Genomic DNA, 57,671 nt, shown 5'->3' with positions numbered 1-57,671 from the left:
GCTCCCGCCCCTACTGCCAGCGCGGTACCCAGCAGGTCTACATTGTTATTCTGCCAGGGGGCAATCAATACTATTCCCAAACAGGCCAGCAGCACCCAAAGCAGATCAAGCAGCCTTCTGGAGCCCAGCAGCGCTAAGACAAGGGGGCCGGTGAATTCAAGCGTGACGCCCAGGCCAAGCGGTATACGCTTGATGGCAAAGTAGAACACCAAGTTCATGGCTCCCAGGCAGGTGCCGTACGCCAGGCTGTATAGCCATTGCTTCGTGTTTAGCGCACGCAGATTGGGCCGGAAGACGACCAGTAAGATGAGGGCTGCAAAGCAGATCCGCAGCGAGGCCGTGCCACTTGCGCCTAACACAGGGAAAAGGTGCTTGGCAATGGAAGCCCCGCCCTGCACACTAATCATTGCCAACAGGACCGCCGGTATGGCAGGAATGATGAATTTTCTATTTGAAAGATGATGCATTATTTCGGATGTTCTTACTACCACAGAATTCAAGGTGGAGCCCCGCTTGATGAACAGGCACAACAACCTGAGCAACAGGACTAGCCGCTCAAAAGGGAGAAAAGAAGTTTTTGCCAAGAGAGAAACAGCTAGACGTAGCGATTCAGGCTACTGTGCAGGTAAAATAAGGCGCGGAGGAGAGATGTTATAGAGAAGTGGTTTCATGTTTAAAATTATGGCTCAAATATGAGGATGATTTTTGTATAATCCTACGTAAGAGCCCCAAATTAGCCCCTTGCATCAGCAGAAGCTGTTAGTTGCTGAAGGCAAGCCTGGAAGCCTGCGTGTTGTTTTTAGCATAAGGAGCACCAGTAAAATCAAGTGGACCTTGCAAGAGTGCCTAGGTGTGATAAATATAAATTATCTAATGTTTTATTTATGTTTAATCCTGGCGAGGGTAATCACTGCCTGGCAGGTTCCGCTTCGTCCTCTAGGAGCCAGGCTTCCGCATCCACCACCGCATGATGCGTGGAGAGGCCGAGTTCAGGTTTAACCTTAAAAGCTTTCACCGGCCCGTTTATGCGCAGTTTGTGAGAATTTTCCACTTCCCTGTACACCTGATCGCTCACCCCCGTCAGGTACAGCTTGCCGTTTACGTCTTTCAACAAGGAAGAGTAGTCTGCCAGAACAGATACAAGGGTGGCTCCCAAATGTGTTCGGCCTCTAAGGCGCAGAACCACCACGGGGTTTTCGATATCTCCGGGTTTCGGTAGCAAACGCTCAAATGTTTTGGCGCCTGCAAAGAACAGGTTGCCGTACACATTGAGTACCGTTACTTGATTCCCTTTTAACGTCTTCGGTGGCTTGTGTTCCTCTATCTTTCCATCCTCCCGCTTTCTAAGCTCCACCAGCGTTATTTCAGTGGAGGAGCGTGTCACAAACAGGAAAGCGGAAAGGAGCACGCCAATGCCTACCGCAGTTGGGATAGGCAATATCAGTGTCGCCCCAAAGGTAACGCCCCCTGCCAGCAGCGATGGCCATGACTTCCAGCCGGAGTTCCAAGTAGAAACAATGTCGGAAAGCTTGATGCTCCGGATACCAGCCAGTATGAGCATGGCCCCCAGGGAAGGCATGATCGTATGCGCCACTATGCCTAAAAAGACCACAACGATCAAGGTCATCGCCAGGCCAGAAAAAATAACGGACCACCTGGTTTGTGCCCTGGCCAGCACATTAACGGCCGTGGTGCCCAGCGACCCACCTACCGGCAGCCCCTGGAAGAAGCCGCTGGCAATATTGGCCGCCCCCTGCGCTATAAAATCCCGGGAGGTGCTTGGGCTCCCCCCGTTCTTGTTTGGCACGTTCTGGCTTACGCCGGCCCCTTGAATGAGAATGACGATGGCTACCGCCAAGGCCCCGGTGATGATATCAATACTGATAGATGAAAAAGGTGGCACGACAGGGCTGGGGAAGCCGCCGGTAATGTCCCCCACATCCTGCACTACTTTTACACCCTCCAACCCTGCTATGAAAACGATCAGCGACGGGATGGCGATGGCAATCAAGGCAAAGAATTTTTTAAGCGGTGTTTTTTGCAGGATAATGGCGAGCAGAATGGTTGATACAGCCATCGCTGTGGATGGCAAATGCACTTCCGTGATATTTCTAAGCAAATTAAATGTCTGGACAATTTTGTTGCTCCCTTCCGCTTCGTAACCGGTGGCAGTCGGGAGTTGGCTCATGACCAATAGCACCGAAATTCCGGTTAGGAAACCAGTCATGACGGAAAAGGAAACAAACCGGGTTAAACGTCCCATACCTAGCAGCCCCATCACAGCCTGAAAAACCCCAATGAGCACCACCAGCAGAAAAAATACCTGCGACCGCTCTTCCGCTGGCAAGGTGCTCATGGTCTGGCCCGCCATGATGGCCGAAGCGCTCGTAGCGGTTATCATCATCACTTGGGAGCTCGAAAGAAGCCCCCCTACCACGGGCCCTGCTATACAGGCATAAAGCCCATAGATGGGGTTAACACCGGCCAGCAGGCCATTCGCCATGCCATCGGGCAGACTGCTGACGGCGGTAGTCAACCCGGCTATGCCATCCTGCTGGAGTTTGTTGCGTGGCGGTACTTTCCTGGAAGCATTTTGCACCGCATCGCGCAAGGTAGAGAGCCCGGGCAGGTGAAACTCATCGTCTGGCGACGTTGCCTTCTCCTCAGATGTAGCTTCTCGCATGGATTAAGTCTGGTTTTTAGTCTCGTCGTTTGTTGTTTGGGTTCCGAACAGGTTAAGGTCAAAGGGCGCCTGGTCCTCGCCAATCTCCTCCACAATCAGGTGATGGAGCTTTTGAAGCATTCGTTCGACCATTTTCGGATCATGTTTTGGGTGGTCGGGGTGCGCCAGGTTTTCCAGTTCCAGCGGGTCGTTTACCAGGTCGTGCAGGGTTACGTCGCTTTGGGCATAGAGTTCCTCCAGCGTGCTGGGATTTCCGTAATTACTTGGGCTGAACCAGCGCACCAGCTTATACTGTCCGTCCACCACGGTCCGGTAGAAGGTCCGGTTGTTGAAATCAGGCGCACCGTATTTTTCCCCGACAATCCGCATCTGCTCCTGCATGTCTTCTGTTTCGGACAGGCCGGTCAGTTCCTGGAGGGCACCCGATAAGGTCCACTTTTCGTCCAGCATGTGCAGGCCATCCCAACAGTAAAGCGCCCCCTTCCCCGGAATATCCTGGCTGCCACGTGGGCCTTCTGAGGTTGGGTTTAGGATGGCTGATTTCAGGCTGTTGCCTTTCAGGTGCGGGTACCGAGATTTGATTTCCTGTTCCTGGAGTCCGGCGAATTCCAGTAGGGTAGGGGCCAGGTCCAGGTGCGATCCTACAGCGGAAGTGCGTGCACCTTTCGGGCCATCCGGCACGCAAAACGTCAGGTTGACAATGGCCGCTTCATCGTAATGAATGCCTCCCTTCTGGCTCATCTTATGCGCGCCGTTCATTTCGCCGTGGTCGCTAGTAAAAATGACGATCGTATCTTTCCAGAGGTCGAGTCTGTCCAGGGTTTCAATAATCTTACTGAATTCATAGTCCACCAGCCGCATGGCATTGATGAGGTAGTTCCGTCTTTTGCGCCAGAGTTCCGGCCGGTTCTCGGGTACTTTCCCATAGTTTTTGTCTATAAAGTCTTTGTAATGCTGCACTCCGAATGGCTGGTATTTCAAATCATCCTCGAAGTTTTCGGGCAGCTCAACCGGCCATTCCTTCTCAAACCAGCTCAAGCGCTGTGCAGGCGTTTTCATGCCGGCTATAGCGCCATTCGGAACGGGCTCTTCAATCGGGTCGCTCTGGTAAAACATGATGTCGTGCGGATTGATGAGGTTGCAGAGCAGGAGCCAGGGCTGGTCCAGTTGAGGGGATTTGTGTTCCAGCCAATCGACGGTTTCGAATACGGCCGTGCCATCCACCTTAGCCCCTTCCAGGGGACTGCCGAACATATCCCCCCATTGCTGGAAGTCCGAGAAGCCATAGCGCTCCAGTGCATCCTCGCCGAGTGGGACTTCCGAGAGGTGCCACTTCCCCTTGAAGGCGGTATAGTAGCCCTGTTCCCGCATCATATGCCCGATGGTGGGAAAATCATGGCTTAACTCGTGTATCCAGGCGAAGTTGGTATTGTCCCAGAGGCCTGTATTCTTGGCATGTACGCCCGTCCACATCGTTGCCCGCGAGGGCGTGCAGATGGGTACGGTACAGTATTGCCTTTCGAAGGTAACGCCTTGTGACTCCAGTCTTTCCATGGCCGGGAAGGTGACCCCTTCGGGTAACTGCATGTGCGTCTGCCACTGATCCATGCACAGAATCAGGATATTCTTTTTGCTAATACCTTGTTTATTTTCCATAGCTGATGTTGAGTTTGGTGATTTCTTCTTGTTTTCTTTTTCCGTGCCACCAGGCAAACGGGAACAGGATGAGCATGCTGATGAGCGACAGGATGATGACCATGACAAGGGGGCCTCTGGTCTCAAAACTGAGGGTGGCGACTACGGTGGCTGCCGCAATGTTTCGTTGGGCTGTTGCAAAGCCAATCAGTTCACGCGCATCGGAAAACCATCCGATCAGGTATCCGATCACATAGCAACCGACCACAAAAACGATTGCTGCCAGAATCGCCCCGGTCCCGAATAAGGATAATACTGTTCCGAAGTAGAGCAGCAGGGTTGCCAAAAACAGCAGGACTAGGGTTATAGTGGAGAGCTTCGCCGCCCAGGGCTGTAACTGCTTCGCCCAATCCGGTAAGCTCCGCTTAAGCAGCAGGCCAGCCGCCAGCGGCAGGAGCATTGTCAGGAGAAGCGGCACCATGATGCTCCGGGTACTTACCTCCGCTTCAGGTATAGCCAGAGGCACCACCAGCGGCATGAAAATCACCGTGGCGGGCAAAAGTAGTATCAGGCAGGAGGCCGCCAACGCTACATCTACCTTTGCCATGGTGGCTAATTTTATCAGGAAAGGTGCCCCTGCCCCACAAGCTACCAAAACCAATCCGGCTTCCAGCGTTGGGTGCAGGGAGAAAACTTTTATGATGAGGATTGTCAGGGCCGGAACCAGCATGAAGTTGGCTGCTAGCATCAGTATAACGCCTTTTTTGTTTTGGAGGGGTTCGATGATTTCATGAAGGGTATAGGCCAACCCGGCAGAAAGCATGCTGAGGACCGAGAATAGCGGCACAATGATGTTGAGAAACGTTGGCAGAAAATCCTCCATGCTGATTAAGGTTAGTATTATAGTTTGCCTGAAGATGTGTCGGGCTTTCTGACGATACAGCGGAAGCCGATGTGGCTGGCGGAGGATTCAATTGCCTCGCCCTGGCGGGCTGCCGGTCGGTAGCGCTGGCAATAGTTGGGGGCACACAAGTAGGAGCCTCCTTTCAGTACTTTTTGTGGGATACTGCCGCCCGGCCGGTCTTGGGCAAAGCTCGCTTCGGCTGCACTAACCTTAGGATTCCGAGGTACACAACAGGCTTTGGCTGCGTTTTCCGAGTGCCTTGGCCGGAAGAAGTCATCGGTCCATTCCCATACATTACCCGCCATGTCGTACAGGCCATACCCGTTTGCCGGAAAAGCGCCTACCGGAGAGGTGCCTTCGTAGCCATCAGATTTCAGGTTCTGCCAGGGAAACGCTCCCTGCCAGGTATTAGCGAGCCGCCGCCCGTCCGGGGCAAATTCGTTTCCCCAGGTATAGATAGCCCCCTCCAAACCTCCGCGGGCGGCAAATTCCCATTCGGCCTCCGTCGGCAGACTTTTTCCCGCCCATGCGCAATAGGCTACTGCATCCTCGAACGTGACATGGACCACCGGATGGTCTTCCCGGTCCTCCAGGTTGCTGTCCGGGCCTTCCGGGTTTTTCCAGCAGGCGCCGGGCACATAGGTCCACCAGGAAAGGTGGTCTCTCAAACTAACCCTATGGGTCGGTTTTCGGAAGACCAAAGAGCCCGGCACCAGCAAGGCCGGGTCAACCTCGGGATAATCTGCAGGGTTCGGGAAACGTTCTGCCACGGTCTGATACCCAGTTGCTTTTACAAAAACGCTGAATTCGCTATTCGTCACCGGGTACTTATCTATCCAGAAGCCATCTACCGCCACCCGGTGCACCGGCCTTTCCTCTGGATAGAAGTCGTTGGAGCCCATCTCAAACGTTCCTCCGGGGATCCAGGCCATCTGTTCAAGGGCCGGTTTTTCGTTTGTTACCAGTAGTTTCAGCATACTTTGTCGGGATAGAGTGTTTTTAGGTAAACGTACAGGTGTGCGACGAGTTGAAAGAACCACAGCCTGAATATGAATTTTGGGAAACTTCTGCTAACAGGAGACCCGAAGGCTAGAGGGCTGAGGCTGGCGGCATGACAACTCTTTGTGCTCAGTATAGTATACTTTCATACTTTTCTACAAATAGGATATTCCGTAGGCATAACACAGAAAAGATAGAACTACATGCGCTTAGTTACCATCAAGGCCCCCTCCGGGCAAGGAAAGGAGATAGCTGAGATAGCCTTTGCTGCCGGAATTGCGCACGTGTCCATCCGACAGGCACGCAAGTATAACTCGGACCACAGGGAAACAGACCTGGACGTGGTGGAGGTAGAAACTGCCACACCTAAGGCCAAGCGGTTCCTGGAGAGCCTGATGGATTCCGCTATCTATGACCCTGACACTTTTACGTTCACGGTGCGGCACCCGGAGTCTCTATTCGGGGAGGAGCCGCCGAAGGAGGAGACCTTTCCGATAGTAAGGCCTACTACTGACGTATATGAAGAGCTCTGGCAGTTTACGCGTGTCACCAAAAGTCTTATAGGGAGAGTTTTCCTTTCTGCGGTTTTACTTGCCTATGGGATGGTGGAGGACATGCTTCCGCTCATTATCGCCGGCCTCCTGTTTTTGCCATACCATCATCACATGCTCGGGATAGGCCTGGGGGCGACGCTCCGGGAGTGGCGCTTTCTCCGGCAGGGGATTCTGGCACTGTTGGTTACTACGATCCTGATAGTGGCAGCGGGAGCCTGTGTGGCGCTCTTTACGAAGCCTCCTATCGGGTTTGAAGAATTTGGAACACCTTTATCCGGAGTTGTGCTTGCCTTTGTCATTGGTATTGCCGCCGCTTTGGGCGCCATGGACGACGCAGGGCGCAGGGAGCTTATTGGCCTGGCTGCCACGGCCCACATTTCAGTCTTTCCGGCTTGGTTCGGGCTCAAGCTTGTCTTTGGGTTTGATATGGGGGATAAGTGGGTGGAGCATTTATTAACCTTTGGCCTTAATGTCACCTCCCTAACTTTGGCCGCCTATGTTACTTTTATAGTCTTAGGGATGAAAGGAAACGCTATCCGCCGCTTTGTCAGCAGGAAAACGGGTGTAGCGAAACAGCGTCAGCACTCATAGCAGCACTACAGGTGTAGCGCTATAGGCAAAAGCTCCCGAGCCGAAAGCAGGCTACCCGCCCCGCCCGAAATTTAAGATCAACCACCCAAACCCAACGTATAAAATTAGGTTGAAGTAGGTCTGCTTGATTTCTGAAGCCTGTAAGTAGGAATAGACCAGTAGATAAGCCAGGCCTGCCTTGAGTGAACTGGCTTAACCATTAGCCGATAAAATAAAGAACCCGCTCCTGCTTTATCTGAAGCGGGTTTTGGCTAGTTCGAAGGAGCAGAACTATCGAACTTTCTCCACATTGAGCTAAAAACCGTAGTATACTTTTTAGAAGAAGGGGTGATTTGGGATAGAGTTCTCTGCTGAATGGGTGTCTCGACAAAGTATAAATATAGAAGTGTAGTGCAGACGACCATTGATGTAGTTCATCACAAACAAACTTTGCATCTTGCTGATGTTGGGTATGGCCTGAAGACTGGGCACACTCTTTCCACTTTATAACTCTAGTCGCGATTAACCCAACCCTCCCCCTCCTAGGAGGGGAATTTTGAACAAAACACGTGATACCCCTCTTAGGAGGAGTAGGGGGCTTAAGACTTTCAGTTCTTTTATTGATCGAAACTTGGGCTTTATATTGATATTTAGGCGCACTGCTATTATAAGGCTGAGGCCGGTTATCAATATTGCACAAGATGGCCATGTCTACGGCTGCAGCTTCCTCTTGATAGGTTATCACGCCACTTTTCGCTAACTGAACTCTTCTTAATGTATAACTTTATCAATCCTAACAAAGTCATCATAGGTGAATATTCATCCTGTCAAAGTGCCAGGGCTTTGTCTGCTATGGCTGTATAACCGCATCTTTTTTTTGATCTGGATGATCGTTGCGACTTTTAGACCGTAAATAAATATCTGTCACGCACGTTGAAAGACGTTTTTTGTAACTGATCTGTCTGTTTCCATAAGTTGCTTCAGGCAGTGAATAACACATGTTCTTCAGCGGTATCTTCCTTGTAAAGATGAAGCCGTAATGTAGAAATTATTCCTCTTCGCTACCCCAGAAAGCAAGTTGTCCTCAGTTGCGCTTGATGGACATTTTGTTTCGTGTCATGTTGCCGAGCCGAGCAGTCGATAAAACAAACCGGAACAGGAATGAAAAATGCATACCTTCTGCTTTACCTGTTTTGTATAGGATTTCTCTTCACTACTAGTTCCTGTGGAAACAGTAAAAATGAAGACGAGAACGAAGCCAAAACAAATACCAATACATCTGCTAACCAGAACAGGCCAAACATTCTTTTTATTGTGATAGACGACCTGGGCTACTCGGACCTGTCGCCCTTCGGCGGGGAGATTCGAACTCCTAACATCCAGCGCCTGGCCGATAACGGGTTGATTGTGCAGCATTGCTATACCACACCGCTCTGCGCTCCCTCCCGGGCCATGTTTATGTCCGGTATGGACAACCACATCAGCGGCATTGGCACCATGTCTCCTTATCAGGCGTCTAGCCAATACATGCAGCCCGGTTATGAGGGGTATCTTAACGACAGGGTTATGACCCTGCCCGAAACGTTGCGGGAAAACGGCTACCATACCTACATGAGTGGCAAGTGGCACCTGGGGTTCGAAGATGGCAGGCGGCCTTTTGAGGAAGGCTTTGAGCGCAGTTTCTCCTTTCTGGGCGGGGGGACGAGCCACTTCAGCAATATTTTCGCCTTAGGTCCTGCCGAAAAAATACATACCGTGTACTACGATGACAGCGTGGTGGTGGAAGAACTGCCAGATGATTTTTACTCTTCAGACTACTATGCCGACAGAATGATCCAGTACATCACCGAGCAGCAGGACGATGCGCCTTTCTTCGGCTACCTGGCTTTCACGGCGCCCCACGACCCGCTGCATGTGCCAACTGAATGGCAGGACAAGTACAAGGGCGTATACGACAAGGGGTACGACCACATCCGCAAGGTAAGGATGGACAACATGAAAAAGCTGGGCCTGATTGCCAAAGATCTTCCGATGAACCCGGGTTCAGGTGAATTTAAAAAGTGGAATGAGCTTTCAGCGCATGAGAAAAAGGTGGAAGCTCGTAGGATGGAACTTTATGCTGCCTTGATTGAAATAATGGACCTGAACATTGGCCGCGTGCTGGAGGCCCTGCAAAAAGAGGGCAAACTGGATAATACGCTCGTCATCCTTATCGGTGATAACGGCTCCAACCCCAAAGACCCTTCTTTCTATGGGAAGGACCTGGATCCGTTCGATAACAGCTTGGAGAACATGGGCAATCCGGACTCCTTTGTGTCACTGGAAGGAGCGTGGGCAGAGGTGGCCGCTACGCCTTATTCTTATTTCAAAACCACCACGGGCGAGGGAGGTGTCCGGGTACCATTCATTATCTCCGGATCAGGCGTTACCCTGAAAGGGGTGGATGCCACGAACAAAATTTTAGGCACCGACATTATGCCTACGCTGCTCGATATCACCGGGATTAAGCGGCCGGATACTTTCAAAAACAACAAGCTAGCCCCCATGACCGGAACTTCTTTTAATGAGATGTTAAGCAACAAAGGAAGTATCGTGCGGGATGAGAAAACCGGCTTTGGAATTGAAAGCCTGGAGAACAAGGCCTACCTCTAGGGCGACTGGAAAATCCGTTTCCTGATGCCGCCTTTCGGGGAAGGAAGAAACTGGCAACTGTTTAACTTGAAGGAGGACCCCAGAGAGCAACGTGACCTTGCCAAGCAAGAACCGGAAAAGTTCCATGAAATGCTAAGCGGCTGGATGAGATACACCGAGGCAGTGGGCTATATCCCTTTTCACGGGGGCAGAGCCTATGAAGTGCTGGGGCCAGAGAATTTCTTTGAATCAGAACTGGACTCCACGAATAGGGCTCTGCTGGGAAAAGCTGCCCTGGAAATGGTGCGTGGTGGGGAGTAGGATTCAAGATCCTCTGTAAGTTGCAGCGCCTGTTTTCAACGCCGCTTTAGCTTGCCAGGAAATATAGAGCCTGTGCAACTACCAGGCTACCAAAGTATAATTCACTGCCTTTCAGGAGCAGGTTCAAACCGGCTGTGCCGGACTGCTATGGGATAAGGTGCTGCAGCAACAGGGCAAATTGCAAAGAGCTCACTATATAAAAAAATAACCATCACATGTTAACCTCTGCAATACCGGCTTCGCTCTTTTTATACAGTGTGCTCTGCCTTGCTGTCTCCTGCCAACAGGAAAACGCGCAGGAAGAAAAGGTTGCTGTGGTGGACGGGGAACCGGCTTCGTGCCACGAAAGCCTGCCATCCCGGTTTGCAGGCCCCGGCCCGATAGCCCCTGTAAAGGTCGGTGAAGTATCGCACGAAGGCATGGTGTGGATCAAGGGGGGAGCGTTCCGCATGGGTGCTGCCGATACAGAAGGAAATCAGGACGAATATCCTTTGCATCCGGTGGAAGTGGATGGCTTTTGGATGGACGCCACCGAGGTGACCAATGCCCAGTTTGCCAGGTTTGTGCAGGAGACAGGCTATGTGACCACTGCGGAAAGAGCGCCGGATTGGGAGGAGTTAAAGCAGCAGCTACCACCCGGCACGCCCAAGCCTCCTGACAGTGTCCTGGTAGCAGCCTCGCTTGTGTTCACACCACCCGCGCATGGGGTAGCGCTACAGGATGCACGGCAATGGTGGTCCTGGAAGAAAGGAGCCAGTTGGCGGCACCCGCAGGGGCCGGGCAGCAGCCTGGAGGGCAAAGGGCACCGTCCTGTGGTGCATGTGTCGTGGGACGATGCTGTGGCGTATGCTGCCTGGGCCGGGAAGCGGCTGCCCACTGAGGCCGAATGGGAGTTCGCCGCACGGGGAGGAGCCGATGACCAGCCATACCCTTGGGGAGCAGAGCCGTTAGAGACAGGAAAGCCGAAAGCCAATACCTGGCAGGGGCAGTTCCCTAACCAGAACAACGGCTGGGACAAGTATACCGGCGTAGCTCCGGTCAGTTCGTTTGCCCCGAACACCTACGGGTTATACGACATGGCAGGCAATGTATGGGAGTGGTGTGCTGACTGGTATGACGGAGCCTACTACAGCAGCCTGGAAGGATAAGTAGCCCCTAACCCGAAGGGGCCAGCTCGTAGCCATGACCCGGCAGAGCCTACTGTACCAAAGAAGGTGATGCGGGGCGGCTCTTTTATGTGTAATGCTTCCTACTGCAGGGGGTATAGGGTATCGGCACGGATGAAATCTTCTCCTGATTCCGGGTTGGAGAATACCGGCTTCCGGTGCGTTACTTCCCGGTAAGCAGGAAGGGGTGCCATAAAGATACGACACGCTGGCTTTCCGCATGTTTGTTAAATGGACTTAATACCTTAAGAAAGGGCCAATGCGAACTTCCTGGGTGCTACTCGTTAGAGCCCACACGAAATACCTAAGAGTTAATCTTGGTTGTAAAAGGTGGGTTAAAGTATGAATCCTGCCTCATCGGGGGAAATTAATTGTTTTAAGGAGTAGTAGTGTTACCCTAGGTGTACATACAATTGCCTCTTCTGTCAGTTACCGGTTCCAGCTCCTTCAAGTATAAATAAATTAATATCGACTAAGCTCTTTTCTTCAAGGCAACTATTAACTTTCAATGTAATGGAGTGCCTTCAGTTAAACGTGTAGGTATGCTGCGCGTTGACACGCATTTGGGGAAGCGCTAAGCCCGCCAAAACAAAGGGCCATGAACTGTTAGAATTAATCAATTTAACCGGTTGATAAATTCTAGTCGGTGAAGCCCATAAAAAAAGGCCTCCAGTATTAACTGGAGGCCTTTCGTGTAGCCCGTAGGGGAATCGAACCCCTGTTACCAGAATGAAAATCTGGCGTCCTAACCCCTAGACGAACGGGCCTTTCTGTCTGATTGTGGTGCAAATATAGCGGGTGTTTTTTGTTCCGCAATAGGGCAGCTGTAAAAAAGTTGTTCTCCGGGATAAAACCGCTGGCTTACAGCACAATATTTTTTATTTCTCAAAAGAGATCACGCTGTATAGCTCAGGCTCTAGGAACGGACCGCCCGGATGCTCGGCTGTATAATCGAAGTTGATCCAAAGGTCTTCCCCGGTTTCGTGGAAATGGATCTTACCGTCGGCCACCTCATCCGGGAAGAGCGTGCGCACGGCATAGCTTATTTTATCCAGATCATCCACGTGGCCCATCTTTACCTCGGTATACATGTGGTTTTGAGTAATAACGATACGGGCCTCCCCGCCAATAGCCATCACAGACGAAGCCATCAGGATAGAGTAGTCATCGCAGTCGCCAGCCAGTAGTTGCATGCTTTCGGTTGGCGGTGAGTAGTAATCCATGCCGAGCGGGTCGTTCACGTAGCGCCAGTTCTGACGGATATGTTTGAAAAGCGAGAAATAGCGTGTCATCTTCCCGAATTTGCGATAATACTCGTCATGGAAGTAACGGGTAGAGTTCTCCACTGCAAAGGCCCTCACCTTCGGGTGCGTTGGCTGCATCGAACTTTTCACCCGCTGATTCTGGAAGTAGGTGCCGCGCACCGGCTTGAAGTAGGATACTTTGTGCGGGTTGCTCGTCATGTTCACCAGCATGGCGTTGTAATCATCGTAGATGCCCTCAAAGGTCTGGGCCTTAAAGGTGCTGTTGAACGCGAACATACCAAGTATTCCAATGAACATCAGCACGATGAGCTTACGGCTATACTTTGTAACCAGCACAGAAACCGCAGCAGCCACCATCAGGCAGAGCATAAAGTGCAGTTCGTAATTCATGGTGCCAAAGGGTTCGATGTAGAAGCTGAGCAGCACGGCCATCGGAAACACAATGATGATCTGAATGAACCGCACTACAAAGTTCAGAAGGTTGCGGTGTAGGAAGTGCGTCATGTTTATCCTTTTTAAAGGTTGGGTGCTTCGGGAAAAGAGTAGTTTAGTAGGATTACACTTTATACTCTCTACTGACCTAACGCAAATTCCAGGCCTTTTACTCCCTCCGAAGCTTAAATTTTTGCCTTTTTTTCGCGGTCTCTTTCCCTGTATCTGAAATATACTTTAATTTGATATTAAAGCATCTGCTAATCAGTGATTTATACTTTATTGGTATCCCGCTATGCTTTACTATAGGCAAAGATAGCCAGCTGCTTTTTTATAAAATATGACCAATATCATGTGCTTGGGATATTGCCAGTGCTACTGGTACTGAATGTACATCGGGCTAGGCTCAAGCGTAATGATTTCCTCCGGGGCCATCATACGCGGACTGTCACGCAGGTCGTTTTTGTAGAAAAGTTTAAAGCCCGTGAACTGCACCGGCTCTTTGACGATGAAACGGCGGTAGGTGTCTTTTTTAAGGGCAGGGGAGCCCCAGCCATCCATATGCATGACCACCTGCGTTTCAGGCCTTAGAGCGATGTTCTCATAGTTGGTGATCATGCGCTGCGTAAAGCGGTGCACAATAAGCAGTTTAGGGGGGATCTGGTGGGCTTTAACAAGGCCGGCCAGGTAGCCGGTGGCATAGTTGATGTCCGCTGCATCGAAGGTGCCAATGCTGCGACCGGGCACGTTGCCGTTCTTCATCGAGAACTCCGCATCAATGCCCAGGTGCACGTTAGGCAGCCGCAGGTATTTCTCTAGTTGCGGCAACTCTTCCTGCAGGGTGCTGTGTCCTACCTGCACATCCAGAAAAACAATGGCATCGCGCTGTCGGGCCAGCTCCAGCACATCGTCTATCATCTTGTGCTTCATGCGCAGCCTGTACTTTCCGCCGGCGCTCGGGTGCCCCTGCGCGGTTACCACGATCACATGCAGGGCGGGCTGCACCGGTGTCAGCGAGTCGGCTTTGGTCCAGTTGGCTACCTCCTCATCCAGCTTAGCCAGCATTTCCTCTGGCGGAAGTTCGCCCAAGATACCCATGCGCGTGGAGAGCAGGTTGCCGTAGAAGGCGATGATACGCTTGCCGGGAAGTATGGCGCCGGGCAGTGGCCGCGGGCCGGGATAGTTCCACTCGGCGGGTTCCACCGGGGTAGGCGCAGCGGGGGGCGGTGTTACTGCCAGGGGTGTAACCGGTGTAGTGGCAACTGAGCCGTTCACTGCGGCTAGCGGTGCGGCTAGCGGTGCGGCAGGCTGTGCAGCGGCGCTAATCTCCTGCTCTTGCAGGCAGGAGGTGTTCAGGAGCAGTGCGCAAAGGACGGCGGCCCCGGAAGTATAACGATTAAAAGGTGAAGTGGTAAGAATTTTGTCAGGTCTTCGGGATTCAGCAGGACGTGAGAAGGGGTTCACACGCATCTTTCGGCACAGATTCATCAACTCGTGTATTAAAAGTGTAAGCGTGCCTTAAGTTATACATTTCCTGTGTACTTATACTTCCCTGGGTTACAAATTTTAGTTAAAAGATCAGGAGTGGGTATAATGGCGCTTCAGCCATTGGCTCAGCCCCGAGAGGCCCGGCATGAGTACGCGCTCCGTGATGTTGGCCTGGTCCAGTTTATCCCGCACTTCCCACTTCAGTTCCTTGGGGATGATGACGCGGAAGTATAAATCGGGGTGCTGTTGAAGCCAGCGGCTGAGTTCGGCCTTCACATCCGACATCATTGAGAACAGCGCGTACTGGTGCACGATGCGGGCGTCGAGGGAGGGCGGCTCCAGGAACACCACGTAATCCTCATCCTGAAAGCTTTTGAGGGCTTTGAACGAGGGCGCCGCAGGCTCCAGCATCTCTGGGGTAAACACGTTGGAGCCTTCTTCCTTGAGCGTGTTGCGGAGGGTGGGCGGCAGGTGTTCGCTCGACTTTACATAATTCATACACCACACGCACCCGTCCTGGTCGTAGTGGTCGAGGTTGGCGGTGGCGAAGTGCAGGGCCACGTAGGGGGAGTAAGTCCAGTCGAGGAGGCGGGTGGGCAAACCGTGGTGCTGGGCCACCGCCAGCCAGTTCCAGATAGAGTCGCCGGGGGCGGAGTTGCTGTAGGCATACTTGCGGAAGTTGCGCAGCAGGTGCGGCTCCAGTTCCTCATACTTTGGCCCGATGCGCATGATGCTCGTGCGCAGGTCGAAGGACTTGCTCCAGGCGCCCCGGTACACAAAAGAGGAGCGGAAGCGGTTGATCGTATCGTCCCAGGTGTGGTCGAAGAGGGCCGCCTGAAGCTCAGCCCAGCTGTTTACTATAATGTCTTGTCCGTGTTGCATAGGCTGTAGCGGATGATTTTTTGCTCGTTTTTCATACTGTGCAGGCGGCTGTAGGTTGCAGCGGCGGCGGTGTTCGGTGCACTGCCATACTTATCTTGGCTTATACTTGTCTCGCAGCAGGTCGCCCAGTTGCTGGTACGTCAGCAGCAAATCAGTAGGCCCAAAAGCATAAGGACCAATCTCATAGGCGTTGTAATATAGCCTCAGACCCTGTGGGGTTAATCCGGCCTGCTGTGGCAGCGGAAGCGCATCTCCCTCAATAAATAATCCTGCCTCTGCAAAAGGTTTATCGCCCACGGTGCTGCGTGCGCGCCTGAACTCTTTTTCTACCAAGCGTTGTAATTGCGCCGTGTCAGCCACCATATCAGCTATACGCAGTTGCCTGCCCTCGCTATCGAAGCTTTGCAGGCCAAGGAAGGAATTGGGGTGCGCCCCTCCGGCGTAAGTATAGCTTGTCATGGCCAGGGTGGTAACCGTGGGTGCCTGGTAAACAGGGGCCATCTCCACCTGCAGCTCCCAGGCAGCGGAAGCCGGTATCTCCTGCATCTCGATGATAAAATCTTCCTGCTGCTTTACGAATGCGGCTGCTACTCTTTCGGCCGCGTTGGCGTTTGTTGCCGTGGTGTCCGCCTCGGGGTTCATATCCAGTTGCAGGCTTAGGATGCGCCTTTGGATGAAACGGTTTATACTTTGCCTGAGTGTTTCGGGGCCGCCCATTGCCTCTACATAGGTGATGGTGGCCTCGGCGCAGGCACTGGGGCCCTGGCCACAATAGCTGGATTTGCGGGTCACGGTTTGGGAGCGGAAGGAGAGCGGGTGTTTCCCGGGCTGCTCCTGCGTTGTGGTCGCCGCCTCCTCGCTGTGGCCGGATTGGCAGCCGGAAAGTGAAAGTATGGCGGTGGCAAGTGCGACCGTATAAATCGTATGTTTGAGCATAGGATGGCGGTAAAGTACTTTATCAGCTATGGAAATATAGTAATTTCCCTCCAATTGATGCCTGGTCTGCTTAAAACAAACCCAGCTGCTTTCCCTTCCGCTGGCAAAAGTGGTCATAGTTGTAGGGTTTCATACTTCGCCCGGCCATGTACTTCTGCCTACTTACCCGGAAGAGCCTGCTGATGAGTTCCGCAAACTTTCCCTCTCCGCGCATGCGCACCCCGAAGCGGCTGTCGTTCAGCTGGCCGCCGTGGCTGTCAGCGATCTGGCTAAGCACCTTCTGCGCCTTGTCCGGAAACGCTTGCTGAATCCAATCCTCGAAAATTGGCCCGATACTGCCGTTAAGCCGCACCAAGGTATAAGCCGCATTACTTGCGCCGGCCTCTGCGGCTGCCTTCACCAGTGCCGGAATCTCAGAGTCGTTCAGGCCGGGGATGATGGGGGCGGTCATCACGTTTACAGGGATGCCCGTGGAGCTTAACCGCCGCACGACCTCCAGCCGCTTGGCCGCCGAGGCGGTGCGCGGCTCCAGCTTCTGCCGCAGCTTCTCGTCCAGAGTGGTGATGCTGATGCTCACATGCACCAGGTCATACTTGTTTAGCTCCTGCAGCAGGTCCAGGTCACGCAGTATAAGGGCATTTTTGGTGATGATGCTGACCGGGTGTCGGTATTGCAGCAGTACTTCTAAAATGCGGCGGGTGAGTTGCTTTTTGGCCTCTATGGGCTGGTAGCAGTCGGTGTTGCCAGCCAGCATGATGGGCATTATCTGCCAGTTGGGGCTCTCCAGTTGCCGGGCCAGTACCTCCGGGGCATTTTCCTTGATGATGATCTTGCGCTCAAAGTCGAGGCCGGCACCGTAGCCCCAGTACTGGTGCGAGTTGCGCGCGTAGCAGTACACGCAGCCGTGCTCACAGCCCTGGTAAGGGTTCAGCGAGTAGCCGAGCCCCACATCCGGACTCTCCACCTTATTGACCACTTTTTTAGGGAACTCGGGCAGGAACTCCGTTTTAGAATTGCCCAGCATCGGCTCGTCCAGTCCCTCCACGTGCTCGGCCACGTACTCCTGCCTCAGGTAGGGGTTGTTGGGGTTGTATTGGGCGCCGCGGCCTTTCAGGAAATCTTCTGCCTTTATCATCGCTTACAAATATGTGCTAATATAATTAGAAATACTAATCATATTAGCTTTTGGTTGTTTGAAAGTACGACCATGATAATAAACACATCTGATTGACCTCCTCAGTTATACTTGCGCTGCCGGATCCAAGCACCCCTAGCTCTTAGCGCTACGCTCGCTATCTTCGAATTCGCGTTCTCGGAGTTCAAGGAGGGGAGTCTGTATTTGCTGCTGCTGAAGTATAAGTTTCGTTGCTGCTGGTATTCATGACTTGCTCCCCAAAGTATAAACCCACCCCAGCCCCTCCGAGGAGGGGATTTCTCCTCTCCCCAGCCCTCTCCTAAAAACAGGAGAGGGAGTTTATACTTGCTCCTTTTCCTGTCATCTTGAGCAGGGCGAGAGATCTATCCGGAATTCTAAAGAGATCTCTCCCGTTGGTCGAGATGACAAAAAGCCGGTGTTATCGAATCTGTTTCCAGTCCTTGGGTTGAGCGCCTTCTATTGATGCGGTGCTGAGCTTGCTCAGCAGCCCGGAGCGCCAGCGAGGAGCAGCTTCAATAGACAGCGCGATGCCAAAGGACGAGCCCTCTCGGGCTGGAGAGCACCAAAGTCGGAGGTTAAAAGAGCTAGTTGTAAAGCCGTGGATGAACAGAGGCTAGTAAGGATAGCTAAGTTCCAGTTGCGGGAAGCGGAAGCAATTCAAGTATAGCCCAAGTATGAAGTATGGCTCTGTGAGCCAGTCGGGTTACAAACCCGACATTAAAGAAGGCACGGGTTGCAAACCCGCGCCAGCGATCGGTATGAAGTATAAACCAGCAAGTATAACCCAAGTATAAAGTATGGCTTTAGAAGCCAATCAAGTTACAAACTCGATATCATAAAAAGGACTTAAGTCAGGAGAGTTGCCCCAGAGAAAGTATAAAGTATAGAATATAACGCAAGTATAAGTTCCTTTCCGCTCACCTCCCGGAAGCGAAGAACGGCGGCAGACATGCGCGGAAAGGATCACCCCGTGACTTTTCCCACGACCTATCCTAAAGTATAAGTCACGCTAAAATTTTTACCAATCAAGGAGTTTGTTTTGGTAAGCGGTTGAATATCAACATAATAACCTTCTTCTGAAAAAGTATGTATTAGAAATATCTGAAAATTAGTATTACACAAGCCTTATTTTGTACAATTGAAAGCAGAACATCGAAATCAGCCTTGGTTGTGCAAATCTCCCAATACACCTGGATTACTAAACTAAACCTTTACACATCTCACCTTCCATGAAAATTAAAAAAGTACTTGTGGCCAACCGTGGCGAAATCGCTATCCGGGTGCTGCGTGCGTGCACGGAGCTCAACATAGAAACGGTAGCCATCTATACGTATGAAGACCGTTATTCCCTGCACCGCTACAAGGCCGACGAAGCCTACCAGATCGGCAAAGACAACCAGCCGCTGCAACCTTACCTCGACATCGACGGCATTATCCGGATAGCGCGAGAAAACAACGTGGACGCCATACACCCGGGCTACGGCTTTTTATCCGAGAACCAGCATTTCTCACAGAAGTGCGCCGGAAACGGCATTATTTTCATCGGCCCTAAACCGCAGGTTATGGCCTCGCTCGGGGATAAGATCGCGGCTAAGAAAGTAGCCGTAAGCTGCGAGGTGCCCGTGATTCAGAGCAATGACCTGGACCTGAATACCTTTGAAACCGCGCTGGAGGAAGCGCACCGTATCGGCTATCCGCTCATGCTAAAAGCTGCCGCAGGTGGCGGTGGGCGCGGCATGCGCGTGATCCGGGATGACGAGCAACTGGAGAAAGGCTTTTTTGAGGCCAAGAACGAGGCCCTGAAAGCCTTTGGCGACGACACGGTTTTCCTGGAGAAGTACGTGGAGAATCCCAAGCATATCGAGGTGCAGATCGTGGCCGACGCGTATGGAAATATCACGCACCTGTTCGAGCGCGACTGTTCGGTGCAGCGCCGTTTCCAGAAAGTGGTGGAGGTAGCGCCGGCCATCAGTCTGAACGAGGAAACGCGACACAAACTCTACGACTACGCCATCCGCATCTGCAAGGCCGTGAACTACAATAACGTGGGTACGGTAGAGTTCCTGGTGGAGCCCCATACAAACAACATCTTCTTTATAGAGGTGAACCCGCGTATCCAGGTGGAGCACACCGTTACGGAGATGATCACCGGCATCGACCTGATCAAGACGCAGCTTTACATTGCAGATGGCTACAGGCTGGACGATGAAGAGGTGCTGCTGGGGCCGCAACACGTGGTGCGCGCCAATGGCGTGGCCATCCAATGCCGCCTTACCACCGAGGACCCGGAAAACGATTTTAAACCCGACTACGGTACCATCATCGCTTATCGCAGCGCGGGTGGCTTCGGCATCCGCCTGGACCAGGGCAGCGTGTACACGGGCGCCAAGATCAGCCCTTTCTTTGACTCGCTGCTGGTAAAAGTATCCACGCACGCGCCAACACTGGCTCATGCGGCCACCAAAATGGCCCGCACGCTGGATGAGTTCCGCATCCGGGGCGTGAAGCACAACATCCCCTTCCTGCAGAACATCATTGGGCACCCCACCTTTATTTCCGGTGATGCCACGGTAGACTTTGTGAAGAACCATCCTGAGCTGTTTGTGTTTAAGCCACGCAAGGACAGAGCGACCAAAATGCTTGCTTACCTGGCCGATGTGATGGTGAACGGCAACCCGGACGTGAAGAAAGTCGACCCGGACAAGGTGCTGCGAAAGCCCGACTTCCATAGCTTTAATACAGGCAAACCCTATGAGAAGGGCACCAAAGACCTGCTAACGGAGCTGGGGCCGGAGGAGTTTTCCAAGTGGCTGCGCAACGACCCGCTCATACACTACACCGATACCACTTTCCGCGACGCGCACCAGTCGCTGCTGGCTACGCGGATGCGCTCCTTTGACATGCTCAAGATTGCCGAGGCCTATGCCAAGGACCACCCGCAGACCTTTAGCATGGAAGTATGGGGCGGCGCTACCTTTGATGTGTGCCTGCGCTTCCTGCACGAGGACCCCTGGGACAGACTGGCCGAAATCAGGAAAGCGGTGCCGAACATCCTGTTGCAGATGCTCATCCGGGGCTCCAATGGAGTGAGGTACAAGGCCTACCCGGACAACCTGATCGAAGCCTTCGTGGAGAAGTCGTGGGAGACGGGCGTGGATATTTTCCGCATCTTTGACTCGCTCAACTGGATGAAAAGTATGGAGCCGTGCATCAACTTCGTGCGCAAGCGTACGCAAGGCCTGGCCGAGGGCACCATCTGTTACACCGGCGATATCCTGAACCCGAAGAAGACAAAGTATAACCTGAACTATTACCTGCAGCTGGCCCGGCAACTGGAGGATGCCGGCGCGCATATACTGGCCGTAAAAGACATGGCCGGCCTGCTGAAACCCTATGCCGCGACAGAGTTAATTACCGCCCTGCGTGAAACGGTGAAACTCCCGATCCACCTGCATACCCACGATACATCTTCTGTACAATCTGCCACGTACCTGAAGGCGATTGAAGCCGGTGTGGATGTGGTGGACGTGGCGCTGGGAGCCATGTCGGGGCTAACTTCGCAGCCGAACTTCAATGCCATGGTGGAGGTGATGCGCTTCCAGGAGCGCCACCGCGAGTTCGACCAGATGAGCCTGAACCAGCATTCTAATTATTGGGAGACGGTGCGCGAGTACTATTACCCGTTTGAGGCTGGTCTGAAGGCGGGCACGGCTGAAGTATACCGCCACGAGATTCCGGGCGGGCAGTACTCGAACCTGCGCCCGCAGGCCAACGCGCTGGGGCTGGGCGATAAGTGGGAGAACATAAAAGAGACGTATGCCGAGGTGAACCAGCTGTTCGGGGATGTGGTGAAGGTGACGCCGAGCTCCAAAGTTGTGGGCGACATGGCTCTATACCTGGTTTCAAACGGGCTGACGACCGTGGATGTGCTGGAGCGGGGCGAGGAGATCTCGTTTCCGGAGTCGGTGCAGTCGTTCTTTAAAGGCGAGCTGGGGCAGCCGGCCGGAGGTTTCCCCAAAAAGCTGCAGGACATCATCCTGAAAGAAGAAAAGCCGTTTACAGACCGGCCGAACGAGCACCTGGAACCGGTGGATTTTGAAAAGGAGTTTGCCGCCTTTCAGGAGAAATTCGGGAAAGAGACGAAGTTTACAGACTTTCTGAGTTATCAGCTTTACCCCAAGGTATACGAGGCCTATCATAAACACTTGGAGCAGTACGGCGATGTTTCCAAAATCCCGACCCGTCTCTTTTTCTATGGCCTGCAGCCCGGCGAGGAGGCCATCATCGACATTGCGCGCGGCAAGTCCATCGTGGTCAAATTCCAATCAATGGGCCACGTGAACGAGGACGGCATGCGCACCGTGTTCTTTAAGCTGAATGGGCAGAGCCGTAACATCGATGTGCGCGACCGCTCTGTGAAAGTGGAGCGTGTGGAGCACCAGAAAGTAGACAAAAATAACCCGAAACAGATTGGGGCACCGCTGCAGGGAATGCTGTCGAAGATACTGGTGGAGAAAGAGCAGAAGGTTAAAAAGAATACGCCGCTCTTTGTGATAGAGGCCATGAAGATGGAAACCACCATTACCGCTTCGGCAGATACCGAGGTAGCAAGTATAACGCTCTCGGAGGGGGAAATGGTGAATACCGACGACCTGGTGCTGACATTGGCGTAGAAACTATAGCATTAAGAATGCTATCCTTACAAAGCCAGCTCCCGTATAGGGGTTGGCTTTGTTGTTGTAACTGCAAAGTATAACGTATGGCACTGTTATAATCTGCATAAAGGATAAGCCTCTCGCCCTACAATGCTGTATTCCAATACAATTTAGCTAACTTACACGCTCAAAAAACCTGAAAGCAGCACCTGAACACCTGATGCAGAATTATCAGAACTACAAAGTTGACCTCTCGAATTGCGATAAAGAACCCATACATATTATCGGGAGAATACAGCCGCACGGCTTCCTGCTTATCCTGAACAAACATACCCTGGCGGTGGAGCAGGTGAGCGAGAATATCGGACAGTTTCTGCAGGCCGAACCGGACGTACTTTTGGGGAAAGCGCTGGATGCTATTTGCTCGGGAGAGGAGTATGCCCAACTGGAAAAGCTGGTGCAGCAAAGCGAGCAAAGTATAAACCTTAGGCTGGTGCAGCTGCAGGGCAAGCAGTTCTTCGCGTTCCTCCACGAGTCGCAGGGCAGTTTGGTGCTGGAGTGCGAACGCTATGAGCAGCCGGCAGGGGGGCAGGAAATGCTGGAGCTAACCGGTGCGTACACCAAGTTTCTGGAAAAGCTGGACCAGCAGGACACGCTGGAGGCGCAAGCCCAGGTAACGACGGAGTTCGTGCAGCAGGCCATCGCCTACGACCAGGTAATGCTCTACCGTTTCGATGAAGACTGGCACGGCGAGGTGATCGCGGAGAAAATAAAACCCGGACTGCACTCGTACCTGCACCATCATTTCCCGGCCTCGGATATTCCGGCGCAGGCCCGCGCGCTGTTGCTCAAGAAGCCGGTCAGGCAGATCCCCCACGTATCGGGCACGGCCGTAAACATCACGCCATACGTTAACCCGGCCTCCGGGCAGCCCTCCAACATCATCCTGTCGGAGCTGCGCAACCCTTCCGAAATTCACCTGGAGTACCTGCAGAACATGGGCGTGCAGGCTACCCTGTCTGTTTCGATCATTGTGAACGGCAAGCTGTGGGGCATTATCGCCTGCCAGCATAAATCCCCGCTTTTTATAAATTACTGGAAACGCCAGCTTTGCTTGAATGTGGCGCAGGCTTTTGCCAATGGCGTGCTGGCACACCAGGAGCAGCGCGACCTGCGGCGGATGGAGGAGCTGAAGCAGCAGGAGGAAGCGTTGATGCGCCAGCTGATGAGCAGCCAGCACTTGCAGGTACAGCTGCAGGAACAGAGCCCCGCCATACTTGCGCTCACGGAGGCAGCAGGGGTGGCCCTGCTGCTGGGAGACAACAGCTATACGTGCGGCATCACGCCGGATAAGGCTGCCCTGCAGGAGCTTGCCGGCTGGCTCGCAGAAAACGTAGACAGCAGCACCTTCCACACGCGGCACCTTTCGAAAGTATACCCTGCCGCCGCAGACATGCGGCAGCAGGCCAGTGGGTTGCTGGCGCTGGAGATATCCAAACTCAACAAAGAGTACCTTTTATACTTTAAGCCGGAGATTTCTGAGACACGCATCTGGGCTGGCAAGCCGGATAAGGAGACAGAGGAGAGTTCGAGGCGAATACACCCGCGCAAGTCGTTTGCCAGGTGGGTGCAGGTGATAAAGGGAAAATCGCTGCCGTGGAGCCTGAGCGAGATCGAGATTGCCCAGGTTTTGGTGAAAGACCTGATCGCCGTGGTGCTGCGGAACCAAAAGGAGCACCTGCAGCTGCTCAACGATGAGTTACGTAATTCTACCGCAAGGCTGCAGACCCAAAAAAGTCGCCTGGAGGATTTTGCTCAGATCATAGCGCATAACCTGCGTTCGCCGCTCAGTAACATGAGAGGGCTGATGAGCCTCTACCATAATCAGCCGACAGCGGAAACCTGCGGTCAGGTGATGGAGCTGATGGATAAGGTGGTCCGGAACATGGCCGCCACGCTCGACGATCTTAACCTGATCCTGCAGAGCGAGCTGAGCGAGCAACTCGAGGTGCAGGAAGTACACCTGCCGGAGGTGGTGGAGAAGGAGCTACAGAACCTGCAGGCCATCCTGCTTGAAACCAACGCACAGGTAGAACTGGACCTGCAGGTTACCACCGTTAGAGCACCCAAGATATACCTGGAGAGTATGGCCCATAACCTTATTTCCAATGCGCTGAAGTATAGGTCGCCGGAGCGGCGGCCGCATATCCGCATCAAATCTTGGCAGGAGGAGGGGCAGGTGTGCCTTTCCGTTTCCGATAACGGCCTGGGTATAAACCTTGAGCGGTTCGGACACAAGATCTTTCACCTTTACAGCACCTTCCACAAGAACAGGGACGCCAAAGGCCTTGGCCTGTACCTGACCAAAATACAGGCTGAGGCGCTTGGAGGCGGCATCAGTGTAGACAGCACGCCTGGCGAGGGGGCCACCTTTAAAGTGTGTCTCCAAATATAAAAGTATAAAACTAACAGTAAACTACAGCAGGGGCAAGTACAGAGTCTTTGCCAACATCATACCATATGTTTATAGCATCGAGTACCTTTACCATTGCCAACGACATGGCCCCCGAAGTAAGAGAAGCCTTTATCAACCGCCCGCACCTGGTAGACAATGCCCCCGGCTTTATAAAGCTGAACGTGATGGTGCCGCAGGATAACCCCAACGAGATCTGGCTTCTGACCTACTGGGATGCAGAGGAAAGTTACCTGGTGTGGTATAAAAACCACATGAAGGAGTCGCATGCCGGGATACCGCAGGGAGTGAAGCTGGTGCCAGGCAAAACGAAGGTGCGCTTTTTTGAGCTGGTAGGCGAGTAATCCGATGTTTGGCCCCGGCTACTTCTTGTTAGTATACTTCTCACAGCTTTTGCTGGTCACAAATTGCCCGTCTTAAAGCTGCGTTCGCAACCTCCCCAAACCAAAGCATACAACGGCTGTTACTAATTTAAACGTAACCGTTGTGGCTAGTATAAAGTATACTTGCAAATATGCTGCATGCATACTATTTTTGACACATGCGGTTCGGGGAGGTTGGCAGCCGGTTAATCATCCTCGTAATCCAGGCCCATCATTTTGTTGTAGGCCTGCTGCAGTTCCGAGAAAGCGTGCATGTTGCCCTCGCGGCGGCTGATCAGCATCCCTTTCTTATAAGTTTGCTCGGCAACATCGTTTTGGCCCAGCTCCTCGTATAGTTTGGCAGCGTGATAGTAAGTACCCACGTAATTCTCGTGTTCGTTCAGCAGCTTCTCGTAGTATTCCAGCGCTTTTTGCGGGTTTTCCTTACGATATTCGGTGGCTATGGCGTATAGTGTAAATGCGTCGTTCGGGTCGTCTTCCAGAAACTTGAAGAGCTGGGCTAATCTGCTTTCGTTCATTTCGAATTGGCTATATTTTAATTAACTTCGCACAAATCTAAATTTAATAAGCTAACATTTCTAACCATGAAAATATTAGTTTGCATCAGTAACGTACCGGATACCACATCCAAGATAAACTTTACGGCTGATAACAAGGAATTTGACAAAAACGGTGTGCAGTTCGTCATCAACCCCTGGGATGAGTACGCCCTGACCCGCGCCATTGAACTCAAAGAGGCCAAGGGCGGTACCGTAACTGTATTAAACGTAGGCGAGGCCGATGCCGAGCCAAACATCCGCAAGGCACTTGCCATAGGCGCTGACGATGCCATCCGCGTAAACGCAAAACCAACAGATGCTTTCTTTGTGGCGCAGCAGATTGCGGCCGTTGCCAAGGAAAACAGCTACGACATGATCCTGATGGGCAAGGAGTCGATTGACTTCAACGGCTCGCAGGTGCATGGCATGGTAGGCGAACTGCTGGGCATTCCGTCGGTTGTTCCGGCCTTTAAGCTGGACATGGTAGACGACAGCACTGCCCGCCTGGAGCGCGAGATTGAAGGTGGCAAGGAAGTGGTAGAGGTGAAGCTGCCGTTCGTGGCCAGCGCACAGCAGCCCATGTCTGAGCCCCGCATCCCCAACATGCGCGGCATCATGACGGCCCGTACCAAACCTCTCGCCGTGAAGGAGCCGGTAGGCGCCGAGGCCAAGGCCGAGTACGTGAACTTCAGCAAACCTGAGAAGAAAAGCGGGGTGAAGATGATCGACCCGGAGAACGCCGGAGAACTGATAACATTATTGAGAAACGAAGCTAAAGTACTATAACCATGTCTGTATTAGTATTTGTAGAAGGTCTTAACGGAGAGATCAAAAAGTCCTCACTAGAGGCTGCATCCTACGGAAGCCAGGTAGCGCAGCAACTGGGCACCACGGCCACGGCCGTAGCCATTGGCGAGGTGCACGAAGAAGCGCTTGCCAAACTAGGCGAGCAGGGCATCGGCAAAGTGTTGTATGACGCCGACGAGCGGCTGAAGCAGTTTGTGGCCGATGCTTATGTAAAGGTAATTGCCAAGGCTGCACAGCAGGAAAGCGCCAAAGTACTGGTGTTCTCCAACTCCAATATCGGTGCTGCCGTGGGATCTAAGCTGGCTGTTCGCCTGAATGGCTCGCTGGCTACCAACGTAACGTCGCTGCCTAAAACGGACGGCGGTTCTTTCACAGTAACACGCGGTGTGTTCTCCGGCAAAGCTTTTGCCGATGTAGCCCTGACGTCTGACGTGAAGATCATCGCTGTTAAAAAGAACACTTATGAGGCGGCGCACAATGCCGGCAGCACAGCCACCATCGAGAAGCTGTCTGCCGACTTGACCGATGCCGACTTTGCCGCCGCCCCGAAGGAGACGGTGATGCAGGAAACCGATGGCGGTGTGTTGCTGCCGGAGGCGGAGATCGTCGTGTCGGGTGGCCGTGGTCTGAAAGGGCCTGAGAACTGGCACCTGGTGGAGGACCTGGCCAAGGCCCTTGGCGCCGCCACTGCCTGCTCCAAGCCGGTATCTGACATGGACTGGAGGCCGCACCACGAACACGTTGGCCAAACTGGTATTACTGTTAGCCCCAACCTGTACATTGCCATCGGCATTTCCGGGGCCATTCAGCACCTGGCCGGGGTTAACTCTTCTAAAGTGATTGTCGTTATTAATAAGGATCCGGAGGCGCCGTTCTTCAAAGCCGCAGATTACGGCATCGTGGGCGACGCTTTTGAGATTGTTCCTAAACTAATTGAGGCTGCCAAAGCCTTAGACAAATAGACTTTAGAAGAAAGATACTGTGGATAAAATTCAGTTAGAGATACTCGGCCTTTCCTCCAGCCAGTCGCAGACGGGATCGTTTGCATTGGTTTTGGGCGAGAAAGAGGGAAATAGGAGGCTGCCGATCATCATTGGCATGTTTGAGGCGCAGTCCATCGCCATTCAGATAGAGAAGATTAACCCTAACCGTCCGCTCACGCACGATTTATTCAAGTCGTTTGCCGAGGAGTTGGATGTGCGCGTAACAGAGATCATGATCTCAGACCTGAAGGAAGGGGTGTTCTACTCAAAGATTGTATGTTCGAACGGCAAGAAGGAGTTTGAGCTGGATGCCCGCCCTTCTGACGCCATTGCCATAGGCTTGCGCTTCGGTGTGCCTATCTATACGGTGGAGAGCGTGCTGTCGGAGGCTGGCATCATACTTAGCGACCTGGAAGAGGAGGATGAGGATAGCGAGGAAATGGCTGTCAAGAGCACTTCCCCGGCTGCCGGCTCTGGCACTTCCAAAGAGTCGCTGAGCCAAACCTCTGTGGATGAGCTGAACAAAATGCTGAACGATGCCCTTGAGAAAGAGGACTACGAAAAGGCCGCCAAAATACGAGACGAGCTGAATAAGCGTAACTGATTTACCTGAAGTATAAAATTCGGAAGGTTCGGTGCCCGGTGGTGCCGAACCTTTTTGTTTTATAAGATATTCGGCTTAATTTTGGCCGATTTTCTCTTTCAACCAAGTATAAATGTTCGATATTCTTAGGGGTGCCGGCGGCCTGTTAGTTTTAGTAGGCATAGCTATTCTTTTCTCAAAAAACAGAAAAGCCATTGACTGGAGGCTGGTAGGCTTCGGGCTCTTCCTCCAGATCTTCTTCGGTGTGCTGGTAACGCAGGTGCCCCTAGTAGCAGACGGCTTTGCCTTTGTCAGTAAGCTGTTCGTAAAGCTGCTCAGCTTCTCCCAGTCCGGTGCCGAGTTCCTCTTCGGCAACCTGGCTAACCCGGCCGAAAATGGTGGCCTTGGCTTTATATTTGCCTTTTCGGTGCTGCCCACCATTATTTTCTTCTCTACCGTATCAGCTGGTTTATACTACCTGGGCGTGCTCCAGAAGATCGTTTTCGGTATAGCCTGGATCATGTCGAAGGGTATGCGCCTCTCAGGTGCAGAGAGTCTGTCTGCGGCGGGTAATATCTTCCTGGGCCAGACGGAGGCGCCGCTGCTGGTGCGCCCGTTCATTTCCCGTATGACCCGTTCGGAGCTGATGTGTCTGATGACCGGAGGTATGGCAACTCTGGCTGGCGGAGTGCTGGCGGCCTACGTGGCCTTTCTGGGCGGCAGCGACCCGGGCCAGCAGGCTGTTTTTGCGGCCCACTTGCTCACTGCCTCTGTCATGAACGCACCGGCCGGTATCGTGCTGGCCAAAATCCTGGTGCCGGAAACGGAGCCAGAAAAGATTAACACGGAGCTGGAGGTGAATGAAGAGCAACTAGGGGTGAACCTGGTGGATGCCCTGAGCCGCGGCGCGGCGGATGGCCTGAGGCTGGCTGCCAACGTAGGCGGTATGCTGCTTGCTTTTATCGCGGTTATAGCGCTGCTGAACTACATCCTGATCAAGATAGGGGGCGTAACCGGCCTGAATGAGTTTGTCGTGTCCTCCACCAACGGCCAGTTCAATGGTTTCTCCTTCCAGTATATCCTGGGACAGATCTTCCGGATCTTCGCTTTTATTATGGGCGTGCCCTGGCAGGATACCCTGCAGGTGGGTAGCCTTTTAGGGCAAAAAACTGCTATAAACGAGTTTGTGGCTTACCTGGACCTGGCTAATATGAAGGCTGCCGGCACCCTGAGCGACAAGGCACTGGTGATGTCTACCTATGCACTGGCGGGTTTCTCTAACTTCAGCTCTATCGCCATCCAGATTGGCGGCATTGGAAGTATGGCCCCGAATCAGCAGGGCAACCTGTCCAAAATGGGTTTCCTGGCCTTACTGGGCGCCTCGCTTGCCTGCATGATGACGGCGACGGTAGCTGGCATGTTGTATGTGCTTTAATGGCTGCAGCATAAAGTATAAAAAAGTCCTCCTGCGCTAGACCGCAGGAGGACTTTTTTATACTTATCTGTCGCTCTAAAGCGCTATTGGGCCTTTTGCCGTTCTTCTTCCTCTTCCACTTTCTTCGCGTCGCGCATCAGGCGGTTGGCAAAAATAAACTCGTTCAGCTCCGGCACGTCAGAATCCAGTATGTTGTCGCTGGTGCCTTCCCACAGCTTTTTGCCTTCGTAGAGGAACATAATATTATCGCCGATCTCAATCACGGAGTTCATGTCGTGAGTTACCACTATGGTCGTGATGTTATACTCCTCAGTAATCTCTTTGATCAGCCTGTCTATCTTCAGGGCCGTGAGCGGGTCGAGGCCGGAGTTCGGCTCGTCGCAGAAGAGGTAGGTGCAGTTCGGGGCGATGGCGCGGGCAATGCCCACACGCTTTTTCATGCCGCCGCTTAGCTCAGCCGGCATTTTTTTGTTCGTTCCTTCGAGGCCCACCCGCTGCAGGCAAAAGTTCACGCGGTCCATGCGTTCTTTCCTGCTCATGTCAGTCAGCATCATCAGCGGGAATTCCACGTTCTCCTCCACGTTCATAGAATCGAACAGGGCAGATCCCTGGAACAGCATCCCGATCTTGCGCCGTATTTCCTGGCGGATATCCAGCTTGTTGTTCGTGAAGTAGGTGCCATCGAACGTTACGCTGCCAAGATCCGGCTTAATCAGCCCCACAATGCACTTGAGCAGCACGCTTTTACCGGTGCCGCTGGCGCCCAGCAGCAGGTTGGTTTTACCGGTTTCGAAAACCCCGTTAATGCCGTCCAGCACCACTTTGCCATCAAAGCTCTTATGTATGTTATGTATCTCAATCATGTAGGGAAACCGTATGCGTAAAAAAATGTCCTACCAGGTTGCAGGCGCTCCTGTAAAGTATAAACGAATCAAAGCAGTAATTGGGCACTGATAAAGTCGGCTATGAGCACGGCAATTACGCTGTTGGTAACGGCAGAGGTGCCGGCCGCACCTACTTCCAGGGCTCCGCCCGTGGTATAATACCCTTTAAAAGAGGAGATGGAGGAGATCAGGAAAGCGAAAATAAAGGACTTAATCAGGGCAAATACTACGTTATAAGGTATAAAGTCAATGCGGATGCCGGAGATATACTCCTGGGCGGTGAGTTCGCCGGTAACCGTGCCGGCAATGTAGCCTCCAAACAGGCCCAGGAACATGGCAATAATCACCAGCATCGGGAAGACGAGCAGTGCCGCCAAAATTTTGGGCAGTACCAGGTAGGAGGTAGAGTTAATCCCCATTACCTCCAGTGCGTCCACCTGCTCGGATATCTTCATAGTGCCGAGCCCGCCCGCTATACTGGAGCCTACCTTGCCGGCCAGCACGATAGAGGTAATGGTGGGGGCCAGCTCCAGAATCACCATCTCCCGCACGATAAAGCCTATGGTGGAGCGGGGGATCAGGGCATTTACCATGTTATAAGATACCTGCACCGTAGACACCGCGCCTATAAACGTTGATACCAGGGCCACAATGAAGATAGAGTTAATTCCGATGAGGATAGCCTCATCTATGGTACGTTTAAATATGATCTTCAGCGGCTCTCCCCGGGTGACGAGGCTCTTCAGGAACAGAAGGTACTTTCCGAAATTCTGCAACATTTTGCGGTGCTCAGGGTTTGAAAACAGGGTAATTTAAGCGTTCTAAGGCAAAAATACTGTTAAATACCTATATTACGGATAAAATCGAAAAACATACAAAACGTAGAAGCGCATGCATCGATATATTTTGGTAACAGGGGGGACAAAGGGCATCGGGAGAGCCATCATTGAGCAATTCGCCAAAGAGGGCTTCCACATCATCACCTGTTCACGAAACGAAAAGGAACTTCAGAAGCTGAAGCTGGAGATAGAGCAGAACTACACGTTCTCGAAGGTGTTTTACCATGAGGCCGACCTGAGCGACCGCGACGCCATGAAGCGTTTTATCAAGTATGTGCAGGGCCTTAATGTGCAGGTAGACGTGCTGGTGAACAACAGCGGCCTTTTTATACCCGGTAAAATAACAGAGGAGGACGATGAGGCGCTCCCGTTCATGATCAACACCAACCTTTACAGTGCCTATTACATCACGAAAGCGTTCGTGCAGGATATGATCTCGCGCCGCGCCGGCCATATCTTTAACATGTGCTCCACGGCAAGTATAATGGCATACACCAACGGTGGGGCTTACAGCATCTCTAAGTTTGCCATGTATGGCATGAGCAAGGTGCTGCGCGAGGAGCTGAAGGAGCACAATGTACGTGTCACGTCCATACTTCCGGGAGCCACGCTGACCGCCAGTTGGGAGGGAGTGGACCTGCCGCCCGAGCGTTTCGTGAAGCCGGAGGATGTAGCGATGGCTGTTTGGGGCGCTTATACGTTATCAGAAAACAGTGTGGTGGAAGAACTGCTCATCCGTCCGCAGCTGGGAGACTTGTGAGTTAGAGAGTTTAGGAGTTAGAGAGTTAGAGAGTTAGAGAATTTTGAATGGGTTAATAAAATTATAAAGTATACAGCTGACTTTCATATAATTTCCATTCATTTTTTGTCTTATAATTCCTGGTTTATACACTCATTCACTCATTCAAAATTTACTCATGCACTCATTCACCATTAAACCTATAAAACTATGAATCTAGAGGGAAAAGTAGCGGTGGTGACCGGCGTTAGCAAGGGCATTGGTCTGGCTACCGTGAAGTCGCTGCTCGATAAAGGCGCTATTGTGGCGGGCTGGGGACGCACTGCTCCTGAGCTGCAGCACGCTAACTTTTATTTCTTTGAGTGCGATGTGCGCTATAACGATTCAGTTCAGACTGCTTTCGACCAGACCATCGCGCATTTGGGCACACACGTACAGGTACTGATAAATAATGCCGGCCTGGGGCTGTCTGGCTTGTTTGAGGACATGAGCCTGGATGATTGGCACCTGATGTTTGAGACGAATGTGAACGGTATTTTCTACTGCACACGCCTGGTGCTGCCGGGCATGAAGGAACTGGAGGAAGGCCATATCATCAACATATCCTCCATTGCCGGCACTACAGGTATAGAGCAGATGGCGGGCTATTGCGGTACCAAGCACGCGGTGCGCGGCATCTCGCACTCGCTGTATAAGGAGGTGCGTAACTATGGCGTGAAAGTAACCTGCATCTACCCCGGCTCTGTGCAGACTAACTTTTTCGACAACATCGACAGCGTAACGGTGACGGAGAATATGATGCGGCCAGAGGATATTGCTTCTACCATTATGCACGCGCTCGAATCGCACCCAAACTACCACCACGTAGATATTGAGGTGCGGCCACTCATGCCGAAAGGAAAACAACAGAAGGGGTAAAGAAGTAACGCATGCGTTTGCTGTTCGCGATTCGTTGTACGTTATTTGCTATGCGTTTAGGAGTTTTAATGACTTTCTAACTCCTAAACTTTCTAACTTTCTAACTTTCAAGCTTTGTCAGTCGAAGTAAAGAACTTAACAAAAATATTCGGTCCGCAACGAGCCGTGGATGACATTTCTTTTACGGTGGAGCAGGGGCAGATCCTGGGTTTTCTGGGGCCGAACGGCGCCGGCAAATCCACGACCATGAAAATCGCCACCTGCTATTTACCCCCTTCTGTCGGTACGGTGGTAGTAGCAGGCCACGACGTCGTGCAGGACCCGATGGCCGTTCGCCGCAACGTAGGTTACCTGCCCGAACACAACCCGCTCTACCTGGATATGTATGTGCACGAGTACCTGGCTTTTGTGGCTTCTGTATATGGCCTGAAGGGAAAGTATGGCAAAGCGCGTGTGCAGGAGATGGTGGAGCTGTGCGGGCTAACACTGGAGCAGGGTAAGAAGATCGGCGCTTTATCCAAAGGCTACCGCCAACGGGTGGGGCTGGCGCAGGCACTGGTGCACGACCCGCAGGTGCTGATACTGGATGAGCCCACCACCGGCCTCGATCCGAACCAGATCGTGGAAATACGAGCCCTTATCCGGCAGATCGGGCAGAACAAAACCGTTATTTTCTCTACCCACATCATGCAGGAGGTAACCGCCATCTGCGACCGCGTGGTGATCATCAACAGGGGGAAATTGGTGGCCAACAGCGATGTGGCAAGTCTCCAGGCTGGCGGTAAAAATGAGAAGGTAACGCTGGTGGAGTTTGAGGCTCCTGTAGAGGTGGAGGCGCTTCAAAGTATACCTGGTGTGGAGCGCGTGGAACTGGCGCATAATCATACTTACCGCATCACTTCCAGCAAGGAGGCGGATGTACGTTCCAACGTATTCCGCCTTGCTGCCGAGCGCAACTGGCCACTGGTGGGGCTCAGGCAGGAGGAAAGCTCCCTGGAACAGGTATTCCAGCAACTCACAAAGAATGAATAATAATTAATGAGTAATGTTAATTCCAGGTATGATTCTCTCTTAAACTATACATTACGCCCCATTCAAATCAGGTTAAAACCATTGTTCATTCCTCATTATCCATTAATAATTAGTATTAATGTTCGCAATCTTAAAGAAAGAGTTCAACGGCTTCCTTAACTCGCTCATCGCCTATATTGTGATAGCGGTGTTTCTGGTGGCTATTGGTATGTTTATGTGGGTGTTTCCGGAGAGCAGCGTGCTGGAGTACGGCTTTGCCGACATGCAGACGCTCTTTTACATGGCACCCTTTGTGTTCCTGTTCCTGATCCCGGCCATTACCATGCGCACCTTTGCTGAGGAGAAGCGGGAGGGAACCATCGAGCTGCTGCTCACCAAACCCATCACCGATCTGGAGCTTATCCTTGGCAAATACTTTGCGGCGCTGCTGCTGGCACTTTTCGCGCTGCTGCCTACGCTGCTCTACTATTACTCGGTATACGAGTTGGGCAGTCCCCAAGGCAACGTAGATTCCGCCGCTGTAGTGGGCTCTTACTTAGGCCTGATTTTTTTAGCCGGTGTTTTTGCCGCCATCGGAGTGTTTGCCTCGTCCATTTCCGATAACCAGATCACTTCGTTTGTGATAGCCGTTTTTCTGTGTTACATCATCTACACCGGCTTTGATTTGATCGCCTCCATACCTGTGTGGGGCGGCTATAGTTACTTTATCAGCCAGCTCGGCATCTCGTATCACTACACGGCCATCAGCAAAGGATTGGTCGATTCGCGGGATGTGTTGTACTTTCTGAGCGTGATCGCTATCATGATACTGGCCACCAAACTCGTGTTGAGGAGCAGAAAATGGTAACCGAGCAGAGCAAGAGCAAACGCGGCAGCGATATTTTAGTTTTCCTGGCCTCGGTGGCGGGCATTATATTGCTGAACATACTGGCGGCAAATTACTTTTTCCGCCTCGACCTGACGGAGGATAAACGCTATACCATTGCCCCGGTTACCAAGCAGATGCTGGGCAACCTGCAGCAGGAGGTAGTGGTGGATGTATACCTGGAGGGCGATTTCCCGGCGGGCTTTAAACGGCTGCAGCAGTCGGTGCGCGAGACGCTGGACGAGTTCCGCATTTACGCTGGCGGTAACCTGCGCTACAACTTCATTGACCCGACCGAGATTACGGACGAGCAGCAGCGGAATGAGTTTTATACTTCGCTGGCGCAAAAAGGCATCATGCCCACCAACCTGCGGGCTACCGAGGATGGCAAGCAGGTGGAGCGGCTGGTGTTCCCGGGGGCAGTGGTGAGGTATAACGGCAAAGAAACGGCGGTGAACCTGCTGAAGGGTAACCTGGCTGCCTCTTCGGATGAGCGCCTGAACCAATCGGTGGAGGGCGTGGAGTATGAAATGGCCACGGCAATCCGTAAGCTGGCTTTCCAGGGCGGCAAGATCATTGGCTATATCGAAGGGCATGGGGAGCTGGAGCAGCAGCAGGTGGCAGATCTGGTGGGATCACTGGGGGAGTTCTACCGCGTGGCCCGGGGCGAGCTGGCCCAGTTACCGATGGCCTCGTTGGAGAAGCTTGATCTGATCATCGTGGCCAAGCCGGTAAGCGCTTTTTCGGAGGCGGACAAGTATAAAATCGACCAGTTCATCATGAAAGGCGGCAAAGCGGTGTTCTTCGTGGACCCGATGAATGCCAACATGGACAGCGTGGGGGCAGGGGGAATGTTTGCACTGCCCTATAACCTGAACCTCGACGACCTGCTGTTCCGCTACGGCGTGCGCCTCAATCCAAACCTGATCATGGACCTGAACTCAGGCTTTATACCGCTGGTAACGGGCTACATGGGCGACAAGCCGCAGACGGAGATGGTGAACTGGCGCTTTTTTCCGCTGCTGAACAATTTTGCCAAGCACCCCATCACGCGTAACCTGGATGCTGTTTATTCCAAGTTTGTGAGCACCATGGATACCGTGAAAGCAGATGGGATCCGTAAAACGCCGCTAGTGTATACGTCTACCTATTCCCGCATCATGGAGGCACCGGTGCCCCTGACGCTGGAAGAGGCCCGTATGGAGGTGAACCCGCAGCAGTACCAGGCAGGGCAGCAGCCGGTGGGCTATCTTTTGGAGGGCAAGTTTACCTCGCTTTTCCGAAACCGCAGGGCACCTGAGGGCGTGGACAATACCAAGGTGCAGGAGCAGGGCGTGGAGACCAAAATCGCTGTTTTCTCGGATGGCGACCTGGTACGAAACGATGTGAACCCGCGAACCGGTCAGGCCTATGAACTGGGCTTCGACAGGTTTAACAACATGACCTTTGCCAACAAGGAACTGGCCCTGAACACCATCCATTACCTGCTGGATGCAGAAGGGCTGATAAATGTGCGCAGTAAGGAGATTGCCCTGCGGCCGCTGGATAAAGTGCGCGTACGGGAAGAGAAAACCTATTGGCAGCTGCTGAACCTGGTGGCCCCGATCGTGCTGCTGGGGCTGTTTGGCGTGGCACGTTACTACCTGCGCAAGCGTAAGTATGAACGCTTTTAAAATTATCTGCCTATAACATAGCCTGACGCAAAAAAGGAGTGGTAAAAGGCTTAGGAGAAAAACGAAATATTTTTAACTTTGCCTAAATAACATTATAGGTATACATAATGAAATTCATCGTCTCTTCCTCTGCTCTTTTGAAGCAGCTATCCAGCATAAATGGTGTGGTAACCAATAATCCGGTTGTACCTATCCTTGAGAATTTCCTCTTCGAGATCAACAACAGCAAGCTCACCATCACAGCCAGCGATCTGGAAACATCCATGATTACCGAACTGCCGGTGGAGGCGAAGGAGAACGGCCGTATCGCCGCTCCCGCTAAGATCCTGCTGGAGACGCTGAAGAACCTACCGGACCAGCCGGTCACCTTCACGATAGACGAGGAGACGTATACCATCGAGATTAGCTCGGCCAATGGCCGATACAAGCTGTCGGGCGAGAACGCTACGGATTTCCCGCGGGTACCTTCCGTGCAGGGCGGCAACTCCATAGAGATTCCGTCTAACGTGCTGGCAAGAGCCATCAATAAAACCATCTTCGCGGTAAGCAACGATGAGCTTCGCCCGGCCATGACGGGTATCTTCGTGCAGTTGCGCTCAGAGAACGTAACCTTTGTAGCCACAGACGGTCACCGCCTGCTGCGTTACCGCCGTACGGACGTAGGAACTGCCCAGGAGGCTTCTATCATCGTGCCGCGCAAGGCTTTCACGCTGCTGAAGTCTACGCTGCCTTCTGAGGCCACGGCCGTGCGTATGGAGTTCAACCAGTCCAACGCCTTCTTCAGCTTCGACAACATCCGCATGATCTGCCGTCTGATCGACGAGCGTTACCCGGACTATGAGAATGTGATTCCGGTGCAGAATCCGAATAAACTGGTGATTGAGCGTGCGGATCTGCTGAGCTCTGTGAAGCGTATTTCCATCTACTCAAACAAAACCACGCACCAGATACGCTTGAAACTTTCAGGCTCCGAGCTGCAGGTATCAGCCGAGGACCTGGACTTCTCCAACGAGGCAAGCGAGCGACTGACCTGCCAGTATGATGGCGAGGACATGGAGATCGGTTTCAACGCCAAGTTCCTGATGGAGATGCTCAACAACATTGATTCTGATGAGATCACTTTCGAGCTGTCTACCCCGAACCGTGCCGGTCTGCTGATGCCGATCGTGAATGAGGAGGCCGAGGATGTGCTGATGCTGGTGATGCCGGTGATGCTGAACAACTACGTATAGTATAAGTATAGCCAAGTATAAACAAGAAAGGCGAGCCACTGCGGCTCGCCTTTCTTGTTTATACTTGGCTATACCCTGATGAAGTATGCCTGTGGCTTACATCTTTAAGTTCTACTTGACCCGGCGAACCTGAATGAACACCGGGAAGTGATCGGAGTAGCCGCCTAAGTATACGGTGCCGCTGTAAGTGCTTCTAGGGGCCTCCTTAAACTTGCCCAACGTGTACTTGATCGTCACCGGGTCATAGATCTTGGCAGAGCCCCGCACATATTCCAGGCCTTCCTTCGGGTCAATAAAGGATTTGGAGACCATCACCTGGTCCATCATCTGGAAGTCGCCCCGGTAGACATAGCTGCCCAAGCCGTTTACAAAGGAGATGTAGTGGGTGTTAAACAGTTCCTCGCTGTAGGCCGGGTTAGGGCGGCCGGTGGCTTTCAGCGTCTGCTGTAGTACACTGGAGCGCGGCTCCGCATCAAAGTCTCCCATCACGATGATCTTTGCGTTAGGGTCGGCCTTCTGCTGCTTATCAATCTCCTGGCGCAGGGTGGCAGCGGCTGCCTGCAAGCGGCTTTCATCCTGTCTTCCCCGCCGTGTGCGGCTGCGCGGAGGCCAGTGGTTCACGTAAATGGTCACCAGCTCTCCCTGCAGTTCCCCCTTCACCTGCAGAATATCTCTGGAAGTATACCCCTTCTCTTTAAAGTCAATCTTGATGTACTGTGTGGAGGAGGGTTTAAAAAAGCGGGGCTTGTAAAGCAGCGCGATGTCCAGGCCCTGTTCATCAGCCATATCCTGGTGGATGACATTGTAACCGAGCTTGCGGAGAGGGGGAGAGGCCAGCAGGTCGTCGAGCACCTGGCGGTTCTCTACCTCGCCCAGGCCTATGATGGCAGGACCATTGCCGCCGCCGATTCCTGCAATCACAGTGGCAATGTTGTTTAGCTTTAGCGCATAGCGTTCCTGTGTCCACTGCATCTCCCCGTCAGGGGTAAAGGGATCATCATTGGTTTTAGGGTCATCTTTGGTGTCGAAAAGCTTCTCTGTGTTATAGAAGGCTATGGTATGTAACTTCCCATTTTTAGAGGTGATCGGCAGTTTGGCACATCCGGTAAGGGTGAGGATGGTAAAAAAGAGAAAGAGGGTTTTAATTCCGTGGCGCATCGTGTAACTTTGTGCTATCATAATTTATAAGCATATTACGAGAACACTATACAATAAAGTTTAAATTGAGCTCATGAAGAAGTCAGAAATATACTTTAGCATTGCCCTGGATGATAACCGCATTCCGGAGGCCATCAGCTGGCGGGCTACGGATGCTGGTGATAAGATACACTTTGCCAAGGCCATCAACATCTCCCTGTGGGACCGTGACGAGGCTGGCACGATGAAGATAGACCTCTGGACGAAAGATATGCCCGTGGACGAGATGAAGTATTTCTACATCGATACCATGGGTGCCATGGCGCAAAGCATCGCCACTGCCACCAACGACCAGGCGATGGCCCAGAAAATACGCGCCCTGTGCCAGGAGCTGAACGAGCACGTGGAGCAGGACCGTTTAAAGAACGATCCGAATGATGCGAAATAGAAAAACCGGCATAGTATAAAAACAGCGCTGCCGCCCCAGTATTTGGGGCGGCAGCGCTGTTTTTATACTATACATATACTAGTGGTAAAGCCTGCAGGAAAATTAGTTCACGCTCACGCTGGCAGCGCCAGTATTCCCGGATGAGGCAATGCCACCGGCGTTCTGGTCGTTAAGCGAGCCCATAAATTTCTGGTCAGCGGAACGGTATACGTTTCTATCACCGAAATAATCATTGTATTGCACGGTGCTCAGTACGTTCTCAAGGAACAAGTCGCGCTCGGCGTACACGTTTTTGCAAAGTTCCTCTACTTTCTGCTGATTGCCGGCAAACTGCTGCTCAATAGCAGTTACCTGCTCTGCTACCTGCAGGTTAATCTCTCTTACCTTCTTGGACTGATAGTTATTCAGGCGCAGTTCTTTAATCATCTGGTCCGAAAGATGCTGTGCTCTTGCTGTTACAACTGCTTTTGTCTTAGAAGTCTTGCCTCCGGTAGCTTTTGCTACAAACACACATCCGAACATCATGCAAATCATTACCAATAGCTTTTTCATAATCTTATCGTTTTTTCTTTTCCTAGTTTTATTTTTCGCGTTAGTTATACTTACAACGAGGTAGAAAGGGTAAATAATTCCTCTTATTACAAGTATTTTTCTACCTAATATAGTGCAGATACCATGCCAAAAAGCCCGTTTAAATTAAATTAAACGGGCTTTTGTACTTGTTTTTCAGCTATTTACCTTACCACTCGTTCATCCACATCATAGACTCTACGGGCGTGATAGTGCGGCGGTTATATTTGGCGTTTTGTTTCTTGTTGTAATAGTTTTCGATGCCGCCTTTCACCTCAAAATAGATCAGCTGCCCGATGGGCATACCGTAGTACACGCGCACTTTCTGCGAAACGGAGATCTCCAGGGTCCAGGTATTGCAGAAGCCTACGTCGCCTTTGCCGGCAGTGGCATGGATATCGATGCCCAGGCGGCCTACACTTGACTTGCCCTCCAAAAACGGTACATGGGCGTGCGTTTCGGTGTATTCCAGGGTTACGCCCAGGTACAGCTTCCCCGGCTCCAGCACGTAGCCTTCCTCCGATATCTCGAAGGTTTCTATCTCGTTGTGCTTGCGGGCATCCAGCACCTCGTCTTTGTACAAGGCTAGGTAGCGGCCCAGGCGCACGTCGTAAGAGTTGGTACCAAGGCTGGCGCGGTCAAAAGGCTCTACCAGTATGGTGCCTTTCTCCATCTCCTCCAGTATCTGCTTGTCTGATAAAATCATGTTGGTGGGTAGTTAGGATTGTAAAAGTAAGGAGAAGCGTGCTATGTTTCAAGCATTCTAAAGCAAAAGCGGCAGTACCTATTACAAGTACTGCCGCTCTTGCTTTAATATATGAACAGCTTATCCGTTAACAGCTTCCTCAAGCGCCCCAAAGTTCGCCTGCACATACTGCTCCACCAACTCATCGGTTATGGCTGCGGATACGAACAATGTCTCGTACTGCGACGGCGCCAGGTACACCCCGCGCTGCAGCATGGCGTTAAAGTAGCGGCCAAACAAGGCAGTGTCGGATGCTTTGGCCGTGTCGAAATCATACACGGGCTGGTCGGTAAAGAAGATACTGAACATGGAGCCTACGCGGTTGATGGTATAGTTCAGCCCTAGTTTCTGCATGTTCTGCTGCATGCCCGCTACCATGCTGGCGCTGGTTTGCTCGAGTTGCGTGTACACTTCCGGATGCTCCTTCAGGTAAGTCAGCATGGCCATACCTGCCGCCATGGCAATCGGGTTGCCCGACAGGGTACCCGCCTGGTAAACCGGCCCGGCAGGTGCCACAAAGTCCATGATCTCCTTTTTGCCGCCATAGGCGCCCACCGGCATGCCGCCCCCAATGATCTTGCCCATCGTGCTCATATCCGGCGTTACGCCGAACAGTTGCTGCGCTCCGCCCGCCGAAAGCCTGAAACCGGTCATTACCTCATCAAAGATCAGCACGATGCCTTCTTTGTCGCAGATGCTGCGCAGACCCTCCAGGAAGCCTTGTGCTGGCGTAACCAGGCCCATGTTACCGGCCACTGGCTCCAGGATAATAGCCGCGATCTGACCCTTGTTGGCGTCGACCAGCGTCTGCACAGCCGCCAGGTTGTTGAAAGGGGCAGTGAGCGTGTCGTTGGCGGTGCCTTTGGTAACGCCCGGGCTGTCCGGCACACCCAGTGTGATGGCGCCGCTGCCTGCCGAGATCAGGAAAGAATCTCCGTGGCCGTGGTAGCAACCCTCAAACTTGATGATCTTGTCTCGGCCGGTGAAACCACGCGCCACCCGAATGGCCGACATGGTTGCCTCCGTGCCGGAATTCACCATGCGCACCTTCTCTATACTTGGCACCATGCTCACGATCAGCTCCGCGATCTCCACTTCCTTACGGGTTGGCGCACCGAACGACAGGGAGTTAGGAATGGCTTTCGCCACCGCCTCAATTACCACTTCGGCTGCATGGCCCAAGATCATCGGTCCCCAGGAGTTGATCAGGTCGATGTAGCGGTTGCCGTCCTCATCGAACATGTATGGCCCCTTCGCCGAAACCATGAAGCGTGGGTTACCGCCTACGGCTCTGAAAGCACGAACCGGGGAGTTCACTCCGCCCGGAATAGAATGTTGCGCGCGCTGAAACAGCTCTTCGCTTATGGGTGCTTGTATCATAAGTATAGAAAATCTTTAGATGGTGTTCTTGTTTAAAATACAGGGTTTACCACGGTCAGCTCGAGGTTCTCCAGCTTGAGCAGGGGTATGTACTGGTTGTCTGGCTGCAGGTGCTGCTGTAGGTCGGTGTAGCCGATGCCGCTGTAAAACACACCCGGCCGGATGCCTGCCGTAGCCAGCTGCCCGTTAAACTGGGGGCCGTACTGCTTCAGCAGCTGGCCGAAGTAAAACAGCATCTCGAACCCGGCATAGGCATACTGCGACGGCGGCAGGTGATACTTTGCGGTATACTTCTCGCGGAAGCTCTTGTTGGCAGGGCTCAGCTTGTTCACGTACTTTGGGCTGATAAAGTATACCTGCAGGTAGTCAAGCTGCTGCAGCGTGATCTGGTTGATGTCGAGCCAGCTCTGGTAGGTGACCAGTGGCAGCTGCGGCGCCTTGCTCTGCAGCAGGCTGGTGGCGTTCATAGCTGCAATCATCTTATCGGAAAAAACGGCCAAATGGCCGTTCCCATCCAGTTTCAGCTCCCTGAAAGCGGCGGCCGTGACGGCGGCCTCAGCAGGGTTGAACTTCTTGTAGACGCTCACTTTGCCGCCCAACTGCTGAAATTGCTGGCGGTAATGGTTGGCAAACTCGGTATCGGCTTTCGTATTCTCGTAAAGTATGATCGCCGTTTTAGGCGAGAAGTTCTGGTAGGCATACGTGGCTGCCTGCCGCGCCTGCGTGGCTACCGACGACTCAAAGAGAAACACGTTGCTGTTGCCGGCCGTCATCTCCACATCCTGCGACAGGGGGTTGATGACGTTGATGTTGTTCTGCGCTGCATAACGGGCAGCCACCTTTGCCGTTGTTTTGTACACTGGCCCGATGATCAGGTCCATGCTTTGCATCTCCGGCGTATCCAGCACACGTTTCACTCCCACGGTATCCGCCCCTGTATCGTAAGTAAACAGGTTGATGTTAATACCCAGCTGCTTCAGCGAGTCCTGCGCCAGTTTCATACCGGCATACATATCCGTGATAAACTGGTTCTTGCGGGCTGTGGTGGCGTAGTTCTGGTTTAGCTGGAAGGGGAGGAGCAGTGCCACGTCGTAGCCCTGGTTGCTCAGGGCCTCCTTGCTCAGGTAGCGGCTGCGGTCCAGCTTAAACTCCTGCACCAGGCTCTCCAGCATCCGACGGTCCTCGGGGCGGTACCAGCCCCCAATCAGTTTGTCGGCGTAGATCTGCGCTACCACCTTGTCGGAGCCAAAGCGGCGCATCAGCTGCTCATACTTCGGGCGGTCGTTCAGGCGGGTCAGGTAGTATCGCTTCAGCCCCTCGGCATCGCTGGCCAGCGGGGTACCCTGTAGTTCCTGCAGTTTGCTGAGGGCACGTTCGTACTCGTTTTGCTCAAAGAGTACGTTGGCCAGCAGATAATCCGCATCGGCCATGCCGCCCCAGCGGGGATGCTGGTTCTGCAGCTGCTGCAGCATTTTAGAAGCCTCGTCGGTTTTGCCCGACTTCAGGGCTGCCAGGGCGTACAGGTAAGAAGCCTCCGGGGCATAGGCGCCGTCCTGGCTGGAAAGTGGCAAAAGTTCTGCCATGGCCAGGTCGTAGCGTTGTTGCTGTAGCAGCACCTTGCCGTTGCTGTACGTGGTGGCCGGGTCTTGTGTCTGCGCCTGAGCAGGCAGGGCCAGGGCACTCAGCAGCGCGATGCCTGCTATTTTCTTGCAGATGCTTCTGTTCATACTATCATCATACTTAACGTACAAAAGACAAAGGACAAAAGACGCCGGCTGTTACCTAAAAGTCTTTTATCCTTTGTCTTCTTATTCATTTTTTAAAACTATTCCCACTCGATAGTGGCCGGTGGTTTGGAGCTGATGTCGTACACGACGCGGTTGACGCCTTTTACTTTGTTGATGATCTCATTCGACACATCGGCCAGGAACTCGTACGGAAGCCGGCTCCAGTCAGCCGTCATGCCATCTATACTTGTCACGGCGCGTAGGGCCACCACGTTCTCATACGTGCGCTCATCACCCATCACACCTACCGACTGCACTGGGGTAAGGATTGCGCCTGCCTGCCATACTTCGTCGTACAGGCCGGATTTTTTCAGGTTGCTGATGAAAATGTGATCTACCTGCTGCAGCACGTGCACTTTCTCCGGGGTGATATCGCCCAAAATACGGATGGCAAGGCCCGGGCCCGGGAACGGGTGGCGGCCGATGATGATGTCGTCGATCTGCAGCGCCTTACCTACCAAACGAACCTCGTCCTTGAATAGTGCTTTCAGCGGCTCCACCACTTTCAGTTTCATAAAATCTGGCAGACCGCCCACGTTGTGGTGCGATTTGATGGTGGCAGATGGTCCTTTCACACTCACCGACTCAATCACGTCCGGGTAAATGGTGCCCTGCGCCAGCCACTTCACATCCTCAATCTGGTGCGCTTCGTCATCAAATACCTCAATAAACACGCGGCCGATGGCTTTGCGCTTCAGTTCCGGGTCAGTTATACCGGCTAGGGCGCTGTAGAATTTCTCTTTCGCGTCCACGCCTTTTACGTTCAGGCCCATGTGCTTGTAAGAGTCGAGCACCGTTTCGAACTCGTCTTTGCGCAGCAGGCCGTTGTCTACAAAAATACAGTACAGGTTTTTGCCGATAGCCTGGTGAATCAGCATGGCCGCCACGCTAGAGTCCACGCCGCCCGAAAGGCCCAGCACCACTTTATCGTTGCCAATCTGCGCTTTCAGCTCAGCCACCGTGGAATCAATGAACTGCTCGGAGGTCCAGTCCTGCTGGCAGCCGCAGATGTGCACAACAAAGTTGCGCAACAGGGTTTTGCCTTCGTCGGAGTGGGTAACTTCCGGGTGGAACTGAATGCCGTAGGTCTCCTGGCCTTTCAGCTTATAGGCTGCTACGCGCACGCTCTCGGTGCTGGCAATTACTTCGATGTTATCCGGAATTTCTTTGATGGTATCGCCGTGCGACATCCATACCACAGAGCCCAGTGTAAGCTCTTTCAGCAGGCGGTCGTGGTTGTGCAGCTCACTCAGGCGGGCGCGGCCATACTCGCGGATGGTAGACGGGGTTACCTCACCGCCAAACTCATGGGCCATCAGCTGCGCACCATAGCAAACGCCAAGTAATGGGAGCTTGCCCAGGAACTGCTCTAAATTAATGGTGGGGTGTTCAGCGTCACGAACCGAGCAGGGGCTGCCTGACAGGATAACGCCTTTCACTTCGTCTGTAAGCTCCGGCACATGGTTGTACGGATGAATCTCACAGTAAACATTTAGCTCGCGCACCCTTCTGGCAATTAGCTGGGTGTACTGGGAGCCGAAATCGAGGATGAGAATTTTTTCTGGCATGTGCAAAGGTAAGGTAGTTTGGGGGTATAAGGCAATTTATTTTGATGTAAACTCAGTTTGGGAGAGAAGCAGGGGGTGTGGTTGTAGTTCTTTCCTTTCTGTACTTGGGCTGTACTTACGGAAGCCATACTGCTATACTTGCCGGGTTTGTACTTTATACTTGCTAAATATGGTAAAGCACTAGTCTTTCCTTCCATGACGTACTGGAGGGATCTTTTAGGCAAGCAGTATCAGCTTCTCCTTCACAAGTAGGCCTCCTTGCGATACTTGCTGTTTGTTCTTTCCGGCGCAAGCGTCCGCTTGTGGCTTTACTTGCTGCTATACTTCATCCTCTCGCTGGTGCGGGTTTGCAACCCGACTGGCTCGAAGTGCCATACTTTATACTTGAGTTATACTTTCCTGGCCGATGTTCCCTTCCACTGGAACCTGGCTATACTTGCTAGCTGCTGCTGATCCACGGCTTTACAACCTTAATTGTTTCATTCCACACTTTGGTGCTCTCAAGCCCGGGAGGGCTCGTCTTCCCGCATTGCGCTGTGTACATTTCCTGCCCTCGTACCTCGGGCTGCCTCACTTACGTTCGTCACTGGAAATCTACAAGGCGCTCAACGGAAAGACGGGGATCAGATTCGATAGCCGCTGCTATTTGTCATCTCGACCTCTGGGAGAGATCTCTTTAGAATTCCGGATAGATCTCTCACAGCTACGCTGGCTCTCTTCGGCTCCCGCCTCAAGAGTGCTCGAGATGACAGGGAAAGGAGTAAGTATGGCTCCCCTCCTTGGGCAAGGAGGGGCAGGGGTGGTTGGATACGGTAATGGGAAACTCCCTCTCCTGTTTTGGGGTAGGGCCCTCGAGAAAAGGAGAGGAGGGATGATTGGATCTGGTGCTGCTTGTATTTAAGAACATTGTACATTAACTCTTTCTCCTTCAGAAGTTTCGCTCGAAATCAAGCTTAGGAAAGATATTTTTTATAATTGCGATTTGCACTTGATGATATTCTTCGTACTTTTGTAACGGCAAATCGGCACGGCCAGCTCCCGTCGAACTCCCCCAGGGCCGGAAGGCAGCAAGGGTAGATGGTCGTAGCGGCGCGATGTTCGGTTTGCCACTTTTTTTTGCCCCTACCCCAAGGCTCCCGCAGCCCGCAAATTTCCCATATTTCTTTCCGGTTTCTGGATTAATGCTTTAGCTTTGTAAGTAGAACTATAAGCATCTGAACCTATGAAATTCTTTATCGATACGGCCAACCTGCAGGAGATTCAGGAAGCCCATGACCTCGGCGTGCTCGATGGTGTTACCACGAACCCATCACTGATGGCCAAAGAAGGCATCTTTGGCCATGATAACGTAATTGCCCACTACAAGCAAATCTGCGAAATCGTGGATGGGGACATCAGTGCCGAGGTAATAGCCACAGATTTTGATGGTATTGTGCGCGAAGGAGAGTTCCTGGCCGAGCTGCACCCGAACATTGTGGTGAAAGTGCCGATGATCCGCGATGGCGTGAAGGCTATCCGTTACTTCAGCGAGAAAGGCATCAAGACCAACTGTACGCTGGTGTTTTCTGCCGGACAGGCCATTTTGGCTGCTAAGGCGGGCGCAACGTATGTTTCTCCTTTTGTCGGTCGCCTGGATGATGTGTCAACGGACGGTATGCAGCTTATTGAGCAGATCGTGCAGATTTACGGCAACTATGGTTACCAGACGCAGGTACTGGCCGCATCCGTGCGCCACGTTATGCACCTGGTGCAGTGTGCCGAGGTGGGTGCCGATGTGGTAACCTGCCCGCTGAGTGTGATCACCGGTCTGCTGAAGCACCCGCTTACAGACATTGGGCTGGAGAAATTCCTGGCGGATCACGCTAAAGGAAATAAATAATAATTAATGAGTAAGGACTAATGAGTAATGGAACAGAAGGCATTATTACTCATTAGTCACTATTAATTATTCTTTAAAGAGATGTATATCATTAAAGTAAAAGGCAAGGCCAAAATTCCGGACTATATTCAGCTCCGCGATGAAAATTTTGTGCTGATTGCTTACTTTAGGGCCGACCGTCCGCTCAAGAACCTTGACAGGTATGGGTTGGAGGGCAAAGAAGAAGCCCTGGCTGGACTCATTGAGTCGCTTGAGTTCGGCAAACTTCAGAAATTAGACATTTAAGCAGTACCTATGAGTTTTTCCTCTTCACCGGTGGTATCGTTGCGCGACGTCACTATTTACCAGGACGTGAACACCATTCTCAGTAACGTAAGCTTTGATGTGGAGAAAGGTGAGTTTGTGTACCTGGTGGGCCGCACGGGAAGCGGTAAAAGCTCGCTTCTGAAAACGCTTTACGCCGATTTGCCCCTACAGACAGGGAACGCCGCGGTGGCCGACTTCCAGCTGGGCAAACTGCGGCGCAAGCAGATTCCGTACCTCCGCCGCAAGGTGGGCATCATTTTCCAGGATTTCCAGCTACTTTCGGACCGGACAGTGGCGGAGAACCTGGCCTTTGTGCTCAGGGCAACCGGCTGGAGCGACAAATCGAAACGCAAACAGCGGATTTCGGAGGTATTGATGCGCGTGGGCCTGGATGCAGCCGCCAACAAGATGCCGCACCAGCTCTCCGGCGGGGAGCAGCAGCGTGTGGTGGTGGCAAGAGCCCTGCTAAATGAACCGGTTATACTTTTCGCCGACGAGCCAACTGGAAATCTGGATCCAATGGTGGCCGACGGTATCATGAAGCTTTTCCAGGAGATCAATAAACATGGTACGGCCGTTCTAATGGCCACGCACAACTATGAGATCATCCAACGCTACCCGCAGCGCGTGCTCAAGTGCGTAGATGGCCGTGTACTAGACTCCAAGGTAGAGGAATTTAACCTGGTGAACGGCTACTAAGCCTGGCAGTGCTATAATTATATAACACCCCGAACCCCAAAAGCCTCAGCCATACTTCATCCCTGCTGAGGTTTTTATGTTTGCTGCTCGCCCGTATCCTCAGCGGGCATAAGCTCCTTATACTGGTTCTGCGCCTGTTGCACCGTTTTCTTCACCTCGCCCGATACCTGGCCCTCCACCGCACGGTAGCGGCTGTTGAGGGCGCTCCACCAGCCTGCAATCAACAGCCAGTCGCGGCCCTGGTACTCCTCAGCGTTTTCCTGTAGGGTCTTTACAAAGCGGGAGTAGGTCTCGCCGATGTTTGCGGCTGTTACCTCACTCATGTCGTCATCCTCTATCTCCAGGCCCAGGAGCTCGCGGCGCAGTTTATAGCGGTGGCTGGCGTCCTGCTGCTGTTGCTGGCGCGTTTCAAGGGCATTTTTATATCTTTGGTCCAACTGCTCGGCTTCCGCAAGCTGCTCCGGGCTCAGGTTCTCCCGGTTGTCTTCCAGGCGCTGGCGTTTCGCCTCATACTTTTCCTGCATGTTTTCCTTGGCCTCCTCCCAGGCTATGGAGTCGTTCTCTGCCTGCTGCAGTGCCCGCAGCTCGGTTTCACTGAGGCTGTCCTGCTCAAAGGTGGTTACGTAGTCGCGGTAGTCCGTGAGCGCCTGTTCGCCGGCTGCGGCTTTTTCCGAATCCCCGCCGTTGCAGGAGTAGAGGAGCAAAGCGCTTGCAAGCAGTATATACTTGAATTTATACATAGCAACATAGGTTTGGTACTGCTAAGGTAAACGGCCTCGGTCCAGAAGGGGTTGCAGGCATGCAGCGCGGTAGGCAGCCGATAGTCTGTAGGGTTGCAGCTCAGAATTGCCCGCCGCAATGCCTATCTTTGCCCAGCATCACTCCAAGAAGAACAGCCCATGGAAGATATCAAAATGACTGCCACCAAAGCCCAGTATGCCAAGTTGAAGCCCGAACTGGATGCCGCCTTCAGCACCGTGATGGCCAGCATGAGTATGGAGGAGGGGCCACAGCAACAGGAGTTTGCCAGAAGTATAGCAACTTTCCAGCAGGTGCAGCATGCTATACCCTGTGCACGTGGTACTGATGCCCTCGAGCTGGCCCTGCTGGCGCTACAACTGCCTGCCGGTGCCGAGGTTATACTTCCTGCCTTCTGTTATGAGGCTTTGCCTGAGGTTATCATGAAGCTGAACTTAAAGCCTGTTTTTGCGGATGTGGATTCTCGCACCTTTACACTTTCCCCGGCGGCTGCAGAACGGATGATAACAGCGGCAACCGCAGCCATGGTGCCAGTGCATTTGTTTGGACAGTGTGCTCCGATGCAGGAGCTGACGGAGCTGGCACAAAAGTATAACCTGTGGCTGCTGGAGGATGTCGCACAGGCGCTGGGAGCGGTTTATGTAGACAAGGATGAAAAAGAGTGGAGGGCGGGGGCCATTGGACACATGGGCTATACTTCGTTCTTCCCGACCAAACCTTCGGCTGACTTCGGGGAGGGTGGGGCCGTGTTTACCGGCGATGCGGAGCTGGCGGAGCGTATGCAGCAGATCGCCAGGGATGGAATGGGCGGTAAGTATACCTTTAGCGCCAGGCTGCAAAACCTGCAGGCGGCCATGCTGGATGTGAAGATCAGGTACCTGGACGAATACAACGAGGCGCGGGAGGAAATTGCCCGTTTCTACGACAATGCCTTCGCGGAAACCAAGCTGGTGCAGGCTCCGCAGCGGGCCACTTACAGCTCGCATACTTACCACCAGTATACCATAAAAGTAGCGCCAGCCTTACGCGACGGGCTGCAGCAGCACCTGAGCGATAACTTTATCCCGAGCGTGGTTTATTACCCGCAGCCGCTGCACCTGCTAGAGAAGTATACTTTGGCCGGATACCTGCCCGGTGAGTTGCCGGTGGCGGAGCTGCTGAGCCAAAGCGCTCTGTCGCTGCCTTTGCACTCCGAGCTGAAGGAGGACCAGCTGGCCTATATTTGTCAGCATGTGATAGATTATGTTAAGCAGAATAGGTGAGAGTTAAGGAGTTAGAGGGTTTGGGAGGTAGAGAGTTAGAAAGTTAGAAAGTTAAAAAGTTATGCCCTCGCTCGCCTCTGGCGAGTGTGCGTAATAGAGTGGCCTCCGGCCCCTTTATACTCTATGCAGTATTATTAGCGGCGGGACGCCGCCTGATAGTTCACACTCGCCAGAGGCGAGCGAGAGCGTCAATAGGAGTAAGCCATTTTATTTTAATATTTGAGAACTCGGGAGTTAAAGAACTCTGAATGAATGAACGAATCCTGTACATCATTTAATTCTGAAAATCCTGATTCAGACAACCAACAATCAACAACCAGCAATCAAACCCTCCAGCCGGTGATGCCGAAAATCACCTTGCGCAACCATGCGTTCATTTCGGGGTAGATGTTCAGGCTGAGCGCCAGCCCCAGGTAAAGAGCCGTAATTAGCAGCGAGCGCACAATGATATCAAGGAATGCGTTACCGAGGTAGGGCAGGAGGTAAGAAACTCCTAAGGTAGCGGCAGCAATGGCCGTTATACTTAGCGCGCTCCAGGTGAAGGGCTGGATATGGTAAATATACTTCACAAAAAGCAGGCGCGCCAGGTTCATCGTGACCAAAGAAAGCATCGAGGCAAAGGCCGCCCCCTCAATGCCGTAACGCGGAATAAAGTACCAGTTTGTCCAGATCGTCAGCCCTGCCAGCACCACGTTAAAGCCTAGGTCCCATTTATACTTCTCGGAGGTGGCCAGAATAGCGCCGTTCAGGCTGGTAGCCAAGTCTACGAGGCGGGCCAGCGCCAGGAATAGCACCACATACTTTCCGGCGCGGTAGCTCTCCGGCATGAAATCATACAGGTTATCGATATTGGCCCAGATGCCGATAAAGAGCAGCAGCCCTACGATCAGATTGATCATCGTCACGTTCTGGTAGAGGTGGCCCATTCCTTGCATGTCCTTCTCCTTCCAGAAATCCGCTACCTGCGGGTGGGCGATCTTAAGTATGGAGCGGCCCGGCACCAGGATGGCGCTCGTCATGAAAAAGGCTGTGGTGTAAATGCCGTTGTCCGAAAGGCTGTAGGAGGAAATCATCACCTGATCCACCGTGGTGATGATGGTGGTGGAGATGTTACCCAATAAGGTGAAAAAACCGTAATAAAACAGCTCCCGTATCGGAACGATCCCTAGTATTGCCAGCGATGGCTTCAGGTGCAGTTGCTTCAGCCAGATGGTATAGCCCGCCAGTACCAGCGCTCCCACGGAGTTGATGATGATGTAGAGCAGCACAAAAGTATGGAACTCCATCACTCCCAAGGCATACACGCTGATGAGCACCGTGGTAAGTATGCGCAGCAGAAAATCCTGCACAAAGGAGGAGACGATGGTCTTGTAGAGCGAGCGCAGGTAGGCCGTGAACATATTGAACAACAGCGTGAACAGCGCCAGCGGGATCAGGTAATAGTAGTAGTCGATGATGAGCGGTGAGTTCTCGAGGTAATACTCGACCACCAACGGTCTAAAGAGCAGAAAAAGCGCCGTGGAAAGTATAAATCCGAGCATCGGCACCGACAGCAGCAGGAACAGGAAGCCATTGTGCTGCTTCTCCGGGTCGCGGAAGTAGGGGAAATAGCGCACGCTCATGTTCACGAAGCCCAGGGCCGAGAACTGTGCATACATCACCGAAATGGACAAAAGCAGGCGCGTGAGGCCCACCTCCGCCTCATCCATGAAGTTGGGGAAGAGCAGCACCGTGTTCACATACCCGATCAGGATGCCGGCATACGAAATGGTGGTGTTCCAGATTCCTTCGCGCTGTAAGGTTCTGCTCATGGGGCTAAAGAGTGAACAGCAAAAATAGCAAATCCGGAGTATTAGTTGTTGGTTATTACTTGTTAGTTATTGGTTGCACCCGGCTTTGACGCTATTGGCTGCCTCGGCACAAGTATAAAAAGCGGAGCCCGAAGCCTTCAGCTGCTGCAATATTTTTTCCAGTACCTCGCGCCAACCGGGTTCTCCCTTGGGCACGGCGTATTCGTTATACCTGGAGTAGTTCTCGTTGTGCCAAAGCAGTGTGAGCAGTCCCCTGAACTTATCAACCTCCTGCAGCATCGGCTGTACTTTCTTCAGCGCTTCCCGTGGGGCCAGGTGCATAAAGTTGATGTCGTAGAGCGTGGCATCCATCAGCATCAGGGGCAGTTCCACGAACGTATGGGCCCGCCGGTTCTGAAAATCGAAGGGAAAGAAAGGGTGGCAGAAGGAATTGCGGAAGCCAAAGTGCTCGGAGAAGCCCAGGGTACTGTCGTAGTGGAGGTTGCTTTGCTGCAGCACCTGCGGCGTGGTTTCAGGCTGGTAGCAGAGGTAGTGGAAGCGGTTGCCCTGCGCCTGCTGCGCCAGCTTACCGCGGTCCGATTTCAGCTGCACCAGGTCGTTGGCCGTGCCGAAGCTGCCGTGCAGGGCCACCTCATGCCCACGGTCAGACACCTTCTGCATCAGGTGCTGGTATCTGAGTTTCGTCAGGTCATGGTCCGCGTTGGGGTGGCCGTTGTAGCGCTGGTTGCTGGACAGGAAAAAGAATGTAGCCCTGGCACCATACTTTTCGGCGGTGGCCATCACCTCCGGCAGGTTGTCCCAGGCGTCACGGCCGACGGCTTTCTGCAGCAATAGCTTCGTCAGGTCAAAGGCTTTGGCGTGGAACAGCAGCTGTTTGCCCGCCACGCGCCAGGCGCTGTGCAGGCGGTCCACATCGCAGGTAAGGCAGGTGGCCATGCCGTTGTTGCCCCAGTGGTCGTGCTGCAGGTCCACGCCGTGCACCCGTTCCATCACCTCGCGCAGCATCTCAAAATAATAGTTTACCACCGGTTTGGTAATGAAGTTATACCTCGCCTGCACGCTGGCCTTGTAGGTATAGCGGTGAAAGCGGTCGCGCTCCGGGCCATAGTACTCCTGCCAGCCACTGAGCAGGTAAAAAGCACCGGCAATGATGTCGTAGTTTATACTTGCGGAGCCGTCCGGGTGGTAGGTGATCAGTTCGGTCTGGTCATCTTCCTCAAAAAAGAAAGGCAGCTTTTCGCCGCGCCACTCCTTCCAGAACACCTGCTGCGGGCGTGGGCGCTTCTTCTCAAAAAAGCTGCCCTCATATTTCTTTATGCTGATTTTGGAGTCTCCGCCAATACCATAGTTAATGCTGAGCGCTGTGGCCTTGGGGTAGAGGAGGTGGAAATGTTGTAAGGTATAATCGTAGATGTACAAAATGGTTATTTTATGACTTCGAGCCAGCCTTTGTACACTTTTTGGGTGCGGCTGCTGGTTAACTGGTAATAATATACACCAGTCGGTACTTCGGCAGCCGACCAGCTGTTGTCATAACGGTCGGATTGGTAAACAGATTTTCCCCAGCGGTTAAAAATTTTCAACTCCAGTGTATTCCCCACCACGCCGTTTACGACAAAGGAATCATTTTTCCCATCGCCATTTGGCGTGATGATGTTGGGGATGATGGGGCATTCATCGCTGGAAACGACAATATCTTTCACATAGGCACAGTTCTCTCGCGTAATAGTAACCGTGTAGATGCCTGGTGCGCTAACTCTTATACTTGGTGTTTCCTGCCCGTTGCTCCAGCTGTAGGTGGCGCCTTCTGTGGTGGCGTCCAACTGCACGGGTTCACGATCACAGACAAACGCCTCGCCTGGAAGCAGGATGCCAGGTTCTTCTTCAAACGTAACCGTTAGCTCATCTCTTGAAGTACAGCCGTCGGGGATGGTTACCTCTGCCCAGTAGGTGCCGCTTTTTGTGACCGTAAGCTCCGGAGTCTTGTCTCCGGTGCTCCACACGATCTGCCCATGATCAGGGTTTGTAACGCTGAGGGTTGCTGTAGATCCGGCACATACGCTGCCGGGGCCGCTGATGGAGATGGGGGAGGCGGTAACAGGGGTTAAGGCAAACTCTCCGTAGTTAGCGGATGAGGTATAAAGCAAAAGAGGAGACGCTACCGTGTCAGCTACCTGGCTCCAGGTGCCTGCGGTGTTGTCCTGACGGCGGAACAGAACGCCGCCGCAAACTGAGCCAGCCTGCCTGAAGTGTACTTTATACTTCTGCTCCGCCGCGCCTACTTTAAACAGGCCATAGTACTCCTTTACTTGCTCAGGGGAGTTGATGCCGCTGGTTGAGGTAGGAGGTGATTGGATCGTATACAAATGGAAACCCTGTACTGCCGGGTCAACACCTGCGACAGAGAAATTAGCCTTGTCGGTAACCAGCCCCAGAGACGAATCCCATTTTTTGGGGTACCGGTAAACACTTTTGTCGCCTATCGGGGCACCGGAGGTTTTCCAGGAAGCCGAGATACTTTGGTTTTGTATCGCTCCATCTAATCGAAGGCTGCTGATGTCTTTCACAGTTCTCGTGCCTGTATCATCAAAGTTGAAATAGGCTACCAGATCAGAAGGGGGCTCTGGCAACTTGGAGCACATATTTTGCCTTATTTCCTCTTCAGACAGTGCCTTTTTCCAAACCCTTACCTCGTCTATTTGCCCTATGTAGTATTCATTATCAACAAGAAAGTATTTACCAATGGCAAAGGGGGCATTGTTCACGAGACTAGTATTGGCATACTCCGTCTTAAGTGAGCTTTGGAGGATACCATCTACATAAATAAGCCAGTTTTTGCCATCGCATACTCCGGCAAGATGGTGCCATTGCCCATCATTCACATTTACGGCAGAGTAACCGGAGTTTCTATATATACCGGAGTTGTCTCGTCCTGCAAATGCTGCTTTACCTTCTTTTATAATCAGATGATACCCCCGCTCAGCTCCATACCTGTCGTACTTTCCTGCCACCCACTGGTATTTATACGCAGTGGTTTTGACCCAAGCTTCTACCGTAACCTGGTTAGTAACGCCCCTGTTTGAGGTACTACTAAGTACATAGCCATCGTAGCCATCAAGACTAAGCGAATTGCCTGGCCCTTGGGCTTTTGCATTGTTAATAATTAGCAGGATTAGAAGGAAAGAGAGGAGAAATGGTAATAGTTTGTTCATAGGCATTTCAGAGCGGCAGGTATATAAATTATTCTAAAGCAATATATTAATGTTTAAGAAAATCGGCAATATAATTTACAGCCAGTGTAGCGCTAAGCCCATCGTAAGTTGTTCCGACAGTCGCGTTATAGTACCTCGCTCTATCACACACCTCAGGTTTAACAAGCAAGTACTGTTGCAGCATCTGAATCAGTTCTTCAGGACCTTCCACCGTTTCTATCAGGCCGTGCTGCACAAAACCGTAATAATCTTCCAACTTGTGCTTCGGGTTGAAGTCGTAAAAAATAGACCATACATTCAGCAGCACCGCCTCCAGGTGGATGCCGGAGTTACCGCTGATCTGCACATCTATCTGGCGCAGATAATCAAACGTGGGGATGGTGCGGCTGTCGGAGAGGCTGATGCTGGAACTTATACTTGTTAATCTACTGAAATTGCGCTTGTCGCGTGGGTGGGGGCGTAGGATGATGCTGAGTTGCGGAAGCTTTTTGGCTAAGGCTTTTACCAATTTCTCCACCTCCGTCACGTCATCCATCAAATTACAGCCAATTCCAATGCGTTCTATACTTTGGTTGTGGTTGCGGTATGGTACAAAAGCATCCGCTTTGGGCATGCCTACCAACGCAACACGCCCTGCTATGGGGCCGCAAAGTTGATACTTATCCAGTGCATCCTGCCCCTCCAGCAGGTTCAAGTCATACTCCAGCGGAGGGAAGATAGGACTTACGCTGGCATGCTGGATATAGACTGTTTTAATGCCCAGCGCTTTCGCTGCTAACAGCATCGCGCGCGCATCGGCGTTGTGATCATTGGCAAATACGATGGCGGCCGGTTTATACTTCTGCAGCTTGGTTAGGTATACTTCGTAAAAGCCGACGGCATCGTAAAGTATATCTGCAAAGCGTTGGGTACGCTGTTTTTTATACTTCAGGAATGTAAAGTAGAGCGGGAGAAACTTTTGATAGTATAAAATTTTGCGGCGTAGCGAAATACGTTCCACCGCCTGGTTATACGTGCCAATGTTCTTGCTCTGGCCCGCCACGAAAACCGTATCCGGCAAACCATCCTTCAGGAAGTGTAAGCTGTCGTAATTGTTCTGGCTGACCACGTAGAGCCATACTTTGCCGTGTAACTTTTCCGGGCGCTCTACCTTTTTAAAAAGATTCCCGATCAAGCGCACCAACGTAAAGCCTGCCATTTTAAGCAGGCGCTTTACGGGTGAGGTAGGGGAAACGGCTGCCTTGGCACTTTCTGGAAGCTTATAAAAACCTTCCGAGAAGTGCAGGTGAAGAATATTACTGTAGATGGCGTACCACTTATCCATGGGCTACACCATGTCCCAGGTAAGGGGCGTGCCGGCTTTGATGGCTACAGCGGCAGGCTTGCCCAGCAGTTCCTCGTAATGCTTGGGTGCCAGGCCTAGGCCCGGCCGTATCACCCGGATGTTCTCTTTGGTAAGTGCCTCACCAGCAGTGATGTCTTTGGCTGCATACACCGATCGCTTGAACAGGCGGCTTTTTTCTTCTGCGCGCTGCACGCCATACTGTACATGCCCCAGGGCCTGCCACGCCCTTTCGGACTCCATCACCAGCGCTTGCAGTTCCTGTGGCTCCAGCGAGAAAGCAGCATCTACGCCACCATCCGCTCTTAACAAGGTAAAGTGTTTTTCGATAACCGTTGCGCCCAACGCTACGGCAGCCACAGCCGCTCCCACACCCATCGTATGGTCCGATAGCCCCACCTGCACGTTAAACAATGCACGCATGTGCGGAATAGTAGCCAGGTTCGTGTTTGCCGGAGTAGAAGGGTAGGTACTGGTGCATTTCAAAAGTATAAACTGCTCGCAGCCCGCCTCCCGCAATACGCGTACAGCCTCGTCCAACTCGGTCAGCGTGGCGGCGCCTGTGCTCATGATCACCGGTTTGCCTGTAGCGGCTACTTTACGCAAAAGCGGATGGTCCGTGTTTTCAAAAGAAGCGATCTTGTACACTGGTGCCCCCAGTTCTTCCAGGAAATCCACAGCCGACTCATCAAAAGGAGAGGAGAAGGCGATCAGGCCATGTTGTTTGGCTCGCTCAAAAATTGGTTGGTGCCATTCCCAGGGCGTATAGGCTTCTTGGTAGAGGTCGTAGAGCTCACGTCCTTTCCAGAGGGAATTTTCATCTTCAATGGTAAAGGCACCTGGCAGCGTCATGGTGTCGGCGGTATAGGTTTGCAGTTTGATAGCGTCGGCACCGGCCTCAGCGGCGGCATCCACAATAGCCAGCGCCCGCTCCAGCGAGTGGTTGTGGTTACCCGACATCTCTGCAATGATAAATGGCCTATGTGTTGGACCAACCAAACGGCCCGCAATGGTTATATCCTGAATCATGTTTATACTTACTTTATTCGTTGAGGGCGCAACACAAACCGATGCGCTTGCGGAAACTGTGGATCGGGTGTGCCA

48 protein-coding genes, 1 tRNA gene, 1 other RNA gene and 2 pseudogenes (2 of these 52 running past the window's edge) are annotated in these 57,671 nt (G+C 52.6%); 24 read left to right on the top strand and 28 right to left on the bottom strand.

The genetic code is table 11. The features are described 5' to 3' along the window. The 5 genes from OH144_RS08475 to OH144_RS08455 form a co-directional block, all read right to left on the bottom strand. On the bottom strand, positions 1-467 hold the 5' portion of the coding sequence (locus tag OH144_RS08475) for an EamA family transporter (protein ID WP_266205865.1). The gene continues 391 nt to the left of window position 1, outside the view; the window shows 467 of its 858 coding nt (coding positions 1-467); the start codon lies at positions 465-467; its stop codon lies beyond the left edge, outside the window. A gap of 440 nt (positions 468-907) precedes the next feature. Beyond that, positions 908-2,683, bottom strand: coding sequence for a SulP family inorganic anion transporter (locus tag OH144_RS08470; RefSeq protein WP_266205864.1), 1,776 nt, complete (start codon positions 2,681-2,683; stop codon positions 908-910). Between the two features lie 3 nt (positions 2,684-2,686). Then, positions 2,687-4,339, bottom strand: coding sequence for a sulfatase-like hydrolase/transferase (locus OH144_RS08465; protein ID WP_266205863.1), 1,653 nt, complete (start codon positions 4,337-4,339; stop codon positions 2,687-2,689). Continuing rightward, positions 4,329-5,201, bottom strand: coding sequence for a bile acid:sodium symporter family protein (locus OH144_RS08460; protein ID WP_266205862.1), 873 nt, complete (start codon positions 5,199-5,201; stop codon positions 4,329-4,331). The genes OH144_RS08465 and OH144_RS08460 overlap by 11 nt, the downstream gene beginning before the upstream one ends. A 17-nt stretch (positions 5,202-5,218) precedes the next feature. Beyond that, positions 5,219-6,199 carry a formylglycine-generating enzyme family protein gene (locus tag OH144_RS08455; protein ID WP_266205861.1) on the bottom strand — a complete coding sequence of 327 codons (981 nt, stop codon included), beginning with the start codon at positions 6,197-6,199 and terminating at the stop codon, positions 5,219-5,221. A 225-nt stretch (positions 6,200-6,424) separates the two neighbouring features. Here OH144_RS08455 and OH144_RS08450 point away from each other — a divergent pair, with 225 nt between their 5' ends. The 4 genes and pseudogenes from OH144_RS08450 (at position 6,425) to OH144_RS08435 (ending at position 11,640) form a co-directional block, all read left to right on the top strand. After that, the gene (locus tag OH144_RS08450) at positions 6,425-7,366 is read left to right on the top strand and encodes a DUF389 domain-containing protein (RefSeq protein WP_266205860.1); all 942 of its coding nucleotides are present in this window, start codon (positions 6,425-6,427) and stop codon (positions 7,364-7,366) included. Between the two features lie 1,140 nt (positions 7,367-8,506). Continuing rightward, positions 8,507-9,997, top strand: a complete 1,491-nt coding sequence (locus tag OH144_RS08445; protein ID WP_266205859.1) for an arylsulfatase — start codon at positions 8,507-8,509, stop codon at positions 9,995-9,997. A 66-nt stretch (positions 9,998-10,063) separates the two neighbouring features. Beyond that, entirely contained in the window at positions 10,064-10,297 is a 234-nt protein-coding gene (locus tag OH144_RS08440) for a hypothetical protein (protein WP_266205858.1), read from the top strand. A 215-nt stretch (positions 10,298-10,512) separates the two neighbouring features. Continuing rightward, positions 10,513-11,640: pseudogene (locus OH144_RS08435) on the top strand (formylglycine-generating enzyme family protein). Positions 11,641-12,158: 518 nt separating this feature from the next. Here OH144_RS08435 and OH144_RS08430 read toward each other — a convergent pair. The 6 genes from OH144_RS08430 to OH144_RS08405 form a co-directional block, all read right to left on the bottom strand. Next, positions 12,159-12,230 (bottom strand) — tRNA-Glu (locus tag OH144_RS08430). A 111-nt stretch (positions 12,231-12,341) separates the two neighbouring features. Then, positions 12,342-13,232, bottom strand: coding sequence for a transglutaminase domain-containing protein (locus tag OH144_RS08425; protein WP_266205857.1), 891 nt, complete (start codon positions 13,230-13,232; stop codon positions 12,342-12,344). A gap of 303 nt (positions 13,233-13,535) precedes the next feature. Beyond that, a complete protein-coding gene (locus OH144_RS08420) occupies positions 13,536-14,648 on the bottom strand; it encodes a hypothetical protein (RefSeq protein ID WP_266205856.1) in 1,113 nt (370 codons plus the stop codon). Between the two features lie 90 nt (positions 14,649-14,738). Beyond that, a complete protein-coding gene (locus OH144_RS08415) occupies positions 14,739-15,530 on the bottom strand; it encodes an FRG domain-containing protein (protein WP_266205855.1) in 792 nt (263 codons plus the stop codon). Between the two features lie 90 nt (positions 15,531-15,620). Continuing rightward, entirely contained in the window at positions 15,621-16,466 is an 846-nt protein-coding gene (locus OH144_RS08410) for a DUF3298 and DUF4163 domain-containing protein (protein ID WP_266205854.1), read from the bottom strand. Between the two features lie 70 nt (positions 16,467-16,536). Then, the gene (locus OH144_RS08405) at positions 16,537-17,601 is read right to left on the bottom strand and encodes a PA0069 family radical SAM protein (protein WP_266205853.1); all 1,065 of its coding nucleotides are present in this window, start codon (positions 17,599-17,601) and stop codon (positions 16,537-16,539) included. 1,250 nt (positions 17,602-18,851) lie between these two features. Here OH144_RS08405 and OH144_RS08400 point away from each other — a divergent pair. The 3 genes from OH144_RS08400 to OH144_RS08390 all read left to right on the top strand — a co-directional run bounded on the left by OH144_RS08400 (position 18,852) and on the right by OH144_RS08390 (position 25,094). Beyond that, entirely contained in the window at positions 18,852-22,295 is a 3,444-nt protein-coding gene (locus OH144_RS08400; RefSeq protein ID WP_266205851.1) for a pyruvate carboxylase, read from the top strand. A gap of 202 nt (positions 22,296-22,497) precedes the next feature. After that, on the top strand, positions 22,498-24,732 hold the full coding sequence (locus OH144_RS08395) for an ATP-binding protein (protein ID WP_266205850.1): 2,235 nt from the start codon (positions 22,498-22,500) through the stop codon (positions 24,730-24,732). A gap of 65 nt (positions 24,733-24,797) precedes the next feature. Beyond that, positions 24,798-25,094: an antibiotic biosynthesis monooxygenase family protein gene (locus OH144_RS08390; RefSeq protein WP_266205849.1), complete on the top strand. Its 297-nt coding sequence runs from the start codon at positions 24,798-24,800 to the stop codon at positions 25,092-25,094. Between the two features lie 224 nt (positions 25,095-25,318). Here the strand turns inward: OH144_RS08390 and OH144_RS08385 are convergent, their stop codons facing one another. After that, positions 25,319-25,651, bottom strand: coding sequence for a tetratricopeptide repeat protein (locus OH144_RS08385; RefSeq protein WP_266205848.1), 333 nt, complete (start codon positions 25,649-25,651; stop codon positions 25,319-25,321). 66 nt (positions 25,652-25,717) lie between these two features. On the opposite strand from OH144_RS08385, the gene OH144_RS08380 reads away from it, so the two are divergent. The 4 genes from OH144_RS08380 to OH144_RS08365 all read left to right on the top strand — a co-directional run bounded on the left by OH144_RS08380 (position 25,718) and on the right by OH144_RS08365 (position 29,480). Continuing rightward, positions 25,718-26,458: an electron transfer flavoprotein subunit beta/FixA family protein gene (locus tag OH144_RS08380; RefSeq protein ID WP_266205847.1), complete on the top strand. Its 741-nt coding sequence runs from the start codon at positions 25,718-25,720 to the stop codon at positions 26,456-26,458. Between the two features lie 2 nt (positions 26,459-26,460). Then, positions 26,461-27,441 carry an electron transfer flavoprotein subunit alpha/FixB family protein gene (locus tag OH144_RS08375; protein WP_266205846.1) on the top strand — a complete coding sequence of 327 codons (981 nt, stop codon included), beginning with the start codon at positions 26,461-26,463 and terminating at the stop codon, positions 27,439-27,441. A 19-nt stretch (positions 27,442-27,460) separates the two neighbouring features. Next, a complete protein-coding gene (locus tag OH144_RS08370) occupies positions 27,461-28,066 on the top strand; it encodes a bifunctional nuclease family protein (RefSeq protein WP_266205845.1) in 606 nt (201 codons plus the stop codon). Between the two features lie 112 nt (positions 28,067-28,178). Then, complete coding sequence (locus OH144_RS08365; RefSeq protein WP_266205844.1) at positions 28,179-29,480, top strand: NupC/NupG family nucleoside CNT transporter; 1,302 nt, start codon at positions 28,179-28,181, stop codon at positions 29,478-29,480. Between the two features lie 83 nt (positions 29,481-29,563). Here OH144_RS08365 and OH144_RS08360 read toward each other — a convergent pair whose 3' ends face one another. Both OH144_RS08360 and OH144_RS08355 read right to left on the bottom strand, forming a co-directional pair. Beyond that, a complete protein-coding gene (locus OH144_RS08360; protein ID WP_266205843.1) occupies positions 29,564-30,343 on the bottom strand; it encodes an ABC transporter ATP-binding protein in 780 nt (259 codons plus the stop codon). A 68-nt stretch (positions 30,344-30,411) separates the two neighbouring features. After that, a complete protein-coding gene (locus OH144_RS08355; RefSeq protein WP_266205842.1) occupies positions 30,412-31,143 on the bottom strand; it encodes an MlaE family ABC transporter permease in 732 nt (243 codons plus the stop codon). 112 nt (positions 31,144-31,255) lie between these two features. Here OH144_RS08355 and OH144_RS08350 point away from each other — a divergent pair, with 112 nt between their 5' ends. From OH144_RS08350 to dnaN, 6 genes are all read left to right on the top strand, one after another. After that, positions 31,256-31,963: an SDR family oxidoreductase gene (locus OH144_RS08350; RefSeq protein ID WP_266205841.1), complete on the top strand. Its 708-nt coding sequence runs from the start codon at positions 31,256-31,258 to the stop codon at positions 31,961-31,963. A gap of 189 nt (positions 31,964-32,152) precedes the next feature. Continuing rightward, positions 32,153-32,860 (top strand): SDR family oxidoreductase, encoded by a 708-nt coding sequence (locus OH144_RS08345; RefSeq protein ID WP_266205840.1) that lies wholly within the window; start codon positions 32,153-32,155, stop codon positions 32,858-32,860. A gap of 114 nt (positions 32,861-32,974) precedes the next feature. Next, on the top strand, positions 32,975-33,892 hold the full coding sequence (gldA, locus tag OH144_RS08340) for a gliding motility-associated ABC transporter ATP-binding subunit GldA (protein WP_266205839.1): 918 nt from the start codon (positions 32,975-32,977) through the stop codon (positions 33,890-33,892). A gap of 118 nt (positions 33,893-34,010) precedes the next feature. Next, positions 34,011-34,739 (top strand): gliding motility-associated ABC transporter permease subunit GldF, encoded by a 729-nt coding sequence (gene gldF, locus OH144_RS08335; protein ID WP_266205838.1) that lies wholly within the window; start codon positions 34,011-34,013, stop codon positions 34,737-34,739. Then, the gene (gene gldG, locus OH144_RS08330) at positions 34,733-36,430 is read left to right on the top strand and encodes a gliding motility-associated ABC transporter substrate-binding protein GldG (RefSeq protein ID WP_266205837.1); all 1,698 of its coding nucleotides are present in this window, start codon (positions 34,733-34,735) and stop codon (positions 36,428-36,430) included. Before gldF ends, gldG begins: the two co-directional genes overlap by 7 nt. 107 nt (positions 36,431-36,537) lie before the next feature. Beyond that, positions 36,538-37,662: a DNA polymerase III subunit beta gene (dnaN, locus tag OH144_RS08325; protein WP_266205836.1), complete on the top strand. Its 1,125-nt coding sequence runs from the start codon at positions 36,538-36,540 to the stop codon at positions 37,660-37,662. A 111-nt stretch (positions 37,663-37,773) separates the two neighbouring features. Here dnaN and OH144_RS08320 read toward each other — a convergent pair whose 3' ends face one another. Further along, positions 37,774-38,841, bottom strand: a complete 1,068-nt coding sequence (locus OH144_RS08320; RefSeq protein WP_266205835.1) for an endonuclease/exonuclease/phosphatase family protein — start codon at positions 38,839-38,841, stop codon at positions 37,774-37,776. Positions 38,842-38,893: 52 nt separating this feature from the next. Between OH144_RS08320 and gldC the strand changes: the two genes are divergently transcribed. After that, a complete protein-coding gene (gene gldC / locus OH144_RS08315; RefSeq protein WP_266205834.1) occupies positions 38,894-39,247 on the top strand; it encodes a gliding motility protein GldC in 354 nt (117 codons plus the stop codon). Between the two features lie 102 nt (positions 39,248-39,349). On the opposite strand, the gene OH144_RS08310 is transcribed toward gldC, so the two are convergent. The 5 genes from OH144_RS08310 to guaA all read right to left on the bottom strand — a co-directional run bounded on the left by OH144_RS08310 (position 39,350) and on the right by guaA (position 45,297). Next, complete coding sequence (locus OH144_RS08310) at positions 39,350-39,799, bottom strand: hypothetical protein (protein ID WP_266205833.1); 450 nt, start codon at positions 39,797-39,799, stop codon at positions 39,350-39,352. 187 nt (positions 39,800-39,986) lie between these two features. After that, a complete protein-coding gene (gene dcd / locus OH144_RS08305; protein ID WP_266205832.1) occupies positions 39,987-40,523 on the bottom strand; it encodes a dCTP deaminase in 537 nt (178 codons plus the stop codon). A 120-nt stretch (positions 40,524-40,643) separates the two neighbouring features. Continuing rightward, on the bottom strand, positions 40,644-41,942 hold the full coding sequence (gene hemL / locus OH144_RS08300; protein WP_266205831.1) for a glutamate-1-semialdehyde 2,1-aminomutase: 1,299 nt from the start codon (positions 41,940-41,942) through the stop codon (positions 40,644-40,646). A gap of 32 nt (positions 41,943-41,974) precedes the next feature. After that, positions 41,975-43,669, bottom strand: coding sequence for an ABC transporter substrate-binding protein (locus OH144_RS08295; RefSeq protein WP_266205830.1), 1,695 nt, complete (start codon positions 43,667-43,669; stop codon positions 41,975-41,977). 98 nt (positions 43,670-43,767) lie between these two features. Then, positions 43,768-45,297 (bottom strand): glutamine-hydrolyzing GMP synthase, encoded by a 1,530-nt coding sequence (gene guaA, locus OH144_RS08290; RefSeq protein ID WP_266205829.1) that lies wholly within the window; start codon positions 45,295-45,297, stop codon positions 43,768-43,770. A gap of 267 nt (positions 45,298-45,564) precedes the next feature. Between guaA and OH144_RS08285 the strand changes: the two genes are divergently transcribed. The 5 genes from OH144_RS08285 to OH144_RS08265 all read left to right on the top strand — a co-directional run bounded on the left by OH144_RS08285 (position 45,565) and on the right by OH144_RS08265 (position 48,181). Next, positions 45,565-45,750: a hypothetical protein gene (locus OH144_RS08285; RefSeq protein ID WP_266205828.1), complete on the top strand. Its 186-nt coding sequence runs from the start codon at positions 45,565-45,567 to the stop codon at positions 45,748-45,750. A gap of 560 nt (positions 45,751-46,310) precedes the next feature. Next, an RNA gene (ffs, locus tag OH144_RS08280) (signal recognition particle sRNA small type) lies at positions 46,311-46,411 on the top strand. A gap of 108 nt (positions 46,412-46,519) precedes the next feature. Continuing rightward, positions 46,520-47,176, top strand: a complete 657-nt coding sequence (fsa, locus tag OH144_RS08275; protein ID WP_266205827.1) for a fructose-6-phosphate aldolase — start codon at positions 46,520-46,522, stop codon at positions 47,174-47,176. An 81-nt stretch (positions 47,177-47,257) separates the two neighbouring features. After that, positions 47,258-47,461, top strand: coding sequence for a fructose-6-phosphate aldolase (locus OH144_RS08270; RefSeq protein ID WP_266205826.1), 204 nt, complete (start codon positions 47,258-47,260; stop codon positions 47,459-47,461). 9 nt (positions 47,462-47,470) lie between these two features. Continuing rightward, complete coding sequence (locus OH144_RS08265; protein ID WP_266205825.1) at positions 47,471-48,181, top strand: cell division ATP-binding protein FtsE; 711 nt, start codon at positions 47,471-47,473, stop codon at positions 48,179-48,181. Positions 48,182-48,255: 74 nt separating this feature from the next. On the opposite strand, the gene OH144_RS08260 is transcribed toward OH144_RS08265, so the two are convergent. Beyond that, positions 48,256-48,921 (bottom strand): hypothetical protein, encoded by a 666-nt coding sequence (locus OH144_RS08260; protein WP_266205824.1) that lies wholly within the window; start codon positions 48,919-48,921, stop codon positions 48,256-48,258. A 159-nt stretch (positions 48,922-49,080) separates the two neighbouring features. Between OH144_RS08260 and OH144_RS08255 the strand changes: the two genes are divergently transcribed. Continuing rightward, complete coding sequence (locus OH144_RS08255; protein ID WP_266205823.1) at positions 49,081-50,202, top strand: DegT/DnrJ/EryC1/StrS family aminotransferase; 1,122 nt, start codon at positions 49,081-49,083, stop codon at positions 50,200-50,202. A 323-nt stretch (positions 50,203-50,525) separates the two neighbouring features. On the opposite strand, the gene OH144_RS08250 is transcribed toward OH144_RS08255, so the two are convergent. The 7 genes and pseudogenes from OH144_RS08250 to pseG form a co-directional block, all read right to left on the bottom strand. Beyond that, entirely contained in the window at positions 50,526-52,013 is a 1,488-nt protein-coding gene (locus OH144_RS08250) for a lipopolysaccharide biosynthesis protein (RefSeq protein ID WP_266205822.1), read from the bottom strand. A gap of 66 nt (positions 52,014-52,079) precedes the next feature. Continuing rightward, on the bottom strand, positions 52,080-53,432 hold the full coding sequence (locus tag OH144_RS08245; RefSeq protein ID WP_266205821.1) for a polysaccharide deacetylase family protein: 1,353 nt from the start codon (positions 53,430-53,432) through the stop codon (positions 52,080-52,082). Between the two features lie 5 nt (positions 53,433-53,437). Beyond that, on the bottom strand, positions 53,438-54,580 hold the full coding sequence (locus tag OH144_RS08240; RefSeq protein ID WP_266205820.1) for a gliding motility-associated C-terminal domain-containing protein: 1,143 nt from the start codon (positions 54,578-54,580) through the stop codon (positions 53,438-53,440). A gap of 96 nt (positions 54,581-54,676) precedes the next feature. Continuing rightward, positions 54,677-55,225, bottom strand: a pseudogene (locus tag OH144_RS21625) (LamG domain-containing protein); the annotation flags it as partial. A gap of 46 nt (positions 55,226-55,271) precedes the next feature. Then, positions 55,272-56,549 carry a hypothetical protein gene (locus OH144_RS08235; RefSeq protein WP_266205819.1) on the bottom strand — a complete coding sequence of 426 codons (1,278 nt, stop codon included), beginning with the start codon at positions 56,547-56,549 and terminating at the stop codon, positions 55,272-55,274. Between the two features lie 3 nt (positions 56,550-56,552). Beyond that, a complete protein-coding gene (gene pseI / locus OH144_RS08230; RefSeq protein ID WP_266205818.1) occupies positions 56,553-57,596 on the bottom strand; it encodes a pseudaminic acid synthase in 1,044 nt (347 codons plus the stop codon). An 8-nt stretch (positions 57,597-57,604) separates the two neighbouring features. Next, positions 57,605-57,671: the 3' portion of a UDP-2,4-diacetamido-2,4,6-trideoxy-beta-L-altropyranose hydrolase gene (gene pseG, locus OH144_RS08225; RefSeq protein ID WP_266205817.1), read on the bottom strand. The gene runs 1,415 nt beyond the window's last position; the window shows 67 of its 1,482 coding nt (coding positions 1,416-1,482); its start codon lies off the right edge, out of view; it ends in the stop codon at positions 57,605-57,607.

This window comes from Pontibacter kalidii (assembly GCF_026278245.1).
GTDB lineage: Bacteria > Bacteroidota > Bacteroidia > Cytophagales > Hymenobacteraceae > Pontibacter > Pontibacter kalidii.
Note: the sequence above shows the minus strand (reverse complement) of the source record. Positions and strands in the feature narration are given on the sequence as shown.

What these genes read in the sequence shown, in the direction of transcription:
- OH144_RS08470 (WP_266205864.1), bottom strand. Translation starts at nt 2,683, where the DNA reads ATGCGAGAAGCTACATCTGAGGAGAAGGCAACGTCGCCAGACGATGAG.
- OH144_RS08465 (WP_266205863.1), bottom strand. Translation starts at nt 4,339, where the DNA reads ATGGAAAATAAACAAGGTATTAGCAAAAAGAATATCCTGATTCTGTGC.
- OH144_RS08460 (WP_266205862.1), bottom strand. Translation starts at nt 5,201, where the DNA reads ATGGAGGATTTTCTGCCAACGTTTCTCAACATCATTGTGCCGCTATTC.
- OH144_RS08455 (WP_266205861.1), bottom strand. Translation starts at nt 6,199, where the DNA reads ATGCTGAAACTACTGGTAACAAACGAAAAACCGGCCCTTGAACAGATG.
- OH144_RS08450 (WP_266205860.1), top strand. Translation starts at nt 6,425, where the DNA reads ATGCGCTTAGTTACCATCAAGGCCCCCTCCGGGCAAGGAAAGGAGATA.
- OH144_RS08445 (WP_266205859.1), top strand. Translation starts at nt 8,507, where the DNA reads ATGAAAAATGCATACCTTCTGCTTTACCTGTTTTGTATAGGATTTCTC.
- OH144_RS08425 (WP_266205857.1), bottom strand. Translation starts at nt 13,232, where the DNA reads ATGACGCACTTCCTACACCGCAACCTTCTGAACTTTGTAGTGCGGTTC.
- OH144_RS08420 (WP_266205856.1), bottom strand. Translation starts at nt 14,648, where the DNA reads ATGAATCTGTGCCGAAAGATGCGTGTGAACCCCTTCTCACGTCCTGCT.
- OH144_RS08415 (WP_266205855.1), bottom strand. Translation starts at nt 15,530, where the DNA reads ATGCAACACGGACAAGACATTATAGTAAACAGCTGGGCTGAGCTTCAG.
- OH144_RS08410 (WP_266205854.1), bottom strand. Translation starts at nt 16,466, where the DNA reads ATGCTCAAACATACGATTTATACGGTCGCACTTGCCACCGCCATACTT.
- OH144_RS08405 (WP_266205853.1), bottom strand. Translation starts at nt 17,601, where the DNA reads ATGATAAAGGCAGAAGATTTCCTGAAAGGCCGCGGCGCCCAATACAAC.
- OH144_RS08400 (WP_266205851.1), top strand. Translation starts at nt 18,852, where the DNA reads ATGAAAATTAAAAAAGTACTTGTGGCCAACCGTGGCGAAATCGCTATC.
- OH144_RS08395 (WP_266205850.1), top strand. Translation starts at nt 22,498, where the DNA reads ATGCAGAATTATCAGAACTACAAAGTTGACCTCTCGAATTGCGATAAA.
- OH144_RS08390 (WP_266205849.1), top strand. Translation starts at nt 24,798, where the DNA reads ATGTTTATAGCATCGAGTACCTTTACCATTGCCAACGACATGGCCCCC.
- OH144_RS08385 (WP_266205848.1), bottom strand. Translation starts at nt 25,651, where the DNA reads ATGAACGAAAGCAGATTAGCCCAGCTCTTCAAGTTTCTGGAAGACGAC.
- OH144_RS08380 (WP_266205847.1), top strand. Translation starts at nt 25,718, where the DNA reads ATGAAAATATTAGTTTGCATCAGTAACGTACCGGATACCACATCCAAG.
- OH144_RS08375 (WP_266205846.1), top strand. Translation starts at nt 26,461, where the DNA reads ATGTCTGTATTAGTATTTGTAGAAGGTCTTAACGGAGAGATCAAAAAG.
- OH144_RS08365 (WP_266205844.1), top strand. Translation starts at nt 28,179, where the DNA reads ATGTTCGATATTCTTAGGGGTGCCGGCGGCCTGTTAGTTTTAGTAGGC.
- OH144_RS08360 (WP_266205843.1), bottom strand. Translation starts at nt 30,343, where the DNA reads ATGATTGAGATACATAACATACATAAGAGCTTTGATGGCAAAGTGGTG.
- OH144_RS08355 (WP_266205842.1), bottom strand. Translation starts at nt 31,143, where the DNA reads ATGTTGCAGAATTTCGGAAAGTACCTTCTGTTCCTGAAGAGCCTCGTC.
- OH144_RS08350 (WP_266205841.1), top strand. Translation starts at nt 31,256, where the DNA reads ATGCATCGATATATTTTGGTAACAGGGGGGACAAAGGGCATCGGGAGA.
- OH144_RS08345 (WP_266205840.1), top strand. Translation starts at nt 32,153, where the DNA reads ATGAATCTAGAGGGAAAAGTAGCGGTGGTGACCGGCGTTAGCAAGGGC.
- gldF (WP_266205838.1), top strand. Translation starts at nt 34,011, where the DNA reads ATGTTCGCAATCTTAAAGAAAGAGTTCAACGGCTTCCTTAACTCGCTC.
- gldG (WP_266205837.1), top strand. Translation starts at nt 34,733, where the DNA reads ATGGTAACCGAGCAGAGCAAGAGCAAACGCGGCAGCGATATTTTAGTT.
- dnaN (WP_266205836.1), top strand. Translation starts at nt 36,538, where the DNA reads ATGAAATTCATCGTCTCTTCCTCTGCTCTTTTGAAGCAGCTATCCAGC.
- OH144_RS08320 (WP_266205835.1), bottom strand. Translation starts at nt 38,841, where the DNA reads ATGATAGCACAAAGTTACACGATGCGCCACGGAATTAAAACCCTCTTT.
- gldC (WP_266205834.1), top strand. Translation starts at nt 38,894, where the DNA reads ATGAAGAAGTCAGAAATATACTTTAGCATTGCCCTGGATGATAACCGC.
- OH144_RS08310 (WP_266205833.1), bottom strand. Translation starts at nt 39,799, where the DNA reads ATGAAAAAGCTATTGGTAATGATTTGCATGATGTTCGGATGTGTGTTT.
- dcd (WP_266205832.1), bottom strand. Translation starts at nt 40,523, where the DNA reads ATGATTTTATCAGACAAGCAGATACTGGAGGAGATGGAGAAAGGCACC.
- hemL (WP_266205831.1), bottom strand. Translation starts at nt 41,942, where the DNA reads ATGATACAAGCACCCATAAGCGAAGAGCTGTTTCAGCGCGCGCAACAT.
- OH144_RS08295 (WP_266205830.1), bottom strand. Translation starts at nt 43,669, where the DNA reads ATGAACAGAAGCATCTGCAAGAAAATAGCAGGCATCGCGCTGCTGAGT.
- guaA (WP_266205829.1), bottom strand. Translation starts at nt 45,297, where the DNA reads ATGCCAGAAAAAATTCTCATCCTCGATTTCGGCTCCCAGTACACCCAG.
- fsa (WP_266205827.1), top strand. Translation starts at nt 46,520, where the DNA reads ATGAAATTCTTTATCGATACGGCCAACCTGCAGGAGATTCAGGAAGCC.
- OH144_RS08270 (WP_266205826.1), top strand. Translation starts at nt 47,258, where the DNA reads ATGTATATCATTAAAGTAAAAGGCAAGGCCAAAATTCCGGACTATATT.
- OH144_RS08265 (WP_266205825.1), top strand. Translation starts at nt 47,471, where the DNA reads ATGAGTTTTTCCTCTTCACCGGTGGTATCGTTGCGCGACGTCACTATT.
- OH144_RS08260 (WP_266205824.1), bottom strand. Translation starts at nt 48,921, where the DNA reads ATGTATAAATTCAAGTATATACTGCTTGCAAGCGCTTTGCTCCTCTAC.
- OH144_RS08255 (WP_266205823.1), top strand. Translation starts at nt 49,081, where the DNA reads ATGGAAGATATCAAAATGACTGCCACCAAAGCCCAGTATGCCAAGTTG.
- OH144_RS08250 (WP_266205822.1), bottom strand. Translation starts at nt 52,013, where the DNA reads ATGAGCAGAACCTTACAGCGCGAAGGAATCTGGAACACCACCATTTCG.
- OH144_RS08235 (WP_266205819.1), bottom strand. Translation starts at nt 56,549, where the DNA reads ATGGATAAGTGGTACGCCATCTACAGTAATATTCTTCACCTGCACTTC.
- pseI (WP_266205818.1), bottom strand. Translation starts at nt 57,596, where the DNA reads ATGATTCAGGATATAACCATTGCGGGCCGTTTGGTTGGTCCAACACAT.